The organism is Thermanaerovibrio velox DSM 12556, from assembly GCF_000237825.1.
Classification (GTDB): Bacteria; Synergistota; Synergistia; order Synergistales; family Synergistaceae; genus Thermanaerovibrio; species Thermanaerovibrio velox.
Map to the genome: position 1 here is coordinate 1029176 of NZ_CM001377.1, position 57671 is coordinate 1086846.

Genomic DNA, 57671 nt, shown 5'->3' on the forward strand with positions numbered 1-57671 from the left:
CAAGAGCCACCTTTCGGTGCGAAGACATTCTAGTGGTCACCCCCTATAAAATCAAGTAAACCTTCTAAATCTTGGACCTTTGACAGGCTAATACCCTTAACGCCCTTTACACAACGTTTAACAAGACCAGTGAGCACGTTACCAGGTCCTATTTCCACGAAACGCTGAACTCCTGCGTCCACCATAGTCTTCACACTGTCTAACCAAAGGACGGGAGAATATGTCTGCTCAAGAAGCCGACCTTTTATATCCTCTATATCCCTCCTTGGTTGGGCATCCACGTTCGAAACCAACGGAAAGGACGGGGCAGACCAACTCACCGAGCCAAAGGCCTCCCGCAAGGCATCAGCCACAGGTCTCATGAGCGAACAGTGGAAAGGAGCGCTAACCTTCAGCGGGATAACCTTAGATGCTCCGGCTTCCTTTGCCATCTGAGCTGCCACATCCACCGCAGAAGCCTCTCCAGATATCACTATTTGTCCCGGGGCGTTGTAGTTGGCCATCTCGCACACCCCATGGGAACACGCTCTGGAGCAGATATCCCTCACCACGTCTACATCAAGGCCGAGAACCGCCACCATGGCCCCCTTGCCCAACGGGACCGCCTCCTGCATCTTGCTCCCCCTGAGGTGTACAAGCCTCACCGCATCCGCCACCGATATCGCTCCTGCGGCCGCTAACGCCGTGTACTCACCAAGGCTATGCCCCGCCACAAAGGCGGGAGACAGAGAAATGCCCTTATCGCTTCTCAGGGCCGCCCAAATAGCCAGCGAAACGGTCAATATGGCAGGTTGAGTCAACGCGGTCTTCTTCAACTCATCCTCCGGACCGGAAAATATTATCTCTGAAAGGGCAAAACCCAAGGCAGAATCCGCTTCCTCAAAGACCTTCCTGGCAGAAGGGTAAGACTCGTAGAAATCCCGCCCCATACCCACTTCTTGTGCCCCCTGGCCTGGGAAGACCAGCGCGTAATCGCTCATCCTACATTCCCTCCTCTAGACAGAGAGACCTAAAAAAGCTTCCCACAACACCCATATTCTCCGCCACATCCGCCGCTTGGGCAAATATCCTCCTTATGACCTCGGCGGCACTGGGGATATCATCGATCATGCCAGCACACTGACCAGCCATAACCGATCCCCATTCCACATCCCCATCAACCACCGCAGCCCTGAGCCTTCCGGAACCAAAAGCCTCTATCTCCTCAACAGAAGCCCCGTTCCTCTCCATCTCCTCAAACTTGGTGGAGAATTTGTTCTTTATACACCTTACGGGGTGACCAGTTGAACGGCCGGTAACAACCGTGCTCCTATCACCCGCCTTAAGTATCATCTCCTTATACCTCTGGTGAGCCGAACATTCCCTCACACAAACAAACCTGGTACCCATTTGAACCCCTTCTGCCCCTAAAGCGAAAGCCGCAGCAACCCCTCGGCCATCGGCAATTCCTCCGGCAGCTATCACGGGGATGGAAACTGCATCCACTACCTGCGGCACCAGGGCGAAGGTGGATATCTCCCCTATATGCCCACCAGACTCCAACCCCTCCGCTATAACAGCGTCAGCCCCCTGCTGCTCAACCCGCCGTGCATGAGCAACCGAAGCCACAACTGGTATTATCTTAGCCCCCAAGGGCTTAAGCCTCTCTATAACCTTACCGGGCTTCCCAGCCCCAGTGGTTATGACCGGCACCCTATGAACCGCGGCTATCTCGATTACGTCGTCCGCAGTGGGGGATAGCAGCATTATGTTGAGACCGAATGGACGATCTGTCAGTTCCCTGACCCGATGAAGCTCCCGATCCAACAGTTCAGGGGGCATGTTAGCCGCAGCTATGATCCCAAGACCACCTGCGTTACTAACCGCCGCAGCCAGCTGAGCATCCGCGACCCAAGCCATACCACCCTGAAAGACCGGGTACCTTATCCCAGTAAGCTCTAAGATCCTATTAGACAAGGACATCAACTCTCACGGGCACCTCCTAAAACTCCATCAACATGGCCCCATAGGTCATGCCAGCTCCGAAGGAGGAGATCACTACTTTATCCCCCTTACGAATACGCCCAGAAACAATCGCCTCGTGAAGAGCCATCATTATCGAGGCACAGGAGGTGTTGCCATATTTATCCAAGTTCACCACCGCCCGCTCCTCTGGGACCCCAAGACGCCTCAACACTCCCTCCATTATCCTCCAATTCGCCTGATGGAAAACCCAGCTGGAGACATCCCCCGGAGCGAAACCCATTTCACCAAGAAAACCATCAAGGAACGGCGGTATCTCGCGATTTACGAACTTAAATACATCGTTACCCTTCATCTTGACCCAGTGAAGACCCTGGTCTACCGTTTCGTGAGATGCAGGATGCTCGACAAGACCTCCCATCAGGGTTATGAGATCATGCTTCGCACCATCAGCCTTCAACGAAAAACCAAGAACCCTACCAGATAACCCCTCATCCCTTGCAGGACCCAAAACAACCGCCCCAGCGCCATCGCCAAAGAGGACACAGGTATTCCGATCGTTCCAGTCAACCAGCCTAGATAGGACTTCCGCTCCAACCACTAATATGTATTTAAACACACCAGATGCTACAAAGGACGCTCCCATGGCCAAGGCGTAAAGGGATCCGGTACAGCCGGACTGCACATCTGCAGCCCCAGCCTTAACAGCCCCAAGGCGCCCCTGCAACTTAGCCGCCACGGATGGGAAAAGGGTATCCGGCGAGTTGGTTCCAACCAATATAAGATCCAGATCTTCAGGAGATATCCCCGCCCTCTCAAGGGCCATCCTAGAAGCCTCTTCAGATATGTCGGAGGTTAGAACCCCTTCCTCCGCTACAAACCTGGTCCTTATGCCGGTTCTCTCAACTATCCATTGATCAGAGGTATCTACCATCTTTTCCAAATCTTGGTTGGTGACCACCTTACCAGGCACCGCCATTCCGCTGCCAAGCACAGCCACCCCCAAGCCGCCCAATTTAGGCATCTAGATCCCCCCCTTGGCAAGTTCATCCTCTATGGTCTGTACTCCTCGCCTAGCCACAAAGTCCCTGGCCACCATAAGGGCGTTGCATATGGCCTTGGCCCTGGACCTTCCATGAGCCTTTATGACTGTCCCTCTAACCCCAAGGAGAGGCGTACCACCATGCCTCTCGTAGTCAAACCTATAATGAAGCTTCTTTAGCATGGGCAGCATGAAAAGGAGACCTACCTTAGGGAGGAAACTCTTGGATATCTCCTCCTTCATGAGGTTCATGACCCCCTCCCCAAGCCCCTCACCAAATTTAAGCAGCACGTTGCCCGTATAACCATCACAAACCACCACATCGGTGGTCCCCAAGGGCACATCCTTACCCTCCACATAACCAACGAAGTTCAAAGAGCTCGCCTTCAGCATTTCTCTAGCCTGAAGGACCACGTCATCACCCTTTATATCCTCCTCTCCGTTGGAGAGAAGGGCAACCGTGGGATCTGATACCCCCACAAGAGATTTCATATATATTGAACCCATGAGGGCAAACTGGGTTAAGTTAATCGGCTTGCAACGAACCGTTGCCCCAACATCCAACAGGAGGCTCACCCGGGAGGACAAAGTGGCTATTGGAACCCCTAGGCCAGGTCTATCGATGCCAGGGATCCTGCCCAATACCAATATTCCTCCAGCCACAATAGCACCCGTGTTGCCCGCAGATATGACCGCCTCCGCGTCTTTGACGCGCACCATCTCCATGGCCAGTCTCATGCTGGAGTTTCGCTTCTTCCTTATCGAGACTGACGGGGATTCATCCATTGAAATAAACTCATCGGTATGAACCAAATGTATTCTTTTCCTAACTTCAGCAGGGGCTTCATCTAAAAAGGAGGACATCTTAGATGCATCTCCCACCAGCGCCACTTGAAGGGACGAATCCATCTGACACGCCATAATAGCCCCCCTACAGGGTTCCAAAGGGGCTTTATCTCCTCCCATGGCATCCACAGCCAAAATCATCCGCAATCCTCCCCCAGGACTTAAAGACCGCTCTCTTGATCCAAGTTAACCACTATAAATCGCCCGATGAATATCTCCCGGTCTTTGACCCTTGTCCTAACGCTTACCACATATTTGTTGCCTTTATGAATACCCACCTTAGATCTAGCCAAGAGCTTATCCCCTACCAGCGCAGGATACCTGTATCTTATCCTCGCACTACCGGCTATCACCATCTCCGCTCCTATGGTGGCCATGGCTAAAGTGCTGGCTTGAGCATATATGAAGTGATCCCATATCCTATCGGTACCTCTGAAGGCCATGTCCGAAGTGGCTTCCAACATAGAAAGGGCTCCCACATCGGGCTCGAGCTCAAGCAGATCCCCTACCACTTCATCCCTCGTAAGAGACCTAAGCCTGCTGCCCGCTGCCTCTGCCATCACCCTCATCCTCTCTCGAAGCTCCGGAATGCCCAATATAACCCGGTCAAGCCTTACGGTGCTTACGCTAACCTTCAGCCTCTCCGCGAGCTCCTCGTCCGTCAAAAGAGGGTTAGACTTTATGAGGTCCATAAGGACCTTGTGTCTTGCCTTGCGATGGTCGGACCTCGTTGAAATCACTTCCTCTTAGCATCTGGTACTAATAACTGCTCAGAATGCCTGAGAGTATAAAAAAACTCGCCTCCGCCGTCAATAGGCAAAGGCGAGCGAGAACCGAAGGCTAAAACCGAACCCCCTGCTACTCCTTCTCCTCGGAACCCTTAACCACCTGCCTGCCCCTGTAGTATCCACAGGCAGGACAGGCCCTGTAGGTCTGAATTGTCTCCCCACAGTGGGAACAGGTAGTAAGGCTGGGAACATCCAGAGCCCCAAGCCAATGGGCCTTCCTGTTGTGAGTCCTAGAGTGGGAAACGCGCCTCTTGGGCGTGGCCATCGAAAAACACCCCCTTCATCATTTTTCTTCCCCCAACCCTTGGAGCTTTAGCCGCAAGACCTCCATTCGAGGATCCGTGACAACGCCACCACATCCACATGGGCCATCGTTGAGATCGGCTCCACAAGACGGGCAAAGCCCCAAACAATCATCCTTACAGACCAACCTGAAAGGGATCGAGGAGGCAAGAACCTCCCAAAGGATGGGGACCAAATCAATTCTGTCGGACCAAGAATCTAGATTACACCAAAATTCCTCTTCTTGGAAGCCCTCCGCTTTAGCCTCCGAGATCCCATCTCCTCCTACAGAGATGAAAAAAGAGTCCTCCCCCTCGACGGTTGTTATGGCATCCCCAAGACAACGGGCACATTGGCCAGCGATCTCGCACTTAAAAGAGACCCTTAGCACAACTCCCCCTGAGGTTCGGGTGGCCAGGACAACGAAGTTCAACCCTCTTGGGAACGAATACCCCAACCGGTCATCGGTGATTGCAAGAAAGATCCTCTCTTCCAGGTCTGATCCGTCTTGAGGTATGGCGTTTAAGGGAATCTCTTCCTGCCAATCAAGAGGAAAGGGTTTTTCCATGCCAACTTATCCTCTAAGCACCAATTCCTTGGTATCCCTGGCTATAACCAATTCCTCGTTGGTTGGTATCACAAAGACCTTAACCCTGGAATCCGGCGCGCTTAGCTCGGCCTCCTTGCCCCTCACCTTATTCTTAGATGGGTCAAACTTAACCCCCAAGAACTCAAGATGCTTACAAACCTCTTCCCTAACCAGGTCGCTGTTCTCTCCAATTCCAGCGGTAAATACTATGGCATCCAACCCGCCCATAGCCGCAGCATAGGCTCCTATGTACTTCCTTATGCCGTAACACAACATATCAAAAGCCAGCTTGGCCCGCTCGTTACCCTTCTCCATGGCCTCCTCTACATCCCTCATGTCGCTGGAGATGCCGCTTATCCCGCAGACACCGCTCTTCTTGTGAACCACATCGCTCACAGTCTTAGCATCTCCATACTTCTCCATGAGATATATCATCACCGATGGGTCAAGATTCCCGGACCTAGTACCCATAAGAATTCCCTCAGTGGTACCATAACCGAGACTGGTATCAACGCTCTTACCTCCATCCACAGCGGTTATGGAACTCCCATTACCAAGGTGACAGGTGACTATTTTAAGTTGTTCTACGGGCCTGTTCATCACCTGAGCCACCCGGTGAGCCACGTAGAAATGGCTGGTGCCGTGGAAACCATAACGACGCACCCTATCCACCTGGTAATGCTCATAGGGAATACCGTACATGTAAGCATGAGGAGGCATGGTCTGATGAAAAGCGGTATCAAACACCGCCACGTTGGGCAACCCAGGCAGGGCGTTCATGACCGCCTTTATCCCCATGAGGTTGGCGGGGTTGTGGAGAGGCGCTAATGGGATAACCTCTTCAATACCCTTAAGGACCTCCTGATCCACAAGCACGGAGCTGGTAAAACGCTCGCCTCCGTGAACTACCCGGTGGCCTGCGGCGGAAAGCTCAGAAAGATCCTTGAGCACCCCGTGATGCAAATCCAACAGGGCATCAATAACCAGCTTCACCGCCACGTCGTGGTTAGGAATGTCGGTCTCCTTTACCACCGGATCCATCCCTACCTTCACATGCTTGATCCTGGATCCATGGATACCGATTCTCTCAACCAGCCCCTTAGCCAAAAGGGTCTCATCGGACATGTCGATGAGCTGGTACTTCAAAGATGAGCTTCCGCAGTTCAACACCAAGACCTTCACAAAAATCCAGCCTCCCTCCACTTGACTACCCAACCCGGCGGAAACTATCCTTACCCAGCCAACGCCGGGAGGTGACCTCATTTGTATGATACTCCCATAATCGGGATAGTTGCAGAATATAACCCATTGCATAAAGGACACAAACACCACTTAGAAAGCACCAAGGAGCTATTCCCCAACTGCCCCATCGTGGTGGTACTGTCCGCCAACTTCGTCCAAAGGGGCGAACCCGCATTCCTCGACAAATGGAGCCGGGCGGAAGCGGCCCTCAAAGCCGGAGCAGACCTCGTCTTAGACCTGCCGACCCCCTTCTCATGTCATCAAGCCCAGGTCTTCGCTTCCGCAGCGGTGGACATCCTATGGGGCACCGGACTGGTGACCCACATGTCCTTTGGGATGGAAGACCCTAGTGATCTCCTTGAAAAAGCCGGATCCATATTAATACAGGAACCCCCTGCCTTCAAGCACAGCCTTAAGAAATGGCTGAACCAAGGGTTCTCTTTCGTAGAAGCCAGGACCAGGGCATTGGATGAGGTCGAACCGGGCCTCGGAGGCTTCCTAAAGGGATCAAATAATCTGCTGGCTCTGGCATACAAGATTAGGATAATGTCTCGGGGGCTCCCTATAAAGACCGTTGCCATAAGGAGAATAGGCGCCGGGTATAACGAAAAGGACTTCTATGACATCCCCAGCGCCACCGCTGTAAGAAGCCTATGGGCATCCGACAAAAAAGAACGGGCCTTGGAAGGCCTCCCGGATTTCTCCCGCGAAATACTTGAACGGGAGGAAAAGCTGGGAAGGGTTGTCCTCCGGGGAAACCCCACCTGGTGGGACCTGCTTCGTTGGAAAATACTGAGCTCCTCCAGAGAAGAAATCTCCTTATCCGCCGAGATGTCCGAAGGGCTTGAGAACAGCTTGAAGAAATGGGCTGCTAAAGCCCTCAGCTATGACGAATTCCTAGACATGATGGTAAGCCGCCGCTATCCAAGGAGCAGGATACAACGACTGTGCTGCCATCTTCTACTAGGCTATAACCACTGGTTTAACCGAGCGGCCCAAAGGTTGGGACCATCCTGGATAGGAGTCCTGGGCATGAGCCCTGTTGGAAACTCTCTATTACGGCGCATGAGGGAATCCGCCAGGCTTCCGGTGATCTCCCGCTTCACATCCCCAAGGGACCAATACTCCAGGGAACTGCTTAAAATAGAGGAGAGGGCCTGTAGGCTCTGGGAAATGCTAGTCAAAGGTGATGTCGACTACTTCCGAAGCCGAAGGGTTATTAGGACCTTCGAAAGTCCACCGGCGGGATCCTCTCCCTCATCCTTCTGAACACCCCAGGGGGCACCATATCCTGTATGGAGCCCCCAAAGCTGTACACCTCCTTCACCCCACGACTGGACAGGTATGAGTACTGAGCGTCGGTTACAATGAACATGGTCTCTATCTCCGGAGCCAATTGGCGATTCATCTGGGCCAGCTGAAACTCGTACTCAAAATCAGAAAGGGCCCTCAGTCCCCTTATGATTATCCGGCTTCGTTTGCGTCTCATGAAATCCACCAAGAGCCCCTCAAAGGCATCCACCTTAACCGAGGGGAGATGGCTAAGGGCCTCCCTGGCCATCATCTGCCTCTCCTCCACGCTGAACGTAGCCCTCTTTTGTGGATTGTGAAGAACCGCTACCACAAGCTCATCAAAAAGAGCTGCAGCCCTCTCCGCTATATAGACATGACCGTTGGTTATAGGGTCGAAGGACCCAGGGTAAACCGCCCTTATCAAACCCCATCACCCCCATCCCAATCCCAAAAGAACGAGAGCACCGTCTCCCCATATATCCGGTCATCCCTTGAGAGGTTACCTGGCAAAGGCTCCCTCACGCTGTGTTCCAAGACCAAGGTGCCACCGGTTTTTATTATGGATCTGTTGACGACAAAAAGGTCCATCAGCTCCTCCATCCAGCCCATGCAGTAGGGTGGATCCGCAAATACCACATGGTAACTATCCCCGTCCTTTGCCGCCCTCTGGACAAAGCGTCGCACATCACTTTTAACCACCCGAATTGCCTCTTCCCCAGTGCATATCTCCCTACAATAACGGCCATCCATCTCAACAGCAGTAACCTCAGCACCAAGCTCCCATGCCCTCCTGGCCACCCTGCCTGACCCGGAAAACAAATCCAAAAACCTAAGGCGGTCCAAGGGGCCCAATATGTTGAAAAGCGCCTGTATGACCTTCCCAGACGTGGGCCTTGCAGGCCCGGGAAGACCACGTTTCGGCCCATGGAGCCCATTTCTAGAGCTCAACTCTCAATACCCCAGCAGCCTCTTTTATGGCCATTCGGACAGCGGGAGTTCTGTAGGGATGACCCACAGGATCTAGCTTTACTCCGTAACCATTACCCTTTGGGTAAAAACGAATGTAAAAATGCTGCTCAAATCCATCGTCCACGGTTATGGCGGAAACCAAAATAACCCCGTCCCCACCGCGGAATATGTCCCTAAAAACAAACATGTGACCCTCTTTGCCACCCTTCCTGTCCCTTAAGGTCCCAACCAGATCATAGATCTCAACCTCTCTGGATACCTGCTGCCAAGCAACCTCCATATCAAAATCCTCCTCAACGTATGGACAAGCGTCCTCCACAGGGATATGCTCCTGAGCACCACCTTCATACCTGACCTCAACCAGGTAAGTATCCCTGCCCTGGGCCTTCCACTTCCTTTCATATTTCGTAAGAAACCCTCTAACTGGGTTAACCTCATACTGGACAACCGAAAAACCCTCCATAGCTTCAAAAAATTCCATAGTTGCCATGGCATACCATTCAACATCCGTAGCCAAGGAGAAGACCCCTTTGGGCTTCAGGTACTCGGACAACAGCCCGGCAAACCTAGGGCTCGTAACACGCCGCTCCGTGTGCCTCTTTTTAGGCCAAGGGCAAGGGAAATTCAGTATAACGCCATCCAGACTAGACCTCTTAAAGCAAAACCCTATCAGATATCTTGCATCACCCCTAAGTATCCTTACGTTATCAAGCCCCAATCTAAGGACCCTTCGAGCCGCCTTCGTAGCACACCACTGGCAAACCTCCATGCCCACAACCGCTGCCCTGCTCTCCTTAGAGGCCAGGTATGCAAGAAATCCCCCATCACCAAAGCCTATCTCCAAGAAAACCCTCCCATCCCATCCAGGGAACGAGAGGTCAAGCGGAAGCTTCTCAAGAGGACCGTTAAGTATCACCTTTCCCAAAGCCCAGCTCATTCAACATATGCCTCCAAACTTTAAGCTTTTATCCACCATCAAGCCATCCTAAAATCTCGGAAACGGAACCACTCGTAAATGGCAATAGCTATATATTATCCCCTTACACATAGCAACCTTTCAAGGGGATGGGGCTTCATAACAATCAAGTCCCTGCCAAACAAGCCCTTGACCAAATCAGCGAAAGGTAATAAAATACCCTTGCTTTCGGGATGTAGCGCAGCCTGGCTAGCGCACCTGCATGGGGTGCAGGTGGTCGGAGGTTCGAATCCTCTCATCCCGACCAGGATATAAAGGCGGGGGGTTTATCCCCGCCTTTGTTTTATTTTTGCAAGCCAACGTGTTCTAGAGGATCGAGGACTGGGGGATATGGGTAATTGAAAGATAGCAGGGCTTCAAACTACAGATTCAAACACAATACTGATATAGGGCAAAATTTTCTAGTAAACCAAGGGATAGTAGAAAACATAGTCAAAGCCGCCGAAATCCTGGATGGTGAGGTTGTGTTGGAGGTCGGGCCAGGGAAGGGCATCTTATCAAGGCAGATCCTCAAATGGCCATGCTCAAGGCTGATATCCATCGAAGTGGATCATAGATTATCACAATTTCTTGATCCCTTAACCCAAGAGGACGACAGGGTTACCATCATATGGGAAGACGCCCTAAGGATGAACTTTTTAAAGGATCTGCCATGCCCTCCGAGCTTAGTCATAGCCAACCTTCCATATCATATAACCACCCCCATCGTATGGAAGTTCCTGGAGGAGCTGGCACCTCAAGGCCTTACTCGTATGGTTTTGATGGTTCAGCGGGAAGCCGCAGTAAGGATGATCCAGCAAGAAGGCAGCAAGGATCGCTGCCCCCTGGGCATTACTCTGGAAGCGATGGGGATGGTTCGCAAGGTGCTGAACGTACCCCCTGGCGCCTTTCGCCCAATACCCAAAGTCCAATCTTCTGTGATAAGAATAGACATCACAGCAAACCGCCAACTACCCAGGGATCCAAACTGGAGAAGGATGCTGAAGATATCCTTTGCCCAAAGGAGGAAGACCCTTATTAACAACTGGGGCATCGCTGGGATACACCGTGATGAGGGTCTCAGACGGCTCATATCGGTGGGGCTGAGAGAAACCACCAGGGCAGAGGAAGTTCCTCTGAACACCTGGCTTAAGCTGTCCTCCTCATTCCAATGGTCGGAATAGAAAGCTGCAACCAAAGCTAAGACCCCTTACCCACTAACAACAGAAACCACGGTATGTCGATTCCGAGAAAAGAAGAAACCGAAGAAGACACCTTACCTTCCAGGATCCGCCCGGAAGGTAAGGTCCTCTCCGGCTCTTCTTTAGCCATACAGATTAGTAAGCCAACGGTCTTACTTACTTGTTAACCGCATCCTTAAGCGCCTTGCCAGCCCTGAAGACCGGGGCCTTCTTAGCGGGGATCTTTATGGTCTTGGTTGGATCCTGGGGGTTACGTCCCTCCCTAGCTGCCCTGGTCTGAACCTCAAAGGTACCAAACCCCACCAGCTGAACCTTGTCGCCCTTGGCCAGGGCCTCCTGAATCACATTGAAGAGGGCATCCACAGTCTCCGCCGCCTTCTTCTTGGTAAGATCCTCCACACTCTTGACCAGCTCATTAACTAGATCCGCCTTGGTCAACACAATTCACCTCCAAGATAAAATCCCCCCGTCCGAGACCAGAGGAAACAGAAAAAGCTTCGACCAATTATGATGCCCCAACGCTCATCCGGTCAAGGCTATCACTGAGATTGGTCCTCCTTGTTCCTGAACCAGATCCTTATAGGCGTACCTTCAAAATCCCCCATGGATCTTATAAGTTTCTCAAGGCGCCTCGTAAATGATCTATCCGCCAGTTCTCTATGATTAACAAAGAAGATGAACGTAGGGGGCGCCATGTCCGCCTGGGTCACATAATATATCTTCAGGTACCTACCCTTCCCATCTCCTGGCATCCTCTCAAACTGAAGGGTGTCACGAAGGAGCCTGTTCAGATCCGCGGTCTTAAGCCTTCTCAACCGGTTATTGTATGCCCTAGCTATCAGCTCAGGTACCTTCTGAATTCCCCTACCGGTCTTGGCGGATAGGAAAACCATCGGCGCGTAAGATAATGTAGGCAGTTCATCCCTTATCCTATCCCTTATACGGTCCCCAAGATCCTCAGAAGGGGTAAGGAGATCCCACTTGTTGACCCCAATAACCAATCCCTTCCCCCGCTCCTCCACGTGAAGCATCAGCCTTTTGTCTTGTTCGGTAAGCATCTCTGAAGCATCCATCAGGAGCAAGGCCACGTGAGACCTGTCTATGGCCTTTAAGGTTCTGACCACCGAATAATACTCCAACGAGTCATCGACCCGGCTCTTTCTCCTAAGCCCAGCGGTATCCATTATCCTAAACTTGAGCTGATTCCACTGGAAATCTACGTCCACAGTATCCCTAGTGGTACCAGGGATCGGACTTACCACCGCCCGTTCCTCCCCTATAAGGCGGTTAAAGAGGGATGACTTACCGACGTTTGGACGACCCACTATGGAAAACCTTATGGCCCCTTCGTCATCCTCAACAGGTTCATCATCAGGTAGAGACGAAGCCACCGCATCCAAAAGATCACCCATGTTTATACCATGCTCAACGCTTATGCCCATCACCAGGGGAAACCCCAGGGAGTAAGCGTCAAGAACGTTGTCTTCCCTCTTGGGATTGTCTATCTTGTTCATGGCCACAACCACCGGCTTAGAAGACCTCCTCAACATTTCAGCTATGGCCTCATCACCGGCAGTTACACCCTCTTTACCATCCAAGAGGAATATGACCACATCGCACTCTTTCAGGGCGATCTCCACCTGACGCCTTATGGCATCCTGGAAAGGATGCGGGGAAGCGGGTTCTATGCCCCCCGTATCAACAAGGTAAAACCTCTTTCCGTCCCACTCCGTCTCCGCATACAACCTATCCCTGGTAACACCCGGAATGTCCTCCACTATGGCCAACTTTTTCCCCACAAGACGATTAAAAAGGGACGACTTACCAACGTTTGGCCGCCCCACTATAGCCACCACGGACAAAGAGATCACCTCCTCACATAAAAAGTAAACTGCAAACCATCGGATCGAAAACCCCAAGACAAAGGACAAATGAACCCAACAACCAAGCGTAACGATGACTAATCACTAATCACTGAACACCCAAACCACCGGCAGCTTGGATGTGAGCCGCAGAGGGGGTGGGAGACAAGACATAACAGCCCCTACGTCCGCATCCCTGGACAGTTTAACCGTAAAACCTTCAGCATCCTCGGCAAACCCCATTATGCCCCCCGACGATTCAAGCCCCGCAAGGGCAACCCTGAAGGCCTCCAACGACGACGGTTCCACCCTTATCTTTAGAACCTTAGTAAAGGGTGGCATCCCTAGGGCTAAACGCTCTTTAATCTCTAATTCCCAAAAACGCCTCCAGCCGGATCTTAAAAATCGTCTCCAGCCACGAGCCGGGCGCAGGGTCTGGACCAGCAAAGTCCTCCCCTCTGGGGATTTACCTCGCCAAAGGGACTCCCACATGAGGGAAAGCGCTCGGAAATCCCTATCGTATCCGGCCTTTGAAAATCCCTCGGTATCGGCTTCTAACCAGGCAGCCAGGCTAACATCCCAGAGATCGCAAAGGGATAACACCGACCTGGTGCCAACAGCAAGAAACGGTGGTTTCGCCCCCTTGATCAGATCTTTAACTTGGGACTCCAGCATGTCACCGTCAAAGTATAGTACGCGGTGGTCACGGAACCTTTGCCTCGCCTCTTCCACAACCGCCTGGAGCCCCACCCTTCCCATCTCAAAAAACGGGCCACCACAAATCGGACAGCGTTCCGGCGATTCCCTGGAATCACCGCAAGAAGGGCATCTAATAACCCCCGACTCCGCATCAAGCCTCATCGCAGCCTCGCAAGAGACGCACTTTATATCCTCACCGCAATCCAGGCATACAAGATATCCCGCATAGCCCTTTCTATCAAGGATCCAAAGTGCCACATTGCCAGCCCTCAAAGCTCTTCGCGTATTGTTTATCAACGAATAGGATAAGAGACCACCTACGCCGCTGGACCCATTAGGTTTAACCAACATCACCCTTTTGGCCGCTGTTAGATCCCCCTCAGGCCTTCGGGCACACCGAAGGAAAACCTTGGAGGAGGGCAGCCTGGACCCCAAAAGCAGCTGCACACCAGATACTCTGCACCTTTCAACCACCATGGCCCGGATTGAAAACGTGGGGTAGGAGATAGGGATCCAAGCATCGGAGCTCTCATCGTCCATAAAGACCCGCCACCCCGGAGGAAAGGGCAAAAAGGCAGCCCCATGAGATCCCACCACAACCTCTACGTCACCACTAAGCATCCTTAGATAGGCTTTACGTTGAGATGAGGGGGATGAGGGCCACTCCAAAACTTTAAACCCTTCTCTTCTAAGGAGCTCCCCCTGAACAGCTGCTAATTGCCTCTGAGGGAAGAGGGCTACGAGTCTGGGGCCATACATTCGGGCCGCCTCAAGCACCCGGTCATGATCAGAAGGTAAGAGGACGTGTTCCATAAGGGGTTTCCGATCCTCCCGGATATCCACCCTGGGAAGAAGGATAGGGGCAGACGGTTTGTCCTGGTAAACCCAACGGGGCGCCACAAGCTCCAAAACCTTCCCCATGGGGATTCCAAGCCACTTGGAGGACCATCCAACCAGATACCACAGGTCCTGGGGTAACGGACTCCCTAAGACCTTCGATATGGACTTGAGCTCCCCAAGCACCCCGATCGAAGTCTCCAACGAAGATACCGTCACAACCCCGAAGGCATCCCTTCCTCCCCTTCCAAGGGGCACCTTAACAGGGACACCCTCTTCCAAAGGTTCATCCCATAAATACGTGAGAGGCCCCCGCCAAGGACCTGCTATCAGGACCCCCAGCGTAAACACTAACTTACTTGGCCCCCTCCATCATCACAGCCACCCGATCAAGGATCATATGGGACACGTCCTCCTTGCTCCCGGAGAACTCAAACCGCCCACCGCTCCTATCCAGCATGACAACCCTGTTAGTATCAACTCCGAAACCGCAACCTTCTTCGGTAACGTCATTAGCCACTATGGCGTCAAGCCCCTTAGCGTTCATCTTTTTTACGGCGTTCTCATCTAGATTGTTCGTCTCCGCAGCAAAACCGATCAGTATCTGAGATTCCCCCTTCTCCTCCCCCAATCTGGCAGCAATATCTGGGTTGCTAAACAATTCCAGCGTAAGCCTTTCCCTTCCCTCTCTCTTTATCTTCGATGAACTGGGGGTCGCAACCCTATAATCACCCACCGCAGCGGCTTTTATGATCACATCCACATCTCGGTTCTCCATGCATCTTAAGAGCATGTCCTCCGCTGAGATCACCGGTATAAACCTAACCCCCGGGACATCCACGGACACCCCAGGACCACATACCAATGTGACATCTCCACCCCGGTACCATGCAGCCCTGGCTAATTCAACCCCCATCTTCCCAGAGCTCGGATTGCTTATAAACCTTACAGGGTCTATAAACTCCCAGGTAGGACCCGCGGTTATTAGGAAAGACCTGCCGCTGAACGATCTGTCCGGGCAAAGAGACCTCCAGGTGTGTTCCACCAAGACCTCCGTGGCAGGAAGACGCCCCTTCCCTTCATAGCCACAGGCAAGTGCCCCCTCCTCCGGCGGAATCACCTGATACCCCCACTGGAGACAAGTCGAAACGTTTTGCTGGGTAGCCTTGTGCTCCCACATGTGCACGTTCATGGCTGGAAAGATCAAAACCGGACATCGGGCCGCCAAAAGGGTAGCCCCCAACAGCGTGTCCGAAGATCCTGCGGCAGCGATGCTCAACACGTTGGCGGTACATGGGGCTATTACAAACACCTCCGCCCAGTCCGCCAAATTTATGTGGGGAATCTGGTATCCCCTTGAAGGATTAAGAAAGTCCTCCTCCAACCAACAGCGCCGGCCCGTCAACGTGGAGATGACCAAGGGACTTACAAAGGCCTCCGCTCCCTTGGTCAAAATAACCTCCACCTCGCACTCCGACCTGCGAAGGTGTCTTATGTAGTCCAATATCTTGTAAGCAGATATGCCACCGGATACCCCTACAAGGATCCGGCGCCCCCTCTTCCAAGCAGGCAACTTACACGGTCTCCTTCACGGTGGCATCCGGGTGAGAATCCCCACCGTACGATAGGATTATCTCCCCGCGGCTTATCTCGTCTATGGCCCTCGAAATATACTTCTCGTCGTCCCCAAGACGCCCCTTTCTCTCGCTTAGCTGCCTCGCTCTCGCGGCCACAACCAAGGCCAAGACGTACTTATTGGGTATGTTCCTCTCCCTGCATATCTTATCAATATCGCAGAATATCACTGCTCAACACCTCCCACTGAATTTCCTATGGCGCTCTATTATTTTTATAAGGTCCTCTGCGGCATAATCCACCTGATCGTTAACCACCCTATACTGATACTCCCCAGCGTGGGAAAGCTCATCTATCGCATTTTTAAGACGCAGGGACATCTCCCGCTCCTCTTCGGTTCCACGCCCCTGGAGACGGTGCTCCAACTCCTCCACCGATGGGGGCGCCACAAAGATGGTTACCGCTTCGGGTATCCTTTGCCTAACCTGCTTTGCCCCCTGGACATCTATCTCAAGAACCACATCCCTGCCCTGTGCAAGCATCCGTTCAATGTCGTCCGCACTAGTACCATAGTACTTGCCGTGCACGCAGGCCCACTCCAGGAAGACTCCCTCATCTATCATACGCTTAAACTCTTCCTCCGACACAAACCTGTACTCAACCCCATCTGTCTCCCCTGGCCTTGGAGACCTGGTGGTGTAGGATACCGAATAGAAGAGATCCGGAAGCCTGTCAAAAAGCATCTTACGAAGGGTCCCCTTACCGGCTCCACTGGGACCGGATATCACAAAGAGGGTTCCCCTTCGGAGCTCGTTATTCTCCATCATCGACGGCCCCCTCCGTTGAAAATCGGTTTGAAAGCGTCTCCGGCTGAAGGGCGGAGAGTATAACGTGGCCACTGTCCATGACAAGTATGGCCCTGGTCTTTCTGCCCTGGGTAGCATCCACAAGGCGACCCTCCCGCTGAGCCTCATCCTTAAGCCTCTTTATTGGCGCAGAGGCGGGACTGATTATAGCAACTATCCTGTCCACGGAAACCATGTTACCGAAACCTACGTGCAACATCCTCATGGCCCTCACTCCAGATTTTGAATCTGCTCCCGCACCATCTCCAGGGCGGTCTTAGCATCAACGACCATGGACCTCAGAACAGCATCGTTGACTTTGGAACCTATGGTGTTGGTTTCCCGGTTGAGCTCCTGAATTATAAAGTCCAAGCGTTTACCCCAAGGCCCCTCCTTAGAGGTCACCTGGCGAAACTGAAGGAGATGAGAGCGTATCCTGGATAACTCCTCCTCCACATCCCACCTATCTGCCATTAAAACCAGCTCCTGGGCCCAACGAGACTCATCCAAATCAAGGCCCATATCCTTCAGCATGGCAGATACCCTCTCCTTTGCATGTTCAAAAGCCCGATCTCTGGCCTCCCCCCATGCGGAGCTTAGGTCATCTATGATGCCCTCGTAGACAGAGATCTTGCCCATGACCTCCCCCCACAGAAACTCCCCTTCAGCTCTGCGGCTGGCATTCCAATCCTCAACAGCCCTATTTATCAGGTCAGAAAAAATCTCCTCCAGTGCATCCTCATCCATAACGGCAGATCTGCCGTCAAGAACCCCGCTTACTCCCAATAGATACCCAAGATCCACAGGAGGTGCACCCATATCGGAGGCCATAGATGCAACATCCCTATAGAGAGCCATCAGGAAGTCCCGATTTATCATGTTGCTACCACATCGTCCGCTCCACGCAACATCCAACCTGCAGCTAACCTTACCACGGGAGAAAGCACTTCTTATCTTTCTATGAAACCAAGGCTCCCACCAAGAGAATTCCCTTGGCAGCTTAACCGTTATCTCCTGATATCGATGATTGACGCTGGTTATCCCCATGGTCATGGTTCCCCAATCACCATCCGCTTTGGCACTGCCATAACCAGTCATACTGAACAAATACATCCCCCCTATAAACGCCAGGAAACTGCATAAAACGGTAAATCTAAGGCTAAATCCCAAATTACCAATGCCAAAGCAGGGGCCATTGGATCAAACTCAAATGACGCTGGAAAGCCACGCCAGAAAATCTCCTATGCCCTGGCCTGTAAGGGCACTGACCGGGAAAACGGGGAACCCCCTCGCCTTAACGGCACTCAGGACCTCGAACCCCTCATCACCGGAATCCCATATATCCATCTTGTTCAGCAGAACTACCCTTCTGACATCCCCGGCTCCTATCTGATCTAGGACCTCATCTATTACACCAATATGATCTAGCGCCTCCCGGGACGCCCCGTCTATCACCATAGCAACCATATCCGCAAAGGCCACTTCCTCTAGAGTGGCTCGAAAAGCCGCCACAAGTTCTACAGGGAGTTTCCTTATAAAACCGACCGTATCAGAGAACATAACCACCCTGTGGTCATCAAGACGAACTCCCCTGGTAAGGGTATCAAGGGTGGCAAACAGCTTGTCCGCCCCCTTCACGTCAACATCCCCTGACAGCTTGGATAAAAGGGTGGTCTTCCCGCTATTCGTATAACCCACGAGTGCAACGGTCTTTATGCCAAGCCGCTTGCGGCGCTCCCTCTGGGCAGAACGCCTTCGACGAAGCTCTTCTAACTTCGCCTCCGCAGATCTAACACGACGAGCTATCTTCCGTCTGTGCCGCTCAAACTCGGTCTCCCCAGGCCCCCTGGTCCCTATTCCACCACCCGCTCTGGACATCTGGAAGCCCAACCCCTTAAGGTAAGGTATCTCGTGCTTCATTGCCGCTAGCTGAACTTGAAGCTTAGCCTCCGCGGTATAGGCCCGGGATTCAAATATCTTCATTATCAGATAAGGCCTATCCCAAACCTCCAATTTCAGCAAATTCGCAAGCGTCCTCCTCTGCGTCGGGGATAGCTGACCATCCACCACCACCAAACGGAAACCACATTCTGCCGCCACATGGGCCACCCTAAGACAAAATCCGGAGCCTATGTAGCTGGAAGGATCCGGGCGCCGACGCCTCTGAACCATCCTACGGAACTTCGTGTAGCCCAGGTTCATCAACAGGGCCTCCATCTCTTCCATGGAGGCCTCGTCGTCTGGGTCTATGGACACCACTATGGCTCCGTCTTCCCTCATAAATCCCGCCCTAACCCCCTAAGGGATTCCTCCAAAGTCGAAAGCAACTTCCCCCTAGCCTCCTTGCCGTTGCCGTTGGCATCCACAAAAGGTTCGGGGGTTATGATTTCACCAAAGTTTAAAGTTATGCTCCCCCGTCTCGGCATCTTCGCCCCCTTGGGGAAGGCCTCGAAAGTTCCCCTAACGAAAACAGGCAGGATAGGCACATTGGCCTTCAAACTCAAGAAAGCAACACCCTCTTCAAGGGGCTTAAGCCTTCCATCCAATGAACGGGTGCCCTCCGGGAAGATCAAGAGGCTGCGCCCGTCCCTTAGTATCTTAAGCATCAGCCTCATCACACCGCCCGCTCCCTGGGCATCCTCTCTTCTCACAGGGCAAGCACCAAGATGAGTCAACATCCACCCCATAAAGGGGTTTTGAAAGAGCTCTTCCTTAGCCAGATAACAAAGCTCTCCCGGAAAAAAGGATCCCACCAACGGAGGATCCAGGTGGCTGCAATGGTTAGAAGCCACTATCAACGGTGTGGGGAGGGAACGTCCGTCCAATCCCCTCACGCGGATCTTAAAATACAACGATAGGGCCCCACGAAAGAGGCCCTTAACCAAGTAGTAAAGGAAACGACTCTGTTTAAGCTCCCTTACCAAGCCTCATCCCCACCTCTTTTTCAAGGGTTTCTACCACCTGATCCAGGGACAAACCGGTCGTATCCAAGACAAAAGCACCAGGATCCACCTGCAGCGGGGAACACTCCCTTTGAGTATCCAACCTGTCCCGCTCTTGCACCTCTCTTAGGACCTCATCGTAATCTGATTGAACCCCTGCCGAGATCCGCTGTAAGTGCCTTCTCCTAGCCCTCTCCTCCGGGGAGGCGGTAAGAAATATCTTAACATCCGCATCAGGGAACACCACCGACCCCATATCTCTTCCCTCCGCCACCACCCCATGCCTAGCTTGATCTCGCTGAAAGCCGAGCAGAGCCCTCCTGACCGAAGGAATGGCGGCATAACCAGATACCAGCGAGTCAACCTTCGGAGTCCTTATCTCCTCAGTCACATCTAATCCGCAGAGGAAGACCCTCTCGTCCCTCATCTCTATGACTATCTCTTCCAGGGCCCTGCGAAGCTCGTCGCTGTCCTCGGCGGGAATACCGTGCTGATACATATATAAAGCTACTGATCTATAAATGGCACCGGTATCAAGATGAGGAACCCCGAGAACCCTAGCCAACGCCTTAGCTACCGTGCTCTTCCCGGAACCGGCAGGACCGTCCAACACCACCACGGGACCTCTGGGGCTCATTCCATAGCCTCCATGGAGAGCTCCTCATCCACTTGAGCCATCAAGTCAACCAGCTCGGACATCAAAGCTTCAACATCAGATGACAGCCCAAGCCGCTCCAAGCTATCAGGCCACACGCTATACTGAAGACCGTCCGCTCCTATACCGGCCCCCAACATAAGACACAACGCATTCGCCACGTGGATCACATCAAGGAACTTACGATGATCCAAGTACTCATCAGGCAACTCCCAGGGGGAGTGGTGATACCTGGCAGCCAACATGTAACGCTCAGGCAGGTTCCACTGCTCCATGATAAGCCCCCCAACTTGGGCGTGGTCAAAGCCCAAGACCTGGCGCTCCGCATCCATGAAGGGCATCTTGTCTTCCTCCACCAGCTTAACTATTATGCTGTAGCCAAAACGGACGTAATCGTTGAGCACTATCTTGCCTATGTCATGGACCATGCCCGCCACGTAAGCTTCCTCATCATCCACATCCTTAAAACGCTTGGCTATATGTCGGGCGGAGAAAGCTACGCTCAGAGAGTGCTTCCACAGCTCCCCTCTGTCAAGGGCATAACCAGTGAAAGCCCCGTCCATAAACTTGTACACCGATGCGGCCAGGACTATGCTCTTAACTGTTTTGAAGCCCAGCAACGCGATGGCCTCCGAAACGCTGGTTATCCTTCGGGGCAAACCATAGTAGGCGGAGTTAGCCAACCTCAGTATCCTGAGCACCAGCCCCTCGTCCTTGGCAAGCTTATCCGCCACATCCTGGGCGTTGCTCTTGGGATCATCCAGTTTCTTCAGGGTATCTATGACAAACTGGGGCAGAGAAGGTATGTCGCTGACACGCTTAAGCACGCGCCTTTGTATCAGGTCACGGGTACGATCATCAAGCCCTTGCATGTAACCCCTCCTAATAACATCAGGGTAAAGACTGCCTTCATAAACCCTACGCTATACCATACCACCCACAGTGATATGATGCCACATGTCATCCTTTGAGAAAAGAGCAAATCCACCATACGGCAGATGTCTAAGCTCCATCCTCCCTATCTTGCGACGGAGAAGACACCTAACCCGAAGGCCAAGAGAGGCAACCATCCTTCGTATTTCCCTCTTCTTTCCCTCTTGAAGTTCCACCCGGATCTTATCTCTTCCAATCCTGTCCACAGAAACGGGCTTAAGAAACTCACCTTCGGACCAAATGCCACATCTCATCCGATCCAATAGGTCCGAGCGAACCTCTCCGTCCAGGTCAACCTCGTATGTTTTGATTATACCCCTGCTTGGATGCAACAGAGAATCGCAAAAGTCACCATCGTTAGTGAGGATCAAAAGCCCCTGGCTATCCTTGTCAAGTCGACCCACTGGGAAAGGAGCAAGCTGCCGGATGCGAAATGGAAGTATGTCCAAGACCGTCCTACATCGAGGATCCCTTACCGCACATACCACTCCTCTTGGCTTGTTCATGACGATATATACTGACTCCAGCGGTCTTACCACCTTGGAGTCCACCATAACAAGATCCCCTTCTTGGACCTTGAAGGAAAGGGCTTCCACGATCTCGCCGTTTACAGACACTCGGTGGTTCAAAATCAGGTGCTCAACGTTTCTTCTGGATCCGATGCCACACCTGGCAAGGTACTGATTAATCCTCAACCACATCCCCTCCTGCTTCAGAAGAGCAACCTTCCTCATATCCGCCGATCTCTTCCATCAGGTCCTCTAAAGATGGAAGATCAGAGAGGGATGACAATCCAAAGAGGTCCATGAAACGGGATGTGGTCCTGTAAAGCAACGGGTTACCCGGGCTCTTTTTACGCCCCCCTACGCGTATCAATCCATGCTTCAAAAGGGTATCCAAAACCCGGTCACATCTTACCCCTCTTATTTCCTCTATCTCCGCCCTGGTTATTGGTTGATGATACGCCACCGCTGCAAGGGTCTCCACCGCTGCCCGGCTCAACCTCAACCTTTGGCTCTGGGAGACATCCCTGAAAGCAGCCACGACCTCTGCTAGATCTTCAGCGGTTACCATCAACCACCCTTCCGCCACGGATATTAGATCCAGGCCGGAAGCCCCTTCATATCTTGCCTTAAGCCTCCCAAGAGACGCCCTTATATCCTTGGATGATACCCCCAGGAAAGAAGCTAGCTCCCTCTCCCCAACTGGACCAGAGGACACGAACAGCAAAGCTTCTACCTTCCTGTCCAAGTCTACCGACAGGTCCTGATCATGGAGTGGAGAAGACGATATCATCAAAAGGCTCCTCCTGAATGATCTTTATCCTGCCTAACCTGCATAGTTCGAGCAGGGCCAATATGGAGGCTATCAGCATGCCCCTTGGAGCTCCACAACCAATAAGCTGCCGCAAAGACACAGGCCCTCCCGCAACCCTTCTCTCTATAGCCCCCATGATTTCCTCAACGCTATATTCATTAACCTTAGCGTCCTCAATCTCTTCGTCATAATCATCCCAGCGGTCTTGATCGTGGTCCCTCCTATCTAACAGAGACCACCACACCCTACCAAGGGCGAAAAGATCACCCGCCTCAAAAAGCAGCGGCCCCTCCTCCGCCTGCCTCACGAAAAACCTCTCGCGCCACCTCTGCCGTTCCTCCAACCAGATTGCAGCCTTTCTTATAGGCCTGTATCTTGCCAGGGATCTCCGGAGGGCCCCCTCTGGGTCCATATCTCCATCCACGCCCTGAATGTCATCCTCAAAAGGCTCTACCGAGGGGAAAAGCCTCCTCACTTTGGTTAAAACCATACGGCTTGCGAAAGAGAAGAACTCTCCTATCTCTCTAAGGCTAACCTCCTGAGACATCAAGAACTCAACATATCTACCCAGAAGGTCCACCAGGGATATCCGCGCCACATCCAGCTTCCCTCGTTCTACAAGCTGACATAGGAGGTCCAAGGGACCGGAAAACCCTTCAAGGGTCACGCTTAGGTTGCCGTCATCAGACAGATTAACGTAGCATCCCAATTGCCTTGTACACTTCCTCCATGGTCTCCTGGGCCACCAACCTGGCCTTTCTGGCCCCCTCATGGATTATGCCATCAAGAAGGCTTCGATCTCCCTCTAACGACTTCCTCCGCTCGTGAATCGGCGTCATGACCACCTCTATGTGACCGAAGAGCTTGCGCTTGCAGTCTACACACCCTATCCCAGCGGTTCTGCAACCGTGAGCCAGCTCCTCCATCTCCTCTGGATCATTATTAAAAAACTTATGCAGATCCCACACCGGGCACTTATCGGGGTCCCCAGGATCGGTCCTCTTGTACCGGGCTGGGTCAGTCATCATGGTCCTAAGTTTATCCCAGAGGACGTTCAGGTCATCTGCTATATTCAGGGAATTGCCGTAGGACTTGCTCATCTTACGCCCGTCCGTTCCTGGGATCTTAGGCGTGGTGGTATGAAGCGCCTGAGGCTCTGGGAAGACCTCCCCAAAATAGTAGTTAAAACGCCTGGCTATCTCACGGCTTAACTCCAAATGGGCCGACTGATCCTCCCCAACCGGTACCTTAACCGCTTTGTAGAGAAGTATATCCGCCGCCATGAGCACCGGGTAACCCAAGAAGGCATAGGTGGAGAGGTCTTTGTTTTGAAGGTTAAGTATCTGATCCTTGTACGTGGGATTCCTCTCCAACCACCCGAGCGGGGTCACCATGGACAGCGCTAGACTTAACTCCGCATGCTCCTTAACGTGAGATTGCACGAATATGGAACACTTAGAAGGGTCAAGACCCACCGCAAGCCAATCCAACAATATCTCCCTGCAGTTTTCCATCAGCATGCTGCTGTCTGCGTAATCAGACATGAGGGCATGCCAATCCACCACGCAGTAGTAACACTCATGGGAATCCTGCAGGTTAACCCAATTGGTCAACGCACCCGCCATGTGCCCCAAATGCAGCTTACCGGTAGGCCTCATACCGCTAAAAACCCTGTCCGCCATACTCAGGTCACCCCTCCATAAAGCCTCTACCCTAACAACAGGAGGCATTCTCTTTTACTCTAAGCAACTTAATTTTACACGACAACGTGGCCCTATCCGACATTTTAACAGCAAACAAATCAAACATACACCTATAAGAAAACCCCAGGGATCTCAGCTCTCGGGGCTACTAAAGTCTCAACTCCAAGTCCCCGCAGGAATGTGCTCAAGGCATCCATGGTGGCCCACTCCATCTCTCCATGATCCACTACACCTAAAACCAGCCCTGAGGAATTGGCATCCCTAATCGAATGGTACTTAACATCTGCGGTTATGAGCAGCTCCGCACCGGCTTCTAAGGCCAGGGGCCATATATCACCCCCGGAACCGGCACAGATGGCAACCCGGCCTACAGCATCACGAGATCCCTCAACCCTTGCCCAGCTAAGCCCCCAAGATGCCTTGGCTCTCCACATGATCTTAAAAGGGTCATCGGGGTCTATGTCCCCCATCACCCCCAAGCCCCACTCACCCCTAGCCTCCAGGGGGACCATACCACAAAGGCCCAAGGACTTCCCTAGGACAACACTGGCACCAAAGGGGGCAACATCCCAATTGGTATGACACACATATATGGAGACCCCAAGCCGGATCGCATCGATGATTGGATATCCAACCGCATCGTCCACTATTCGGCTCATGGGTTTGAAAATGGGGGGATGGTGAACCACCAAAAGGGAGCACTGGTTTTCCGCCGCCCATCGGATCGAGCCGAGATCCGCTTCCAGGGCAACAGCCACCCTATCCACTTGGGATGACCTGCTGCCCACCACAAGACCACAGTTGTCCCAATCGTAGGCCCAACTTAACGGCAACAACCTCTCCAACGACGCCGCAAACTCAAATACCTTCATAACATCCCCCCGCAGCAAACCGCACAAGAAGCAGAAATAGCCCCATCATACAAAAAAAGCCGCCCAAAAGGCGGCTTTAGAATGCTGGTGGGCCCACCTGGACTCGAACCAGGAACCTTCCGGTTATGAGCCGGTGGCTCTAACCCGTTGAGCTATGGGCCCTCAAAGAGGATCGATCCCCCTAGTCAACCTTGATGCAGCTGACCGGACAACTGTCCACCGCCTCCTGGACGCAGGGAGAACCGTCGGGCTTAATAACCTTGGCCTTGCCTACCGCGTCATCAAGGGCGAACACATCCGGGCAGATCTGAGCACACACGCCACAGCCTATGCACTCATCCTCCTCGATCCGGACGATCATGAGGGGGTCACCTCCTCCCGAGGAAGCATTCTACCCTATGATCCCGGATACGTCAAATGGGATCGTGGAATTTTTTCTCCCCTCGCCGCTGGGATCATCAGCAAAGTCACCGATTCACGCGTATCTTCAATGAATCACCGGACCCGGAAACTGTGAGCAATGCGTTGTAACTTGGCACCGCTTTCTTGGCGGGTTCCTCAGAGGCTATGAAAACCCCCACCCCCACAACCTCAGAACCAAACTCCCTGGCCATTTGAAGCATCCCCCAAACGGTGCTGCCCCCTCGCATGAAATCATCAACGACAAGAACCCTCTTGCTCTTGCCAAGCTGCCTTGTCCCCATGTACATGGTCCTAACATCTCCTGCTCCGGTGGGGAAGTGAACCGCCACAGCAGGCCCGTCGCTAGGCCTGTTCCTGAACCTGCAAATGGATAGGGGAACCCCCAGGGCATGGGCGGCAAACATGGCAATAGGTATGCCCTTTACCTCCGATGTCATGATCGTGTCCGGCTTAAGGCTTGAGAAATTAGATGCCATGATAAGACCCAACACAGAGGCAATCCTGGGGTCAAAGATAAGATCCGTGTAGTAAACGAAACCTCCGGGTAGAACCCGCTCAGGCTGAGAAAGGGTCTCTGCAATTTGCCCAAGCCACTTTCGCCTCAGCTCATCCCCAACCCTTGGCACGAAGTAAGCCCCTCCGCTGCGACCCCTGTCAACATCCACAACACCAAGCATCTCCTCCGAAAACGCCCTGTGGATTATCTCCATGTCATCGCTTATCACCGTCTTAGACACCTCGAAATCCTGGGCTAAATCGGTAAGGGAAAGATGCCTCGACGGCCCTAACATGAAACGGGAAGCTATTCTCACTAACCTCTCTGTCCTCTGACCCTTCATTGGATAACCTCCGCCCGCATAAGACTTTTAACAAAACCAAAGCTCCCAAGCATCCTGGCAGCCCTGTTCAGGCAATCATGATCTTTGAATAAGCCGAAAAATCCACTTCCGCTTCCGCAGAGACCCCACCCAAGAGCCCCTGAAGCCTCAAACACCGTCCATATTTTAATGTATTCCTCCCTTATTTTCTCAGAAACAATCAAAAAATCGTTAGGGAGAAGACCGACAACCCTACCTTCTTCAATGGCATTCAAATGGCCCGTGAAGTCATCCCTTTCTGGCAAAGGCCCTACATGAGGTCTCATCTGGTCCAACATGTGATATGCCAAAGACGTGGACATGGGCCATACAGGAAACCCCACCAGACATTTAATGTCTCCAGTGTGGGCTGAAACCGGAGATAGGACTTCCCCTCTGCCCTCCGCCCAAGCAAGATTCATTTCAGAGGCTAGGAAGGGGACATCGCTCCCCAGCTTGGCCGCCATAGCCATATCAACCGGCCTGCCTGCCGAATAAAAAGCCCAGCGCAAGAAAGCCCCGGCGTTCCCGCTACCAGCACCAACCCCACCACCCGCTGGAAGAGCCTTTACACACTCCACCTCCACTTGTGGTATGCTAAGTTTCAAATCATAGACCATAGTAGCCGCCCGTTCCACTATGTGTTCTCCATAAAATGGATCACCACGGTGAAACAGCCGGAAACGATCCGAAGACCTCAGCCTCAGGAACTCCGGAGACCTCAGTCTCAAAAACAAAGTTCTAACCGGATGATAACCATCTGCATCCAGCTGGCCCACCCAAAGACATAGGTTGATCTTCATATCACACGATAATACGTACTCCAATGGGATCACCTCTCTCCAAAAGATAAGCGCCCCGACCTCTTTTTCAACGAAGGCGGGGCGCCTAAATCGTTTTACTATTTTCTGGTGCACTAACCACCATAAAGATAACCCCTAAGCTAACCTCTCATGGCCAGGCAAAAGCTCCAGGATTACCTCTTTAGTCAACACATCGGTGTAGCTAAACGACACCGTGCTCCGCTGAGACTCAACGTAGAGGGTGAATAGGGATGGATAAACCTCCGTTATCACTCCCTCGCGCTCCTCCACCTTCCGCCTGCCGTTCATCGAACGGTAAGAGACCCTCGACCCCCTGTGCTGCTTAACCAGCTCCCTTATATACTCAAGAGATCTTGCCATGGGCCACACTCCCATTTACAGGATTTTTCAGATATTACACCCAAGGCATATGTTTTTCAAGGGCTTTTAAGCAAAAGCGAAGTTAAGCCCACGCTACAGGTTCATTTTAAGCCGTAGGACGCTTAAGAAGAACCCTCTTATCCTTAACCCTCCTCGTTATTCCGATGGAATCCATGTGTTCCAACATGGGCATCACATACTTTCTGCTGAGCCCCAGCCTATCCCTCACGGATGCCACAGTGATCTCCTCCATCTGAGACAAAATCTCCCATAGAGATCGAATTAGTCTACTAGAGAAGAACAACCCCCCCGGCAGGATAACCCCAACCCCCTCTTCCTTGGCAAGGGATATGATCTTTTTGAAAGAGTCGTCATCAACCCCAAGCTGCTTCTTTATTTCCTCCAGGTCCGGGAGCATGAATCCCCTTTCATCCAGGAAGTCCTTAAGCCTCTCTAAGGCCTTAGATACTGCCCCAGTATCCCTGACAAATGACGGATGACTAACCCTTCCATCCTCAAGCGTAACCACGCCTTTCTCACACTTGCTCCCCAACCAAGCTTTAAGTATCTTTTGATCCAACCCCATTGCCCTTACCAACCCGTCAATCGGCATCCCCTTCTCCAATGGGTTATCGGTGTGGAACCTCTCCATGGTTTCCATCAAAAGATGCGAGAGCTGATCATCTCTATGGGCCTCCAAAACATATTCCCCATTACTGGATCCCACGGATATCCACAGCCCCTTATTAACACCCTCTTGGAGCACTTCCATCAGCGAGCTTGGATTTAAGCTGAGGCTTAGCCTTATCTCCGAAGGAGATGCTACATGCAGGTGTTCAAGATATCGCTGAATCTTCTCCACTGGGGACTTGGCGTTTTTAAGCCCCGTCAGCAGACGACCCATGGCCTCCCTGCGAGACTTGCTCCTCACCCCTTCCACGTAAGGAAGGATAACCTCCCCCCCCCCTATGGTCCTAAGGGGGCTGTAGAACCTTACTATGAAGCGCTGAGAACCCATGGCAGCCACTGGCTCCTCCAAGACCAAAAGAGCTGGGCCCTCACAGGAAGGCTCCAGGCTGGCACCATCAAGAAGAACCACCCTCGCCATTACCTCTGCAGTGCCAAGGTGCAGCCTAAGCCGCTGCCAGTGCCGCACAGGCTCCACCGCTGATCCTAGTACCTTTAGCCATACGCCAAGCCTGCTCGTTGGTTGGCAGGAACCCCTTGAGGTCAGCACATCTCCCCTTCGGAGCTGATCCAATCCAACCCCAGGAATGTTCAAGGCACTTCGCTGCCCCGCTACAGCTTCCCGAACTCTCACGCCGTGAACCTGCACGGATCTCACCTTGGATGATAAACCGGAAGGGACAACCGTTACCTCATCCCCCTCTTGGATCGAACCGTTATATATGGTTCCAGTCACCACGGTGCCAAACCCAGGCACAGAAAAAGCCCTGTCTATGGGAAGGAAAAGATCTCCCTCCCTGCTCCTTACAGGGGATGACTCCACCAGCCTTAATATGGCGGATTTCAGATCCTCAAGCCCAACGCCTGCAGCAGCGCTGGTCCTGATAATAGGGGCTCCCTCCAAGAATGTCCCCCGGAATACCTCCCTTATCTCCTCCTCCGCCAGAGCCAGCATCTCGGGGTCCACCAGGTCAACCTTCGTGATCACCAGCACCCCCCGCCGGACCCCCAAGAGCTCCAGGATCTCAAGGTGTTCCTTGGTCTGAGGCATAACCCCTTCGTCGGCCGCTATAACCATCATCACCGCATCGACCCCGGCTGCCCCAGCCACCATCTGTCGAATGAACCTCTCGTGCCCTGGCACATCAACCACGCTGACCACCCGATCACCAACGGTCAAAGGGGCAAAGCCAAGTTCTATGGTTATTCCACGTCGCTTTTCTTCGACTAACCTATCGCAGTCAACCCCAGTAAGGGCCTTAACCAACGTGGTCTTACCATGATCTATGTGACCTGCGGTACCTAAAACGAAGGGGTACTCCATCACCTCACCCCCAGTACATGATCTAGTGCCTTCATAAAAAGCATCTCTTCCCCGCTCAAGAGGGTCCTCACGTGAAGACACGGCATCCCTTCATCAACCCCCAAGACCACAGGGGGAACCGTCTTCCGGAAAAGCCGTTGTACCCTTGAAGCCCCCCCTAAAGACGGAAGGTCCAAGGCCACCCCGTACCCATTAAGGGGGACCGCTGGGAAAGCCCCTCCACCAACCGCGTCCTCCACGGGGATAACCCTAGCATCTCCAGGGATGGACCGCTCCCTGATCCTTCTCCGACAGGCAGCAGCTATCTTCTGCGCCCTCTTCTTAATCTTTTCAGGCCGCTCCGAAAGCATAGCCCTGGCCGGTATTTGATCCCCTCTACCCTGCAGCATCATCCGAAGTATCCCCTCAAAGGCCGCAAGGGTCATCTTATCCACCCTAAAAGCTCTCATGAGGGGGTGCCTCTTGAGTCGGTCCGTCAGCTGACGTCTTCCTGCTATCACTCCTATCTGGGGCCCCCCAAGAAGCTTATCCCCAGAAAAGGTGACCAAGTCCACCCCCTGGGAGAGGCATTCTTTAACCGTGGGCTCTGAGGTCAACATACCGTTATCCAATGGCTCCAAAAGGCCGCTGCCCAGATCCTCAACCAAAGTCAACCCCCTCGCCACAGCGAGCTGAGCCAGCTGCTGCCTATCTACCGAGCAGTGGAAACCCTCTATTCGGAAGTTAGACGGATGAACCTTCAAGAGCACTGCAGTACTATCACTTATCGCAGATTCGTAATCACTCAGGTGTGTCCTATTCGTGGTCCCTACCTCCACCATCTTTGCACCGGCAAAGGACAGGATCTCCGGTATTCTGAAGGATCCACCTATCTCCACCAGTTCACCCCGGGAAACAATAACCTCCCTACCAGACGCCAACCCGGCAAGGCAAAGTAGGACCGCCGCAGCGTTGTTGTTCACCACCACCGCTCCATCAGCCCCGGTAAGCTGACACAAGAGCCACTCTACATGTTGGTTACGATGCCCTCTAACCCCTTCATCAAGGGAGAATTCCAAGGTGCTATAGCCTGCCGCTACTTCCTCTACCTGTCTCATGACCTCAAGCGGCAAGGGAGACCTACCAAGATTAGTATGAACCACAACCCCAGTTCCGTTCAAAACCCGCCGGAGGCTTAAAGTGGAACGCTGGGCCAACCTGGCCCTGGCCTCCCTAACTATCGATTCTCCGTCTACGGAGGATATCTTCCCGGTCCTAATCATCTCCCGGAACTCCCCAATGACCTCGGCGAACACACTTTTAACCGCGCTTCTTCCCAACAACTCCTCCATAGGTGGGACCCATGGAAGGTTCAGGAGATCCGACATGGAAGGTATCTGCCTCATAAAGGCGTTAAAATCAAAGGTCACTTTTAACACCACCTTTCGTCAGACGTCATAATCCTCCCTATCTGGGAGGTACGAAAGAAGCCATCGAAGCGTTATTCTCTGAACCTCTTCGGATTCCATATGCGGTTCAATCGGGTTACCCTCCAAGACCTCGAGAGGTATGTATGCCACCATTACGCTGTCGCTCAGCCTCTCTTTCATGGGTTCTTGAATGGTGTCATCAAACAGGACGATCCATCCCTGATCAGCCATTCCGATAAGCCCCCAAGGACCCCCAGGAGGATCAGGAGGGGATGAATACCAGGAACCCATCGGGAGGTTCAGCCCCCTAAGACAATTCCCCACCATCATGGCGAACCCCGTCTGATCGCCAAAGGATCCATACAGCCTTACCCAACCATCTCCAGATGACGGGACATCTCCGAAGAAGGGCAAAACATCCCGCAGGGACGGCCCCACCTGAGTCTCGTAACCCACAAGCGGCACTTCTACGCGCTTATGTCCAGCAATGTGCTCCAGAAGACCGTGCAGCTTCTCTTCCAGGGAATCATCATCTTCCAATCCTAGGACCAGGTAATCCACCACCAACCACCCCCACCTTAGCAGTCCGGAAGGAGCATCTCCCATATGCGATTAGCCACCCTAAAACCCCTTGGGGTGAGCCGGTAGACATCGCTTCCATCAAGATCCTTGTTGAGCTGAACCAGATCATCACATAGGGAAGAAAGCGATGCGGCCACGCGCTTATCCTCCAGCCCGGGGCGAAAACCCCAAATGGTTCTGAGCCTAAGAACCGCCCTTTCCGACCTCCTTGATTCGTTCGGGATGAACTCACCGAAATCAACCCCCTTGCCGGAGAGGGCGACCAAGCGGGCCCAACCTTTAAGATTCGATGCGTTCCGGTACCTTGCTCCTCCTATGCAGCTCCATGCCCCAGGGCCAACACCTAAAAAACTCCCCCCCAAGCCAATACCTCAGGTTGTGCAGGCGGAATGCACCGTTCAAGGCAAAGTTAGATATCTCGTATTGGAGAAACCCCTTCTTGGCAAGGTACCACTGAAGATACCTGTAGAAAACGTACCCATCCTCACAAAAGCTCAGGTTCATCGAGTGATACGGAGTTCCGTCCTCTATGGAGAGTTCGTATGCGGACAGGTGCTCCGCTCCAGATTTAACAGCCTCTCTTAAGGTAACGGCAAAACCCCTGATGGTCTGATTCGGGAGCCGAAACATGATGTCCAGGCTAAGAGATAGCCCCTCGCTCAATGCCATATCACAGGCCCTCTTGGCGTCTTTAGCTGTATGGGGCCTGCCAAGGGCCAAAAGGTCAGAATCATCAAAGCTCTGAACCCCCAGGCTCAACCGGATGGGGATAGGACACAGGTCCATCCATGTTTTAAGCAGGGATATGTTCAGGCTCTCTGGGTTTGCCTCAAATGTGACCTCCTGAAGATCCGATGGATCGAAAAAACGCCATAAGCATCCAAACACCCTCTTCCAGGCAGGACAGGAGAGCCTGGAAGGAGTTCCTCCGCCGACGTACAGGGAGAACAGCTTCCTGCCCTTGAGCTGTCCAGCCCAGGATGTTATCTCACTACACAAGGCGTCCACGTAAAGTTCCTCATCCAAGGGGCCCATAGGAGCGCTTGGGAAAGAACAGTACAGGCACTTTTTGACACAAAACGGCACATGAACGTACAGAGAAAGATCGCCCCCCAGGACCTTAGACTCCACATCCCAAGGGACTTCCGCAAGCAGCTCCCGGGGGTGCAACAAGGGCATCAGTCCTTATCCTTGTCAGACACGTCCATAAAGGCCAGGAAGGCCTCCTGAGGGATGGAAACCCGGCCTATCTGCTTCATCCTCTTCTTCCCTTCCTTCTGCTTCTCCAGGAGTTTTCTCTTCCTGGTAACATCTCCGCCATAGCACTTGGCGAGAACGTCCTTCCTAACCGCCTTTATGTTGGTCCTGACTATCACCCTTTTCCCGATGGCAGCTTGAATTGGGACCTCAAACAGCTGACGAGGTATCAACTCCTTCAATTTTGTGGCCACCGCATGCCCCCTGTGGTATGCAGCATCCTGGTGACATATGAAGGAGAAGGCATCTATCGGCTCTTCGTTGATCAGTATGTCCACCTTAACCAGCTGAGAAGGTCTGAACCCGAGATGTTCATAATCCAAGGAAGCGTATCCCCTGGTAACCGACTTCAACCGATCGTGGAAGTCCAATATGAACTCCGCGAGGGGGAGATCATACACCAATCGAACCCTCTCGGGGCTCAGGTACTCCATGCTGACGTAAACCCCTCGCTTCTCCTGACAAAGCTGCATAGCAGGCCCCACAAAGCCATCGGGGAGGAACAGGGTACAGCGGATAAAGGGCTCCCGAACCTCCTTTATCTTCGATTGATCGGGGAAGTCCGAGGGTTTATGGGCTTCTATTACCGAGCCGTCCGAAAGCTCTATCTGATAGACCACGTTCGGCGACGTGGCAACCAGTTCAACCCCAAATTCTCTTGAAAGCCTCTCCTTGGCTATGTCCATATGGAGAAGCCCCAGGAAACCACAGCGGAACCCAAACCCCAGGGCAGTGGATGTCTCGGGCTCAAACGATATGGCGGAATCATTGAGCTGAAGCTTCTCCAGTGCCTCTCTAAGCTGCGTTATCTCCTCCCTTTCTATCGGGTAGAAACCACAGAACACCACCGGCTTTACCTTCCTGTAACCCGGCAGGGGTTGCGAAGCTGGATTTTGGGCATCCGTAACCGTATCCCCCACCCGGGCCTCTGAGACGTTCTTTATGCCGCATATGAAGTACCCAACCTCACCGGGGCCCAGCTTATCAACCTTATCCATATGGGGCCTGAAAACCCCCACCTCCTCAACCTCGTAGGAAGAGCCGGTGGCCATTAGCATCACCTTCTGGCCGGGGCGTATAACCCCATTAACCACCCTTACGTAGCAAACTACTCCCCGGTAGTTGTCATACACGGAATCAAATATCAGGCCCTGCAGGGGGGCATTTGGGTCTCCCTTGGGGGAAGGTATTTTTTTGACCACCGCCTCCAAAATATCTTGGATGCCCTTGCCCTCCTTGGCACTCGCCAATATAACCTCTGAGGTATCTATACCCACGATCTCCTCTATCTCCCTACATACCCTATCAGGCTGGGCGGAAGGCAGATCGATCTTGTTCAGCACTGGGAGCAGCTCAAGCCCTTGGTCCACCGCCAAGTATGCGTTGGCCACCGTTTGAGCCTCCACCCCTTGAGCCGCGTCCACCACGAGGATTGCCCCCTCGCAGGCGGCCAGGGACCTCGATACCTCGTAGCTAAAGTCAACGTGCCCAGGGGTGTCTATGAGGTTAAGAACGTAGTCCTTGCCATCACTGGCGCGGTAGTTCATCCTTACCGGGACCAACTTTATGGTTATGCCCCTCTCCCTCTCCAATTCCAACGAGTCCAAAAGCTGATCCCTCATGGAGCGCTGATCCACCGTACCAGTGGCCTCCAGGAGACGATCCGCAATGGTCGATTTCCCATGATCCACATGGGCTATGATGCTAAAATTCCTTATATGTTCCAAATCGCTCATACTCCCCTCCAGGTCTTCGAGATCTACGGGAACGTGACGCAGAATGATTTTACCAAAATCCCAAGGTTATACCGGGAAAGGAGGTTTTTTCATGCACAGGAAGCGGAAAGGCCTTTGGGCAGTTATATTGGGAACGGCATCGACCATGATGGCGCTTTTGTTAGCCGGGTACTGTGAGGCCGCGACGGGATGGCCCCAGTTCATGGGAAATCCAAGCCGCAACGGTACGGTACTTGACAAGGAACCCAAGCTCAGCCCCCTGGGAGAGCTCGAGTGGAGGCTTAGCACCCAAGGCCCGGTGGCATCCTCTCCGGCCCTTTGGGGAAACGTGGTATTTTTCGGGAGCAAGGACGGGAACCTGTACGCCCTGGATGGCACAAACGGAAGGACCATATGGAGGTTCCCAACGGAGAACTGGATTGTTTCCTCTCCTGCGGTTTCAGAGGGCAAGGTGATATTCGGGAGTTACGACGGCAAGGTATATTGCGTAAACGGATCGGACGGGAAACTCATATGGCGTTTCACAACCCACAACGGCGTTCACTCTTCCCCCGCCATATGGAACGGCAAGGTCTTCTTCGGTGGAATCGACGGATACGTCTACTGCGTTAGCATAAAGACCGGCTGGCAGGTTTGGAAGACCAAACTAGGCAGGGAGGTATACTCCTCACCGGTGATATCCGAAGGGATTGTATTTGTAGGCAACAACGATGGCAAGCTGTTTGCCCTTGATGCGGAAACCGGCCAGGTCATGTGGCGGGCGGTAATAGGAGGGCCTATAACGGGATCCCCCGCGATCATGGGCGACATGGTGTTCTTTGCCGGATGGGACGGATTCGTTTACGGTGCGAGGATAAAGCACCGGGCGGTGATTTGGAGGTTTAAGGCCGATGCCTATATAGACTCTTCACCCTTGGCATACGACGGCAAGCTCTACGTGGGGGACATGTCGGGAAGGCTTTACTGCCTTGACCCTTATTCGGGCAACCTGATCTGGTCCTTCAAGACCCACAGCGGCATCCAGTCCTCCCCATCAGGGGGAGCAGGAAGGGTGTACGTCGGCAGCAACGACGATGCCCTGTTCTGCCTGGACGCTAAGACCGGGGATCTGCTGTGGAAAGCAAAGGTTGGGGGCAACGTTACCACATCAACAGCCCTGGGGGATGGATTCGCTTTCTTCGGATCACTTGACGGGGCTATATATAAGGTTAGATGAGCAACGGCCCAACTAGGTAGATATCGCTACCCCAAGGGGAAGACCCCTTGGGGGTTCTTATTTAATTTACACCATTTGCAGTGCAACAACCGGTCAAACCCGGTACAGCCAAGCCACCAGCAAACACCTCCTTCACCGGCATTATCTCCAGCCAAAAAGATTGCTAATATTCGAGAACGCAATGCCGGGCAGCATCGGCTTTTATCTTGACATTTTAGCTGGTTCAGCATTATATGTAAGCATAAACTTCCGGAGGTGAAAGGCATGCAAAAGGGCGAGATGCTGTACGAGGGAAAGGCAAAGAGGATGTACTCCACCGATGACCCAAACCGCATCATAGTGGAATACAAGGATCACCTCACAGCCTTTAACGCACAGAAGAAGGCATCCATGGAGGGAAAGGGGCACCTTAACAACCTCATAAGCTCCATAATATTCCAAGCCCTAAAAGAGAGGGGCGTCAAAAACCACTTTATAAGGATGCTGGATGACACGCACCAAGAGGTCCTAAGGGTCAAAATCCTCCCCCTAGAGGTGGTGGTACGAAACATAACCGCAGGCTCCATATGCAAAAGACTGGGGGTCAAGGAAGGGCTAAAACTCCAACGCCCCTTGGTGGAGCTGTACTATAAGGACGACGCATTGGGGGACCCAATAATAAACGATGACCATGCCATCCTCTTCGGGTGGGCCACGGAAGAGGAGTTAAAAAAAATCAAGTCCTCAGCCGTAAAAGTGAATGACCTACTCTCCGAGATCTTCGATTCCGTGGGGATAACCCTGGTGGACTTCAAGCTAGAGTTCGGCAGGACCCAAGAAGGGGAAATAATACTGGCTGATGAGATCTCACCGGATACTTGCAGGCTCTGGGACAAACACACCGGGGAAAAACTGGACAAGGACAGGTTCAGGAACGACCTTGGAAAGGTTCTAGAGGCCTATGAAGAGATATGGAAGCGCCTGTCCCTATCTCACGAGGGCGGGAAGGAGGAGCTATAAGTTGCTATACACCCTTTCAGTGCTGGTACGCCCAAAGGACGGTGTTTTGGACACCCAGGGAAGAGCAGTGATGTCCACCCTAAGGGAGATGGGCAATCACTCCGTCGTAGACGTTTCCGTTGGGAAGTTCATAAGACTGACATTGGAGTCAAAGGACGAGGAATCCGCCGTTGAAGCCGCCAAGGCCATGTGCCGCGATCTATTATGCAACGAGATGATAGAGACCTTCACGATCAAGGTGGGAGATGTCTCAAAATGAAGGTGGCAGTCATAACGTTCCCAGGCAGCAACTGCGACCAGGACGTGAAGCTCGCCATATCCAAATCTATAAACGCCAAGGTAAACATGATATGGCACACCGATTCGACGCTTGATAAATATGACTTGGTGGTCTTACCCGGCGGTTTCTCCTACGGCGACTACTTGAGGCCCGGGGCCATGAGCGCCAGGAGCCCTGTTATGAGGGCAGTCAGGGAACATGCCCATCGGGGCTGTCTGGTTCTGGGGATATGCAACGGTTTTCAGATCCTGACCGAGGCGGGGCTCCTGAAGGGAACTCTATTAACCAACCGATCCCAACGGTTCATCTGCTCCCCCTGCTGGCTTAAGGTCGAGACAAACCAAACTCCTTTCACCTGCCTCTTTAACCCTGCGGAACCCGTTCAATTTCCCATAGCCCATGGGGACGGCATGTTCTACCTTCCCAAGGAAGAACTGGACGACCTGGAGTCATCCGGCAGGGTGGTATTCCGCTACGTGCCTCCCCCCGGGGTCGAACCCGAAGGATGGGAAAATCCCAACGGCTCACTCAACAACATAGCTGGGATAATAAACGAAAAGGGCAACGTTCTAGGGATGATGCCTCATCCTGAAAGGGCCACTTTGAAACGTTTAGGGGACACTTACGGCACAATGCTATGGCGCTCCATAGAACACTGGCTAAGAGGGGGAATCTAGGCCATGACTCCGGAAGAAGCTGGGCTGGACACAAAGGAATGGGAGGAGCTGAAATCCGCCCTTAAGCGGGAGCCCAATGACCTTGAGCTCCGAATGGTAGGGGTCATGTGGTCCGAGCATTGCAGCTACAAATCCACCAGATCCCTATTGGCCAGCCTACCCAAGGACGGACCTTACGTGATAGCCGGGGAGGGGGAGAACGCTGGGGTCGTAAGGCTTAACCACAAGCTGGGACTCGCGTTTAAAGTTGAAAGCCATAACCATCCTTCCGCAATCTCACCGTACGAAGGGGCCGCCACAGGGGTAGGGGGCATAATAAGGGACATACTTGCCATGGGGGCAAGACCGGTGGCATCCATGGACGGCCTGTTCTTCGGCTCCTCCGATAACTCACGGAACCGAAGGATATCATCTGGTGTGGTAAGGGGCATAGGCGGTTACGGCAACGCCGTGGGGGTTCCAACCGTCGGTGGCCTCACCATATACGACCAGTGCTACGACGAAAACCCCTTGGTCAATGCCTTCTGTGCAGGCATCCTGGAGTTGGACAAAGCTTGCAGCAGCAAGACCGCAAAACCCGGCATGCAGGTCCTTATCTTAGGGGCAAGAACCGGTAGGGACGGCATCGCTGGAGCCGCATTCGCCTCCACCGGTCTTAGCGGAGACGACGGGGCCAACAAACCTCAAATACAAATAGGGGACCCGTTCTATGAAAAGCTACTCATAGAAGCTTGCATCGAGCTGCTTAAAGAAGGCAAGATTCAGGCCATGCAGGACATGGGGGCCGCAGGCATACTGTCATCAACCAGCGAGGTGGCTCACAAGAGCGGCAACGGCATAGACATTCACTGTGAAAAGATACCCCTTAGGGAGACCATGGAGCCCTGGGAGATATTCCTTTCCGAGTCACAGGAAAGGATGCTGTTGGTTTGCCTGCCAGAAGATATACCGTACGTAGAGGCAGTGGCGAAGAAATGGAACCTGGAGTGCGCCCTTGTGGGCGAAATGACCGACACGGGATTCTACAGGGTTTTTAACCGCGGGGAACTCCTAGCGGAACTGCCAGTGGGGATCTTGGGTGGGGATTCTCCTGTCAAAAATTGGCCCTCCTCTCCCCCAAAGCGAAGCGCCTCTATAAAGACAAGCCGCTCTCTGAACGCAGAGGACGTAGTTACAGAACTCCTGCGCGTCATGCAGCATCCCTCCATGGGAGATCACTCGTGGATATACAAACAGTACGATTCAATGGTACAGCTTAGAACGTTACTAGGCCCCGGCAACCCCGTGGCAGCTCTTTGGATCGAAGGGGCTGGCACCGTGGTCTTCTCGATGGAGGCCAATCCATGGATTTGCGCTCAAGATCCCTTTAACGGTACCGCCCTGGTGACCGCGCTTTCCATAAGGCATCTATCCGTGGCCGGTGCAGACCCCATGGGGATAACAAACTGTCTGAACTTCCCATCCCCGGAAATCCCAGAGCAATACTGGGAACTCGAGGAATCGGTGAAAGGCCTCGCCACCGCCGCCAGGGAGCTTAAATGCCCCGTCGTATCCGGGAACGTAAGCCTCTACAACGAAAGCCCCACATCAAGGATAATGCCATCCCCCCTTATCGTCTCCGCAGGCTTCATACCCGAGGGGATAAACCCTCTCCCCCCTAAACCCAGCTCCAATGATGAGGGGCTCGAGGTGTTTCTGGTTGGACGAACCACATCAACCATCGGAAGCCTGTATGGACATATCACAGGGGCCTCAGGCGCTACCCTCTCATTTGATCCACCTAGGGAAATGGCCTTTAACCAGTGCGCCCTTAAGGTGGCAAAAGATGGTATAGCCCAAGCGGGGCGGGCCGTGTCAAGGGGTGGATGGGCAGCATCTCTCATAAAGGCGATAATAAACTCTCCCTTTGGGGTTGACCTGGACATTCCATGGCCAATCGATGAAGCAGACATATTTGGGGAGGGATCTCCATCGGCCATATACTTCATATCCAGCGAAAAGGTACGGGATTTAGAAAGGGTTTTTAACGGCCATGAGGTCCGCCGCATAGGAAAACTGACCAAGGACCACAGCTCACTAAAAGCCGACAAAATTACGATCCCGCTGGAGAAGCTTAGAGGGGGGGCGAAGATCTGATGTGCGGCGTTTTCGGTGCGTTCTCCCCAAAAATGGAGCCGGTGCTGGAGGACGTGTACCTAGGGCTTTTCGCACTGCAACACCGGGGGCAGGAATCTGCCGGGGTATCCTGGATAGAGAACGGGATAGCAAGGTCCATAAAAGGCATGGGGCTCGTCCATAACGCCATTCCCCAGGGGATAGCCTCTTCTATAACCGCCCATGCGGCCATAGGACACGTCAGATACTCCACCTGCGGAGACTCCATCCTGCAGAATGCCCAACCGCTCACCATAAACTACGCCAAGGGGGCGGTGGCCATAGCCCACAACGGCAACATCACCAACTCGGACGGCATCATGAAATACCTGGAAAACCGGGGGGCCATTTTTCAATCCACCTCTGACACGGAGGTGATACTTCACCTCATGGCCCACCAGTCTCACAAGATGCCCCTTGACGCCTTAATGGATGCGCTCAGAAGGATCAAGGGAGCCTTCAGTCTGGTGGTGCTCCTGAAGGACAAGCTAATAGCCGCCAGGGACCCCTGGGGGTTCCGCCCCCTCGTAATGGGACGCAGAGGGGAAACCATATACTTCGCATCGGAAACCTGTGCTTTGGATATCGTGGGGGCTCAGCTGATAAGAGACATCGAGCCCGGTGAGGTGGTCGTTGTAGACCAGTCAGGGGGTCTATCTTCCCTTAGGATCCAGACGAAGCCTTCCAAGGGTTTTTTATGTTCTTTTGAGTTCGTATACTTCGCCAGGCCGGACAGCGTTATAGACGGCATATCGGTATATCAGGCGAGGAAGAACCTTGGGCGTTTCCTTGCAAAAAGGTGTCCTGCCAAGGCCCATCTGGTGGCAGGCATGCCAGACAGCGGAACGGTGGCGGCACTGGGGTACTCAGAGGAATCCGGCTCTCCTTTCGAAATGGCCATAGTAAGAAACCGATACGTAGGCAGGACATTCATTCAACCCACCCAAAGGGTAAGAGAAGCTGGGGTAAGGGTTAAGCTAAATCCAAACCGTTTGGCGATACAAGGCAAGGAGATCGTCATCGTTGATGACTCCATAGTAAGGGGCACCACCGCCTCCAGAGTGGTGAGCCTAATTCGATCCTCCGGCGCCTCCAAGGTACATCTCAGGATAGCATCCCCTCCGGTCCGATTCCCCTGCTACTACGGCATAGACACCCCATCATCCGAGGAGCTGGCGGCAGCGAGGTTCGACTTGGACGAACTCAGCCGGCAGATAGGGGCTGATTCCCTGGGGTACATCGATGTCAAGGACCTAGTTCAGGCCATCGGATTTCCTGAGGAAAGACTTTGCACCGCCTGTTTCGATGGCAGGTATATGGAGGATGACGTAAATGGCATTGACCTATGATAATTCCGGCGTAAGCCTATCAGCGGCAGATCTATGGGTGGAAAGGGTTAAGGAGATAGTTAAGAAGTACCCCCTAAGCGACGCCCAAACAATCGGAGGCATCGGGGGATTCGCGGGCCTATACCGCATCAGCGAACAGTTGGCCCTGGCGGCCTGCTGTGACGGGGTAGGCACAAAGATGGAACTTGCAAGGGAGCTTGGGAACACAAAAGGGCTTGGACAGGATCTAGTGGCCATGAACGTTAACGATCTGGTCACCTGCGGTGCAAGGCCGCTTTTCTTCCTTGACTACATCGCGTGCGGCAGGCTCAACCCAGATTCGTTATCCCCCATTTTGGAGGGTATAGCTGAAAGCTGCACGAAATGCGGATGCACGTTGCTTGGGGGCGAGACTGCGGAAATGCCCCAAGTATACGGTGAGGACTCCTTCGACCTGGCGGGGTTTGCAGTAGGGATGGTCACAACCGAAGGTTTGATAACCGGGGAATCCATCGTTGAAGGCGACCTTCTCATCGGCCTTCCGAGCTCCGGGCCTCACAGCAACGGTTACAGCCTGATAAGAAAAGCCGTTCGAGAAGCACGGCTGGATCTAAACTCCGACCATGGCATCCTCCCCAGACCTTTGGGGGAAGAACTTTTGAGCCCCACCAGGCTGTACGCAAACCAGGCCCTTAAAGCAGCCGAATCCGGCCTTGTAAAGGCGATGGCCCACATAACCGGAGGAGGTCTTGAGGGGAACATATCCAGGGTCATACCCCCTGGTCTTGGAATACGGATAGACTACCAAGCCTGGGAGAGACCGGTCATCTTCAACTTCCTACAGGATCTCGGTATAGAGGAAGATGAGATGAGGAGGGTTTTCAACCTAGGAGTGGGCTTCGTGATGATAGCCTCTCCCAAGGACACCGATGTCTTGGTTAACCTGATGGCCCAACTGGGAGAAACCCCTTTTATCATTGGATCGGTGATACGCAGATGAGAACCCCGATAGGGATTTTGATATCCGGCAGGGGATCTAACTTAATGGCCATAAAGAGCGCGGCGGACGCGGGGCTTCTTAGGGCCCACATAGCCTTTGTGGGATCTGACAACCCCGCAGCACCAGGGCTGACTTGGGCAAGAGAACAGGGCTTGCAAACCATAGAGTTGGATTACTCCAGCGGACGACTCCGGGGAGAGGAACAGCTAGAACAGGCCATGGTTTATTACGATACACATCACCTGGTTCTGGCAGGCTTTATGCGGATCCTTTCGGAGAGGTTCGTTGAAAGACATAAGGGTATGATAATTAACATCCATCCTTCCCTGTTGCCTTCATTCCCGGGCAAGAAGGGTATAGAAGAGGCCTTTCGATATGGAGTTAAGGTAACTGGCGTCACCGTACACATAGTGGACGAACAGGTGGACCACGGCCCCATACTGGCTCAAGAGGCAGTAACGGTAGAAGAAGGAGACACGCTGCAGGATCTGGAGGATAAGATCCATGGGGTGGAACACAAGATATACCCCGTCACCATAGACCGCTGGCTCGAGGAAGGAGATTTTTCCCTACCCCGTCTAAGGAGATCTATACCTTAATCCATACGACCTCCATGGAGGTGGAGCACATGACTGAACTATCATCAGAGAGGTTCGCCCTCATATCGGTTTACGACAAGACCAACATAGAACACTTGGCAAGGACGCTTATAAACAGCGGGTACAGGTTGGTATCCAGCTCTGGTACCATGCGGTTCCTGCAAGGGTTAGGGCTGGATGTTTTAAGCGTTGAAGACATAACCCGATACCCCCACATGCTCGGTGGAAGGGTTAAAACGATACACCCGAAGATAGCGGGGGGGATACTCTTCAGAAGGGACCACCCATCAGACCAGGATGAAGTTAACCTTCATGGAATTCCCCCCATAGATGTGGTGGTTTGCAACCTGTACCCTTTCGAAGAGACCCTTAAATCCGGGGCATCCCTGGATGAGCTGATAGAGCAGATAGACATCGGCGGTGTAACCCTACTCAGGGCAGCGGCTAAGAACTACAAACACGTTACGGTTTTATGTGATCCAGAGGACTACATTGAGGCAGCAGAGGAGATAAAAGAGAAGGGCGAGGTATCCTTGAAGTCCCGAGAGAGATATGCGGTAAAAGCGCTCTGTCTAACCGCACAGTATGACGCCACGATCTCACTGGCCCTGTCCCAGCGTTTAGGCTTGGACTCCCCAATGATGACCGGGATATCCAGGCTGGCGGTACCCCTAGTTAAGACGAGGGATCTTCGATACGGGGAAAACCCCTATCAAAGGGCTTCCCTATGGTTAAAGGCCACGGGGGAACAGCCATTTCAGGTCACGGGCGGCAAAGAGCTGTCTTACAACAACATACTTGACGCTGATGCAGCCCTAAGGGGGATCAGCATGCTGAAGGGGCTTTGTGCGTGTGTGATAATAAAACACAACAACCCCTGCGGTGCTGCCATAGGGAAAACCCTACTCCAGGCATTTGAAGGGGCAGTATCTTGTGACCCCGTATCCGCTTTTGGCGGCATCGTGGGTTTCACGGAACCGGTCGACAAGGAAACCGCCGAGGCACTGTCCAACCGGTTCTTCGAGGTCGTGATAGCCCCGGGCTTTGATGAAGAGGCCGCAAACGTTCTGTTGGAGCGAAGGAAGGGGCTGCGGTTGATCACCGTAAATCTGGGATGGGAGCGATGGGACAGTAACCCACTTCTAAGGGATACATCCATTGGGACTTTAGTTCAGGAGGATCCGATACCCACCCCACCGGAGAAAAACGCCGGCACCTGGTATGGAGTACCAAGGGATGACCTTTGGGAAGACATGGCTTTCGCGTGGCGCTGTGCAGCCCTAGCCAAGAGCAACGCCATAGCGGTGGTGAAAGACGGACGCCTCATCGGTATAGGTGCAGGGTTCACCAACAGGGTTGACGCCGCTAGGTTCGCCCTGACCAGATCGGGGAACTCATCTCGTGGAGCCGTAATGGCCTCGGACGCCTTCTTCCCATTCCCGGACACGGTAGAGGTGGCTCATTCTCACGGCATAGCCGCCATAATCCAACCTGGCGGTTCCGTGCGAGATCAGGAGGTTATATCCAAGGCTTTAGAGCTGGGCATACCCATGTTCGTAGGGGGACATCGGACGTTCAGGCACTAAGATCAGGCAGTCTACGCATTGAGGTCCCCTCAATAAACAAACCAGTTTCTTGGGATCCGGCTATGTTAAGCAATGAAATACACGATGAGGGAGGGGAAGACAATTGAGGGTAATGGTCCTTGGATCCGGCGGCAGGGAACACGCCATAGCCTGGGCGCTATCAAGATCTCCCATTGGGGCAGAGGTAATAGTTGCCCCTGGTAACGGCGGCACGATTGGTTCCTTTGGTTCCGCGGAGTTGGACGTTTGCGATGCCTCATCGGTCTTAAAATCAGCGAAAGAACTTGGGATAGACCTGGTCATCCCAGGTCCGGAAGCTCCCCTTGTGGCCGGGGTGGCAGACCGGCTGATGGATCAGGGCATACTGGTGCTGGGACCGGAAAAGAAGGGAGCCATGCTAGAGGGCAGCAAGGCTTTCGCTAAATCCTTCATGGAAGAGAATGGAATACTAACCTCCCCCTTCGACGTATGCGGTGATTTAAAATCTTGCAAGGCCGCCCTTGAGTCTAGAACTCCCCCTTACGTGATAAAAGCCGATGGCCTTGCGTCGGGCAAGGGTGTTCTAATAACCTCGGACGTTGACGAGGCTGCTGACTACTGCAGCAAAATGTTGGATGGGCAGTTGTTCGGCGACGCGGGACGTAGGGTGGTCATAGAGAATCACCTTAACGGCTTTGAGATCACCGCCCTCGCGCTGCTGGACGGCAGCGACGGAGCCCTGTTGCCCCTAAGCCACGACTATAAGCGGGCTTTAGACGGGGACAGAGGCCCCAACACCGGGGGGATGGGAGCTTACGCCCCTGTACCCTGGGACTCGGAAGAGCTTAGGGAACGGATAAGAGAAGAGGTGTTAACACCCACCATAAACGGCCTTCGCAAGAGAGGGATAACATATCGCGGCATCCTTTACATGGGGCTTATGATTGACCCAGAAGGTAAGATATGGGTCCTTGAGTACAACGTCCGCATGGGGGACCCGGAAACCCAAGCCATAATGCCCATCATAGGCGATGACTGGCTTAAGCTTTGCCATGGCGCCGCCAACGGAGAGCTTCAGGTGAAAGACATACAAACCAACGGGAAAAGCGCTCTTGGGATAGTTCTTGCCTCCGAAGGATACCCCTTCTCGCCCAGGGTTGGACATCCCATAGAGGGCACATGGCCGTTCGACGACGGATCATCCCTGGTATTCCACTCAGGAACCGCGCTGGTAAACGGCAAGCTGGTGAGCTCGGGAGGACGGGTTCTCACCGTGGTAGGGATCGGAGACTCAATTGAAACCGCCAGGATAAACGCATATAAACGGATGGCCTCTGTTGCTCTTCCCGGTGGGTTCCACAGGGGAGATATTGGGAGTCCCACGACGGAGGTTGGGGGATCTCCAAGGTCATGACCGGGAGCGATGGAATTAGTAAAAGCCGACCAACGATAATTTATACAGCCTAAGGAGGGGTAACTACATGCCAGATGTGCTGATAATCCTAGGATCCCCATCGGATGCGGAACACGCTAGGAAGTGCGGGGATGCTCTCGCTGAATTGGGCATATCGTTTGAAGCTGCTGTGGCCTCCGCTCACAGAACGCCAGATAGGGTGGCTCACATGGCATCAAGGGCTTCCGAGCTGGGTTTTAAGGTGATAATTGCAATGGCGGGGCTATCTGCCGCGCTGCCCGGGAGCGTTGCAGCCCACACGGACCTGCCGGTCATAGGAGTCCCCTTGAGCGGCGGGGTCATGGGCGGTTTGGACGCCCTTCTATCCGTAGCCCAAATGCCTCCCGGGGTGCCAGTAGCATCGGTGGGCGTCGATGGGGCAAGAAACGCCGCCATTTTAGCTGCGCGAATACTGGCGTTGAGCAACCCCGAAGTTCGCAGTGCGTTAGAGGCGATGAAAGCGGACAATGCCCGCAAAGCGGTCGACGGGACCAATAAACTGGCTTCCATCGGGTTGCCGACCTACCGAGGGGATTTATGAACAAGCGGGAACAAGAGCTATCCCGGGATGTCCCATGGAACTCCTTCTCCGCGTCGCTCAGGTCAAGACATGGAGAAAGGGTTTGGAAGATATGCATCGACGGAGGATTTGGGTGTCCTCACAGGACCTCCCTAACCTCCGGAGGGTGCGTTTTCTGCGATCCACAAGGAGGGGGAGACGGTTCATTCCTCCAGGGGATAGGGATCGAAGAACAGTGCAGGATAAAGTCTAGCAAGCTTTTGGCAAGGGGTATATCCAAAACGATACTCTACTTTCAAAGCTACAGCTGCACCAACGTATCAATGGTAAGGTTATCCGACACGGTGGCAAGGGCCTTGGCCACCGCTGAAAGATCGGGGATACAGGTGGTAGGGCTTGCCTTCGGGGTGAGACCAGATCAACTTCCCGATGCCTTCGCATCTATGCTGAAGGATTGGGCCGCCAGTGGGCTTGAGGTTTGGGCAGAGGTTGGGGTGCAGGTGCTGGACGATTCAATGTTGAAGTGGCTAAATCGTGGACATGACTCACAAAGCGCCATAAGGGCCATAGAAACCCTTTCCAAATTAGATGGTGTAATGTCCTGCGCACACCTGATAGGGGGTATACCCGAAGAAGCCCCGCTGCGAATGGCAATGGATGCGGAGCGGATATGCATGGCAGGAGCCCTTGGAATTAAGTTTCACCCCCTGCATATCCTAAGGAATACAGAACTTCACAAGCGTTTTTCCGCAGGGCTGTTTTCACCCCCCTCCATGGAATACTACATGGAATCCCTGGTAGAAGCGCTAAGGAGGACCCCACCCCACGTGGAGGTTCAGCGGCTTACCGCAGACGCATCTCCGGAGCAGCTGATCTCCCCATCGTGGTTGCTCAGAAAAGGTGACTTTATCAGAGATCTCGAGGCCCGAATGAGATCTTCCGGGGCCCGGCAGGGAGATCTGTGGCGCGGCAATTCATCAAAAAGCAGCCAATAATTCAAATATAATAATTAAAGGGGTGCATGACGAAGCTGATATTTGCCATGCACCCCTTGGTTGAGGCGATTTACTCCATGCCTATCACCTTTGATGCCTCACAACATGCCTTTTTCCCATGCAGCTGGCTCCAGGTTTTGATCGGCAGGCTCCAGACGGTTATGAATCCAACCGCTGCCTTGTGATCGAACTTGTCCCCGTGGGAATAGGTCGCCAAGTCCTCCCGGTAGAGGGAGTTTTCGGACTTCATCCCCACCACGGTAGCCTGGCCCTTGTAAAGCCTTACCCTTACAACCCCGCTCACCACTTCCTGGGTCTTATCAATGAAGGCATCCAAGGCCTCCCGCAGTGGAGAAAACCAGTAACCCTCATAGGCAAGCTCGGCGTACTTCACCTCGAGTTCCTTCTTGGTCTTTAGAACCTCCTTGCTCAACGTCATGCTCTCCAGTGCCTTGTGAGCCCCTATGAGCGTAACCGCCGCAGGACACTCGTAGACCTCCCGACTCTTAAAGCCCACCAACCTGTCCTCAATCATGTCCACCCTTCCGACCCCGGCCTTGCCGGCTATTTGGTTCAGCATCTCTATGAGCGCCACCCCTGACATGACCTTGCCGTTTAAGGAGACAGGTATCCCCTTCTCAAAGCCTATCTCTATCACCACCGGCTCATCCATAGCCTCCCATGGATCTACCGTCAGGGTGAAAGCGTCACTCGGGGCCTCTGCCCACGGATCCTCCAATATCCCACACTCGGTAGATCTGCCCCAAAGGTTCTCATCTATGCTGTAGGGACTCGCCTTCGTAACCGGTACGGGGATGCCATGCTTCTCCGCATACTCTATCTCCTCATCCCTGCTAAAGTGCCAATCCCTTACGGGGGCCTCAACGGTTATATCTGGATTAAGCGCCTTGGCGCAAACTTCTATCCTCACCTGATCCTGCCCCTTGCCGGTGCATCCATGAGCTATAGCAACTGCCCCCTCCTCCTTGGCCACCCTTACCAGGTGGTTAGCTATCAAAGGCCTGGAAAGTGCAGAGTTAAGCGGGTAAGTGCCTTGGTACATCGCGTTAGCCTTAAGGGACTTCCAAACGTAGTCCTCCACAAACTCCTCCCTGAGATCGGTGATGTATGCCTTTGAAGCCCCGGACATCATCGCCTTTTCCTTTGTGGCCTTGAGATCTATCTGCTGGCCAACGTCGGCGGTAAAGGTTATCACATCATACCCCTGCTCCTTAAGCCAAGGTATGGCCACCGAAGTATCCAGACCACCGCTGTAAGCTAGCACCAATTTCCCCTTATAAGTCATCTTCATATCCTCCTTGAATTTTTTATTTTTGCTTAAAAAATAAGGCAGCCCGTCCACCTTGGGACGGGCTGCCTTGCCCGCGGTACCACCCAAATTGCCGCCCCTGCGACGGCCACCTCTCCCCCCGCGAGGGTCACTCACGAGGGTCCTCCCTACTTGGCAGGTAAATCGCCTTTCTTCGGGAAGGAGCTCAGGGGCACGAGGATATCCTGGCTAGGACGAGGGGCGCTCTCAGCCGGTGACGCCCCCTCTCTGTCGACCGCCACGGGTCCACTCCCCTTCATCGCCCTTATAGAGCGCACGAAGGAAAAGGGATCCGCTTCGTCGTCGCAAGAAGACCTTCAGCGCCACCGGGAACACCTCCTAACCTAAACTCTAACTCAGCCCCAAAAAGCTATTGAGAAGGATTATATACCAGATTCCATAAAAGTCAAGCGGCAATGGGGAAGACATCATGCTCTTTTGAGCAGGGCATCAACACCCTTGGACCGCATGGCCTCCAACGTATCGTAATGCGTCATATCCATGTGCACCGGCGTAATGGAAGCGTAACCGTTGGCCACCGCCCACACGTCGGTCCCCTCCTCCATGTGATCCTCCGGCACCCCTCCCATCCAGTAACAGTCCCTTCCATGGGGGTCTTTGAACTTCGTTACCTTATCCCTATAAAGCCTAGTGCCCTTGCGGGTGGGAAGTATACCCTTTAAGCCCCGAATAGGAACGTTGGGAACGTTTATGTTGTACAGGACCCCATTGGGAATCTGATTTTCCTTGAACCAGTCCAGGAAGGCCATCACTACCGCTGCGGCGGTGCTGTAATGGGCCGCCGGATCAGAGTTTCTGCAGGCTAGGGATACCGCGATGGCATGGTATCCCAAAATCACGCCCCTCCATCGCGGCGGAGACCGTACCAGAATAAGTCAAATCATCTCCAAGGTTCGGACCACGATTTATACCGGAAAGCACCATGGTGACGTCCTTCGCCAGCTCTTCGGTCCCTATGACAACACAGTCCGACGGGGTCCCGTCACAAGCATAGGCGGGCATCATGGGGGGGAACACACCGGGTTCGAGATGCCAGACCCTCAACGGACGATTAAGGGTTATGGCATGCCCTATGCTGCTCCTCTCCCTATCCGGGGCCACCACCACAGCAGGTATCCCCCTGTCTGCCAGGACCTTCGCCATGATCTGAATTCCGGGAGCCAATATGCCATCATCATTGGAGACCAGTACTTTCATTAACAAATCCACTCCTAAGCGGCCTCAGGCCATCTAAAATTAAAACAAACTACTCCCCATGCCCAATGTCATTAAAGCACTATGGAGGCTAAGAACATGACCACCGGGCTCATTATCCTTGGAAGGATTCCAGTCATCACCAGAACCAGTATCACCAGAACCCCGTACCTCTCTAACCAAAAGTACGAATTAAGCCATCTAGTAGGCATAAGGAGATAAAGTATCTTCGATCCATCCAAGGGGGGTATCGGGAACAGGTTGAACACCCCAAGACCTAGGTTTATGAAGACCATAAGAAGCATCAGCTCCCGAAGGGCGAAGTTGGATAGGAAAAAACCGGGCATGAGCCTTATCATCAACCCAACCACAAAAGCGGTGAGGAAGTTGCCCATCGATCCAGCAAGCGAGACCAACACCATGTCCCTTGAGGGATTCTTGAAGTACCTGGCATCCACTGGCACCGGCTTCGCCCAACCAAAGCGAAATATCAGCAACATGATTGCCCCCACAGGATCCAAATGATGAAGGGGGTTAAGGGAGAGTCGGCCGGAAAGCTTTGGCGTTGGATCCCCCAAAAGGTAGGCCACGTAACCATGGCAAAACTCATGAAACGTTATAGCCCACAAAACCGCGGGTATGCTAAGGAGAATCTCCGCAAGCCTAAAGGAAAAATCGGGGAACAATCTATATCTACCTCCAACGGCATCTAAAATTTAGTTTCAAATAGCAAATTCAAAATTATCAAAGGACATACTTCTAAGCTTCCACCAATCTCTTCAACACCCAAGCTCGCTCATCCTCTAACGTCTCAACCTCACCATCCATTCGGGCCAAACGAAGTGCATCGAGCAGCGCCCCCACCATGGGCCCCCTTGGAACCCCTAGGTCTATCAGGTCCCGACCGGTTAGCATGGGAAGGACCTTTGAGAGTCTTGTAAGGTACAAAAGCATACGACGCCTTACCCGCCATTTATCCGTAAGACCGCTCCAGGCAAACACTACCAGCCTGCCGAACCGCTCAAGCTCCTTGCATATTACCGACCATCTCATCTCCCCCTTGGCACCTATGGCGCTCTCAACCGCCCCCAGATCTCCAAGGATCTTCTCCACCACTTCTCTCTCCCTAGGAGAGAGGGAGAGCCTATCCACCGCCCCGCGGGCACCCCAAGGGCTTCCAAAATACAGTAGCCCCCCCAAAAAGGCAAGCCAAACATCTCTGCCAAAGTCCGGGAGATCTTTCCCTAGCCTGCGCCTGAACATGGATAGCTTCCTTAACGCCTTCACCCCTGACGCCCCAACCGGCACCCCCGGAAAGACGGCATCCCACGCCCCCAGTTCCCTAAGGCGCTCCACATCCCACACAAAATCCTTTTCTAAGAAGATGAGCTCCACCTCGCTGCGAAGCTTAGGACCCGAAAGTAGGTTCAAAAGCCCCCCCCTTACGGCACTGATCGCCAAACGCTCGGTATCCTGGCTCATCCTAAGGCCCAACCGGCCTTCCAACCTTACCCCCCTGAAGATCCTGGTGGGATCCTCAACGAAACTCAAGTTGTGTAAAACCCTCAGCTGTCCCCTCTTTAGATCCGCCCGGCCTCCAAAGTAGTCCACCAAAAGCCCCCACTGTGGACTAAGACACACCGCCATGGCGTTGACGGTAAAGTCCCGCCTGTAAAGGTCATGTTTTAACGAATCCATGCTCACCGTCGGCTGGGCAACCGGATACTCGTAGAACTCCCGCCTCGCGGTGGCCAAGTCCACCTTCCTACCATCCGAGAAGGTTATCGTACCAGTTCCGTAGCGCCGATGTATTGAGACATCAAGCCCTTCTCGGGCCAGAGACTCCAATAAAGGGACCGCATCCCCCTCCACCACAAGGTCCACATCCTCATTCCTGCGCCCCAACAATATATCCCTAACAAAGCCCCCCACGAGGTATATCGGATAACCCATCCCCTTCGCCTTGTCCGCCAGGATACGCACCTTCTCCATAATATCCCCAGGAACTCCCTCAAGAACCTGGGACACATCTTCCTGCCAAGGCAACGATACCCCTTCCCTCGAGTCGTAAGAGGATGAGACGGATGGATAAAGGGCCCGCAACATGTCGGTCCTGGTGATTATCCCAACCAGCACGTCATCTCGCACCACCGGCAACCTTCCCACGTTATTAGAGACCAACAAACGGTGGGCCTCCCAAACGGGGGCATCGGGACTTATGGTTACCACCCTCTCGGTCATGAACTCCTTGACCGGTACAAGCCCAAGACCGTGCAGCTGGGCTTTGTCCAGATCCTTTCGGGTGATTATCCCGTCTATGCGTCCATCACATACCACCGGAAGCGCAGAATGCCCGTAGCGGATCATGAGGCGGTAAGCATCCTCCACGGTTTGTGAGGCACTAACCGCCATGACCGGGCTCGACATGGCATCTCCTACGGTAAGGGACGGCTTAAGCATCTCCGCTATTCGGGCCTCAAGGCCGCTAAGGACCTCGTTCGGATCCCGTCTAGGCATTGAGGCTGAAGCTGCCTGAGGATGCCCACCCGCAGGCAGATCCCCCATGACCCTTCTTGCATCAACTATACCTTCCCTGCTCCTAACCACCGCATAGGTCCGTTTGTCCATCGTAATCACCGCGGCAGCCACATCAGCGTCGAAGAAGTCCATCAACCGGTGGACGAACAAGCTTATCCCTTCGGAGAACCGGGGGAATTCCAAGGCACAGGTCACAACCCGATAGCCCTTAACAAAGCGTTCCCTCGCCGCCTCTATCATGCGATCCAAAAGCTCCCTTTCCAGGGTGGAAAAGGAAAGCTCTATCCACGTTGGGATGGACGGGAGGTCCGCTCCTCTCTTCTTAAGCTCGCTCATGACCAGGTACTCCCGTTCGGTGGTGGATCCAAAGGTGAGAGCTCCGGTGTCCTCGTATATCCCCATGGCCATCAACGTACAGTCAAAGGGGCTCAGGGGGATTGATCGTTCCAGCAGCATCTCCGCCAGGATGGTGGCGGTAGCACCGGCCCTCTCGATGACGGAAAAGGATGCCTGGATCTCATCAAGCACCGGAGGATGATGATCGAAGACGTGAACCGTCACCGAGGGATCTGATGCCACCGAGGCAAAGGGACCTATCCTCCCAAGGGACCTGGCATCCACCACCACCAGGGTCGAGATGGCCTCCTTCAAAACCTGCTTGGGAGTTAAAACTCTTACGTGGGCTCTGTTGCGCTTCAAGAAGTCCCTCACGTTCCTTGAGGCCGCCCCGGAGAAGCACATTACCCCATCTCCGTATAGCTTAAGGGCCGCCCACATGCTGGCGAGGGAATCGAAGTCCGCACCTATGTGGGTAGTTATCACCCTCATGGCGAACAGCTCTCCACCACCCAGCGCCTTAGCTTAAGGGACATCTTGTAAGGCCTTTGAAGCATCAGGGCGGGAAGGTCGTAGGAATGGCTCTTCAGGATCTCGTCCAGGTCAACAAGCCTGTCCTCGATGGTCTTAAATGTCACCTCCACCTCTCCCTCATGACAAACCACTCCCTCCCAGCGATACACGCTGGAAACCGGAGTCAGCCGGCAGCAGGCGGCTATACGCCTTTCAACCATCACCCTAGCAAACTCCTCCGCCTCCCCCATTGACCCAAAAGTGAGGTTCCCAAGCAGGACGGAACTCAGCAGTTTAAGCTCCCCATAGAGTTCCCGGGCAGCGGCCTCCAGATCCTCCAGCGTACCACCGTTATCCAATACCCAATCAGCCATGCGGGATTTTACATCGGCATCCAAAAGCCACCTTTCCCTGGCTGGGAGCTCTTGATCGTCCCATCCCCTGGCAGCAACCCGTAAGGCCCGGATATCCCTGGGGCTCCTTATGTACACCGTTCCATCAACCCAATGTGGCACTTCAGACTCAAAAAGCAGGGGCACCTCGAGAACCCACACGCCATCATCGGTAACGGTACTCCTAAGTGCATCCCATGTGAGGGGGTGCAACACGGAACAAAGGAAGCGGTATTCCTCCGCGTCGGAAAAGACCCTCCTAGATACGGCAGCGGCATCGATTGATCCATCCGGTTTGGTCGGTACATCCCCCCATCTAGAGATAAAGGCACTCCTCACCTCACGCCTCCCCCACAGCCCCTTCACGATCAGATCGGCAGAAGCGGTCCTAGCCCCCATCTCGGATAGGATGGACATGAAGGTGGATTTACCAGCTCCAACGTCTCCTGTCAAAGCCACGATGAACAAAAGAGGGTCCCTCCTTGGTCATGTCCTCCAGGTGAACGCAGTCCTGCGGTATCTCCGCAAGGAACCTGGAGAACCCATTCACCATAACGCTCCCGAATATCACCCTCCTGGCAGCACCGGACAAGAACAACCGTTCACGAGCTCTTGTCATCCCAACGTAGAAGAGCCTACGCTCCTCCTCCAGGAGGCTCCTGTCATCAAGACATCTGGCATTAGGGAATATACCATCCTCCAAACCAACCATGAACACCACCGGGAACTCCAGCCCCTTGGCGGCGTGAAGGGTTAGTAGGCTAACCTTATCCTCGTCGGAGCTCACGTCCGCATCAGAGAAGAGGGCCACCTCAGAGAGCACTTGATCTATAGTGCCATCAGGGAGGACCGACAGAAGCTCCTTCACGTTCTGCATCCGGTCCTCAAAAGAAGCGGGGTCCTCCATCTCCAGATAGCGGCCGTACCCGTAATTCTCCAGGATGTAGCGAACCGCATCCCTTGCGCTGTCACGCACCTCCAGCATATCAAGCATGCCCCGGGCCAGTTCCATAAAACCCTCTCTTGCTCGTCCCTTAAGAGGCGCCTCCCCCTTGGCCGCTGCCCGCCACAAGTCCAGCGGTTCGACCGAAGCCATGCCTTCGATCCAGCTCCAGGCAACCTCTATGGACTTAGCACCTATACCCCTCGGAGGCACGTTAACCATCCGTTCAAATGAGACCCTATCCCTTGGCTGAATCGCCAACCTCATTAGGGCTAGGACGTCCTTTACCTCCTTGCGCTCATAAAAGCCCAGGCCCCTTATGACTTTATACGGTATCCCCGCTTCCATAAGCTTCTGTTCATAAAGCCGGCTAAGGGCGTTTATGCGATAAAGGATAGCCATGTCTCCCAGCGAATATCCATCGCTTACAAGCTGTTCTATCCAACCCACGAGGTATCTGGCATCTTCAGCGTCGTCCCTGGCCTTGAATATCCTTATCTTCTCCCCCCGGCCAGCGGCGGTCCACAGGCTCTTCTTTGGTCTTTCAGAGTTGCGGGATATTACGTGATTAGCCCCCTCCAGGATGTTCCCGGTTGAACGGTAGTTCTGCTCCAAAACCGTGACCTTGGCCCCCAGAAAGTCCTTGTCGAAGTTAAGTATCATGCTAACATCGGCACCCCGCCAACCGTATATGGCCTGATCGGGGTCTCCCACCACCACTATACGCTGTCCACCGGAAGAGAGCTTCTTAAGAAGCCTGTACTGGGATCGGTTAACGTCCTGGTACTCATCAACCAAAATCCAATCTATAGACTCTAATTCCCTCTCCAGGACCTCCCGGTTGGAAGACAATATCTCCAGTGGAAGGGTTATCAGATCATCGAAGTCCAAAGCTCCTTGGGACCTCATCTTAGCCCTGTAGATCTCGAAGAGCCTCTGGGCCTCGCCACGAAAGAACGAGCCCGGGGCATCCCCCTCCTTAGCGGAAGAGAAGGCATCCACCAACCAAGAGACCTCAACCCTTTGCTCGTCGACGTTGTTCTCCTTGAGGATCTGCTTTATAAGGCGTTTTTGGTCCGTCCTATCCATCACCAGGATTGGGGTGGCGTACCCCATTTTCATGAGCAAGTTTTCGTTGCGGCGCAGAAAGTTAAGGCCGTAAGAATGAAACGTACATATCCTCATGCCGCTAAGGGAACCCCCAAGCAGCTTCTCAACCCGCTGGCGCATCTCCGCTGCGGCCTTATTGGTGAAGGTAACCGCCAATATCTTTGAGGGCAGGACTCCCTTCTCCTTTATGAGGTAAGCTATCTTGCGGGTAAGAACCCTGGTCTTACCACTGCCCGCTCCAGCAAGGATTAGCTGGTTCCCATCACAATACGTAACCGCTTCAGCCTGCTTGGGGTTTAACCCATCAAGCACGCTAGATCCCCTCATAACGACCATTCCACAACCTCCAAAGGAAACCACGTTATTATGATCCCATCCAACAACCACAAAATTCAAAAAGCGGGAAGGAAGCCCCTCCCCGCTCATATTACACCAACTTCCTTACCAAAGGAGCAGAAACTAGACCTCGGGCTTAAGCACCCCGTAGCCCCCGTCCTTACGGCGATATACCACGTTCAGATCCCCGGTATCCCCATCACGGAACAAGAAGAAGCTGTGTCCCAAAAGATCCATCTGAAGCGCCGCCTCCTGAGGGGTCATCACCCTAACCGGGAACTTCTTGACCTTTACGATCTCCACCTTCTCCTGAGGCTTTTCCTCCTCTATGCTGAACGGTTCGGACTCCAGCTCAAAAGATATGTCCTTGGTCTTCAGCTGCAGGCGATCTACCAGGAGATCCTTATGACGCTTAACCTGGCGCTCTATGTTCTTAAGGGACTTCTCAAAGGCCTTGCGGAGGTCCGGCGCGTAATCCTCCCCCCTCATTACCATGCCGTTTATGTTGGAGGTAATCTCCACGACGTACATTCCCCTCTTGAAGTCAACGGTCACCTGGGTGTCCAGGATGCGGTCGAAAAACCGCTCCAACTTACCCAGCTTCTTCTCCATAAGATCTTTGACGGAGTTCTGCAACTCAACATTGCGGGCTACAAAGCGTACGTCCATCGCAATCCCTCCAATCCTGCTCGGTAATTCAATTTTACCACACAAACCCTTTTTAGGCACAATTAATAATTTCTGATCCCTACGGGGTTGCGGAATACCCTTGAGGTTAGATATGATCTAGCAATAGAAAATGACACTATTAAGGAGTGATGAAAATGAAGCGGTCGTTGCGAGCCCAGCGGATGGCCCCATCCGCCACCTTGAGCCTGGTCAACAAGGCAAAGGCCCTGAAGATGGAGGGGAAGAAGGTCATCTCTTTCGCCGCCGGAGAGCCGGACTTCGGGAGCCCCCAAGCTGCCTGCGAAGCGGCGATAGAGGCCATAAAATCCCAGCAGACCCACTACACCCCCGTGGCGGGGATCCCAGAGCTTCGGGAGGCAATAAAAGACTATTACCGAGCTAGGATGAACCTGGACTATCCAGTGTCTCAGATAACCGTGGGCAGCGGGGGGAAGCCTCTCCTCTACGAGGCCATCCAAGTGGTAGTCGACCCCGGAGATGAAGTGTTGCTTTTCACCCCTGCCTGGGTAAGTTACGTTGAGCAGATACGTCTGGCCGAGGGGCGGGAGGTCTTGGTGGACACGTTGAACACCAACCTCATACCTACCAGAGAGATGGTGGAGAAAGCCCTGAG

Annotated in this window: 62 protein-coding genes and 2 tRNA genes (2 of these 64 running past the window's edge); 16 read left to right on the forward strand and 48 right to left on the reverse strand. The window is 53.4% G+C overall.

The features are described from left to right. The 9 genes from fabG to THEVEDRAFT_RS04965 form a co-directional block, all read right to left on the reverse strand. Positions 1 to 28, reverse strand: the beginning of a protein-coding gene (gene fabG / locus THEVEDRAFT_RS04925; RefSeq protein WP_006583610.1) for a 3-oxoacyl-[acyl-carrier-protein] reductase. It extends 716 nt beyond the left edge of the window; 28 of the gene's 744 nt are visible here — the first part of the coding sequence; the start codon lies at positions 26 to 28; the stop codon falls past the left edge of the window. Position 29: 1 nt separating this feature from the next. After that, positions 30 to 980, reverse strand: a complete 951-nt coding sequence (fabD, locus tag THEVEDRAFT_RS04930; RefSeq protein WP_006583611.1) for an ACP S-malonyltransferase — start codon at positions 978 to 980, stop codon at positions 30 to 32. 1 nt (position 981) lies between these two features. Beyond that, on the reverse strand, positions 982 to 1962 hold the full coding sequence (gene fabK / locus THEVEDRAFT_RS04935) for an enoyl-[acyl-carrier-protein] reductase FabK (protein WP_040825769.1): 981 nt from the start codon (positions 1960 to 1962) through the stop codon (positions 982 to 984). A 19-nt stretch (positions 1963 to 1981) separates the two neighbouring features. Next, entirely contained in the window at positions 1982 to 2986 is a 1005-nt protein-coding gene (locus THEVEDRAFT_RS04940; protein WP_006583613.1) for a 3-oxoacyl-ACP synthase III family protein, read from the reverse strand. Continuing rightward, positions 2987 to 3991, reverse strand: coding sequence for a phosphate acyltransferase PlsX (gene plsX, locus THEVEDRAFT_RS04945; RefSeq protein ID WP_006583614.1), 1005 nt, complete (start codon positions 3989 to 3991; stop codon positions 2987 to 2989). A 20-nt stretch (positions 3992 to 4011) separates the two neighbouring features. Continuing rightward, positions 4012 to 4590, reverse strand: coding sequence for a transcription factor FapR (fapR, locus tag THEVEDRAFT_RS04950; protein ID WP_006583615.1), 579 nt, complete (start codon positions 4588 to 4590; stop codon positions 4012 to 4014). A 118-nt stretch (positions 4591 to 4708) separates the two neighbouring features. Next, complete coding sequence (rpmF, locus tag THEVEDRAFT_RS04955) at positions 4709 to 4903, reverse strand: 50S ribosomal protein L32 (protein WP_006583616.1); 195 nt, start codon at positions 4901 to 4903, stop codon at positions 4709 to 4711. An 18-nt stretch (positions 4904 to 4921) separates the two neighbouring features. After that, on the reverse strand, positions 4922 to 5488 hold the full coding sequence (locus tag THEVEDRAFT_RS09160; RefSeq protein ID WP_006583617.1) for a YceD family protein: 567 nt from the start codon (positions 5486 to 5488) through the stop codon (positions 4922 to 4924). 6 nt (positions 5489 to 5494) lie between these two features. Further along, positions 5495 to 6691, reverse strand: coding sequence for an acetate/propionate family kinase (locus THEVEDRAFT_RS04965; protein WP_040825775.1), 1197 nt, complete (start codon positions 6689 to 6691; stop codon positions 5495 to 5497). An 81-nt stretch (positions 6692 to 6772) separates the two neighbouring features. Between THEVEDRAFT_RS04965 and THEVEDRAFT_RS04970 the strand changes: the two genes are divergently transcribed. Beyond that, on the forward strand, positions 6773 to 8020 hold the full coding sequence (locus THEVEDRAFT_RS04970) for a tRNA(Met) cytidine acetate ligase (RefSeq protein WP_006583619.1): 1248 nt from the start codon (positions 6773 to 6775) through the stop codon (positions 8018 to 8020). Here the strand turns inward: THEVEDRAFT_RS04970 and coaD are convergent. From coaD to trmB, 3 genes are read right to left on the reverse strand one after another with little or no spacing between them, the layout of a single operon-like run. Continuing rightward, positions 7971 to 8468 carry a pantetheine-phosphate adenylyltransferase gene (coaD, locus tag THEVEDRAFT_RS04975; protein WP_006583620.1) on the reverse strand — a complete coding sequence of 166 codons (498 nt, stop codon included), beginning with the start codon at positions 8466 to 8468 and terminating at the stop codon, positions 7971 to 7973. The two genes, THEVEDRAFT_RS04970 and coaD, sit on opposite strands and share 50 nt — an antisense overlap. Further along, on the reverse strand, positions 8465 to 8992 hold the full coding sequence (locus THEVEDRAFT_RS04980; RefSeq protein WP_006583621.1) for an RsmD family RNA methyltransferase: 528 nt from the start codon (positions 8990 to 8992) through the stop codon (positions 8465 to 8467). The genes coaD and THEVEDRAFT_RS04980 overlap by 4 nt, the downstream gene beginning before the upstream one ends. Then, positions 8982 to 9950 (reverse strand): tRNA (guanosine(46)-N7)-methyltransferase TrmB, encoded by a 969-nt coding sequence (gene trmB, locus THEVEDRAFT_RS04985; RefSeq protein ID WP_006583622.1) that lies wholly within the window; start codon positions 9948 to 9950, stop codon positions 8982 to 8984. Before trmB ends, THEVEDRAFT_RS04980 begins: the two co-directional genes overlap by 11 nt. Before the next feature lie 208 nt (positions 9951 to 10158). Between trmB and THEVEDRAFT_RS04990 the strand changes: the two genes are divergently transcribed. Both THEVEDRAFT_RS04990 and rsmA read left to right on the forward strand, forming a co-directional pair. Continuing rightward, positions 10159 to 10236 (forward strand) — tRNA-Pro (locus THEVEDRAFT_RS04990). A 91-nt stretch (positions 10237 to 10327) separates the two neighbouring features. Beyond that, a complete protein-coding gene (gene rsmA / locus THEVEDRAFT_RS04995; protein WP_006583623.1) occupies positions 10328 to 11152 on the forward strand; it encodes a 16S rRNA (adenine(1518)-N(6)/adenine(1519)-N(6))-dimethyltransferase RsmA in 825 nt (274 codons plus the stop codon). A 174-nt stretch (positions 11153 to 11326) separates the two neighbouring features. On the opposite strand, the gene THEVEDRAFT_RS05000 is transcribed toward rsmA, so the two are convergent. The 28 genes from THEVEDRAFT_RS05000 to lepA form a co-directional block, all read right to left on the reverse strand. Continuing rightward, the gene (locus THEVEDRAFT_RS05000; protein ID WP_006583624.1) at positions 11327 to 11608 is read right to left on the reverse strand and encodes an HU family DNA-binding protein; all 282 of its coding nucleotides are present in this window, start codon (positions 11606 to 11608) and stop codon (positions 11327 to 11329) included. A gap of 101 nt (positions 11609 to 11709) precedes the next feature. Next, entirely contained in the window at positions 11710 to 13032 is a 1323-nt protein-coding gene (gene der, locus THEVEDRAFT_RS05005; RefSeq protein ID WP_006583625.1) for a ribosome biogenesis GTPase Der, read from the reverse strand. 105 nt (positions 13033 to 13137) lie between these two features. Further along, on the reverse strand, positions 13138 to 14919 hold the full coding sequence (locus tag THEVEDRAFT_RS05010; protein WP_006583626.1) for a primosomal protein N' family DNA-binding protein: 1782 nt from the start codon (positions 14917 to 14919) through the stop codon (positions 13138 to 13140). 4 nt (positions 14920 to 14923) lie between these two features. Continuing rightward, positions 14924 to 16141, reverse strand: a complete 1218-nt coding sequence (gene coaBC / locus THEVEDRAFT_RS05015; RefSeq protein ID WP_006583627.1) for a bifunctional phosphopantothenoylcysteine decarboxylase/phosphopantothenate--cysteine ligase CoaBC — start codon at positions 16139 to 16141, stop codon at positions 14924 to 14926. A 1-nt stretch (position 16142) separates the two neighbouring features. Continuing rightward, positions 16143 to 16373, reverse strand: coding sequence for a DNA-directed RNA polymerase subunit omega (locus tag THEVEDRAFT_RS05020; RefSeq protein ID WP_006583628.1), 231 nt, complete (start codon positions 16371 to 16373; stop codon positions 16143 to 16145). A gap of 3 nt (positions 16374 to 16376) precedes the next feature. Further along, positions 16377 to 16970: a guanylate kinase gene (gmk, locus tag THEVEDRAFT_RS05025; protein WP_006583629.1), complete on the reverse strand. Its 594-nt coding sequence runs from the start codon at positions 16968 to 16970 to the stop codon at positions 16377 to 16379. After that, entirely contained in the window at positions 16957 to 17214 is a 258-nt protein-coding gene (locus THEVEDRAFT_RS05030) for a DUF370 domain-containing protein (RefSeq protein WP_006583630.1), read from the reverse strand. The genes gmk and THEVEDRAFT_RS05030 overlap by 14 nt, the downstream gene beginning before the upstream one ends. 5 nt (positions 17215 to 17219) lie before the next feature. Beyond that, entirely contained in the window at positions 17220 to 18086 is an 867-nt protein-coding gene (locus THEVEDRAFT_RS05035; protein ID WP_245522767.1) for a YicC/YloC family endoribonuclease, read from the reverse strand. A 108-nt stretch (positions 18087 to 18194) separates the two neighbouring features. Next, complete coding sequence (gene hflX / locus THEVEDRAFT_RS05040; RefSeq protein WP_006583632.1) at positions 18195 to 19268, reverse strand: GTPase HflX; 1074 nt, start codon at positions 19266 to 19268, stop codon at positions 18195 to 18197. Continuing rightward, positions 19265 to 19822 carry a lysophospholipid acyltransferase family protein gene (locus THEVEDRAFT_RS05045; RefSeq protein WP_281054562.1) on the reverse strand — a complete coding sequence of 186 codons (558 nt, stop codon included), beginning with the start codon at positions 19820 to 19822 and terminating at the stop codon, positions 19265 to 19267. The genes hflX and THEVEDRAFT_RS05045 overlap by 4 nt, the downstream gene beginning before the upstream one ends. A 73-nt stretch (positions 19823 to 19895) precedes the next feature. Continuing rightward, positions 19896 to 20567, reverse strand: a complete 672-nt coding sequence (gene cmk / locus THEVEDRAFT_RS05050) for a (d)CMP kinase (RefSeq protein ID WP_006583634.1) — start codon at positions 20565 to 20567, stop codon at positions 19896 to 19898. Continuing rightward, positions 20564 to 21412 carry an HDOD domain-containing protein gene (locus THEVEDRAFT_RS05055; RefSeq protein WP_245522603.1) on the reverse strand — a complete coding sequence of 283 codons (849 nt, stop codon included), beginning with the start codon at positions 21410 to 21412 and terminating at the stop codon, positions 20564 to 20566. The genes cmk and THEVEDRAFT_RS05055 overlap by 4 nt, the downstream gene beginning before the upstream one ends. Positions 21413 to 21508: 96 nt before the next feature. After that, complete coding sequence (locus tag THEVEDRAFT_RS05060; protein WP_006583636.1) at positions 21509 to 22213, reverse strand: pseudouridine synthase; 705 nt, start codon at positions 22211 to 22213, stop codon at positions 21509 to 21511. Further along, on the reverse strand, positions 22203 to 22814 hold the full coding sequence (scpB, locus tag THEVEDRAFT_RS05065; RefSeq protein ID WP_006583637.1) for an SMC-Scp complex subunit ScpB: 612 nt from the start codon (positions 22812 to 22814) through the stop codon (positions 22203 to 22205). The genes THEVEDRAFT_RS05060 and scpB overlap by 11 nt, the downstream gene beginning before the upstream one ends. Next, on the reverse strand, positions 22789 to 23502 hold the full coding sequence (locus THEVEDRAFT_RS05070; RefSeq protein WP_342610189.1) for a segregation and condensation protein A: 714 nt from the start codon (positions 23500 to 23502) through the stop codon (positions 22789 to 22791). Before THEVEDRAFT_RS05070 ends, scpB begins: the two co-directional genes overlap by 26 nt. A gap of 25 nt (positions 23503 to 23527) precedes the next feature. Continuing rightward, positions 23528 to 24517 carry a tryptophan--tRNA ligase gene (gene trpS, locus THEVEDRAFT_RS05075; protein WP_006583639.1) on the reverse strand — a complete coding sequence of 330 codons (990 nt, stop codon included), beginning with the start codon at positions 24515 to 24517 and terminating at the stop codon, positions 23528 to 23530. 131 nt (positions 24518 to 24648) lie between these two features. After that, the gene (locus THEVEDRAFT_RS05080) at positions 24649 to 25410 is read right to left on the reverse strand and encodes a Nif3-like dinuclear metal center hexameric protein (RefSeq protein ID WP_006583640.1); all 762 of its coding nucleotides are present in this window, start codon (positions 25408 to 25410) and stop codon (positions 24649 to 24651) included. Between the two features lie 85 nt (positions 25411 to 25495). Next, positions 25496 to 25572: transfer RNA gene (locus tag THEVEDRAFT_RS05085), tRNA-Ile, on the reverse strand. Between the two features lie 19 nt (positions 25573 to 25591). Further along, on the reverse strand, positions 25592 to 25771 hold the full coding sequence (locus THEVEDRAFT_RS05090; protein ID WP_006583641.1) for a ferredoxin: 180 nt from the start codon (positions 25769 to 25771) through the stop codon (positions 25592 to 25594). A gap of 106 nt (positions 25772 to 25877) precedes the next feature. Continuing rightward, on the reverse strand, positions 25878 to 26672 hold the full coding sequence (locus THEVEDRAFT_RS05095; protein ID WP_006583642.1) for a phosphoribosyltransferase family protein: 795 nt from the start codon (positions 26670 to 26672) through the stop codon (positions 25878 to 25880). Next, positions 26669 to 27607, reverse strand: a complete 939-nt coding sequence (locus THEVEDRAFT_RS05100) for a 4-(cytidine 5'-diphospho)-2-C-methyl-D-erythritol kinase (protein WP_245522605.1) — start codon at positions 27605 to 27607, stop codon at positions 26669 to 26671. The genes THEVEDRAFT_RS05095 and THEVEDRAFT_RS05100 overlap by 4 nt, the downstream gene beginning before the upstream one ends. A gap of 21 nt (positions 27608 to 27628) precedes the next feature. After that, positions 27629 to 27874, reverse strand: a complete 246-nt coding sequence (locus THEVEDRAFT_RS05105; RefSeq protein WP_006583644.1) for a Veg family protein — start codon at positions 27872 to 27874, stop codon at positions 27629 to 27631. Positions 27875 to 27980: 106 nt separating this feature from the next. Then, positions 27981 to 29885: a selenocysteine-specific translation elongation factor gene (gene selB, locus THEVEDRAFT_RS05110; RefSeq protein WP_006583645.1), complete on the reverse strand. Its 1905-nt coding sequence runs from the start codon at positions 29883 to 29885 to the stop codon at positions 27981 to 27983. After that, positions 29885 to 31270 carry an L-seryl-tRNA(Sec) selenium transferase gene (gene selA / locus THEVEDRAFT_RS05115; protein WP_040825780.1) on the reverse strand — a complete coding sequence of 462 codons (1386 nt, stop codon included), beginning with the start codon at positions 31268 to 31270 and terminating at the stop codon, positions 29885 to 29887. The genes selB and selA overlap by 1 nt, the downstream gene beginning before the upstream one ends. Before the next feature lie 42 nt (positions 31271 to 31312). Continuing rightward, entirely contained in the window at positions 31313 to 31855 is a 543-nt protein-coding gene (locus THEVEDRAFT_RS05120) for a hypothetical protein (protein WP_156787121.1), read from the reverse strand. Positions 31856 to 31872: 17 nt separating this feature from the next. After that, complete coding sequence (locus THEVEDRAFT_RS09860) at positions 31873 to 32142, reverse strand: hypothetical protein (RefSeq protein ID WP_245522606.1); 270 nt, start codon at positions 32140 to 32142, stop codon at positions 31873 to 31875. A gap of 13 nt (positions 32143 to 32155) precedes the next feature. After that, positions 32156 to 33055, reverse strand: a complete 900-nt coding sequence (locus tag THEVEDRAFT_RS05125) for a coproporphyrinogen-III oxidase family protein (RefSeq protein ID WP_245522607.1) — start codon at positions 33053 to 33055, stop codon at positions 32156 to 32158. Beyond that, positions 33055 to 34869, reverse strand: coding sequence for a translation elongation factor 4 (gene lepA / locus THEVEDRAFT_RS05130; protein WP_006583649.1), 1815 nt, complete (start codon positions 34867 to 34869; stop codon positions 33055 to 33057). The genes THEVEDRAFT_RS05125 and lepA overlap by 1 nt, the downstream gene beginning before the upstream one ends. A gap of 91 nt (positions 34870 to 34960) precedes the next feature. Between lepA and THEVEDRAFT_RS05135 the strand changes: the two genes are divergently transcribed. The 12 genes from THEVEDRAFT_RS05135 (at position 34961) to mnmL (ending at position 47655) form a co-directional block, all read left to right on the forward strand. Next, positions 34961 to 36085 (forward strand): outer membrane protein assembly factor BamB family protein, encoded by a 1125-nt coding sequence (locus THEVEDRAFT_RS05135; RefSeq protein ID WP_006583650.1) that lies wholly within the window; start codon positions 34961 to 34963, stop codon positions 36083 to 36085. A 264-nt stretch (positions 36086 to 36349) separates the two neighbouring features. Then, positions 36350 to 37084: a phosphoribosylaminoimidazolesuccinocarboxamide synthase gene (gene purC, locus THEVEDRAFT_RS05140; protein WP_006583651.1), complete on the forward strand. Its 735-nt coding sequence runs from the start codon at positions 36350 to 36352 to the stop codon at positions 37082 to 37084. Position 37085: 1 nt separating this feature from the next. Next, the gene (gene purS, locus THEVEDRAFT_RS05145; protein WP_006583652.1) at positions 37086 to 37343 is read left to right on the forward strand and encodes a phosphoribosylformylglycinamidine synthase subunit PurS; all 258 of its coding nucleotides are present in this window, start codon (positions 37086 to 37088) and stop codon (positions 37341 to 37343) included. Continuing rightward, the gene (gene purQ, locus THEVEDRAFT_RS05150; RefSeq protein WP_006583653.1) at positions 37340 to 38041 is read left to right on the forward strand and encodes a phosphoribosylformylglycinamidine synthase subunit PurQ; all 702 of its coding nucleotides are present in this window, start codon (positions 37340 to 37342) and stop codon (positions 38039 to 38041) included. Before purS ends, purQ begins: the two co-directional genes overlap by 4 nt. Positions 38042 to 38044: 3 nt before the next feature. After that, a complete protein-coding gene (purL, locus tag THEVEDRAFT_RS05155; RefSeq protein WP_006583654.1) occupies positions 38045 to 40177 on the forward strand; it encodes a phosphoribosylformylglycinamidine synthase subunit PurL in 2133 nt (710 codons plus the stop codon). Continuing rightward, the gene (gene purF, locus THEVEDRAFT_RS05160; protein ID WP_006583655.1) at positions 40177 to 41544 is read left to right on the forward strand and encodes an amidophosphoribosyltransferase; all 1368 of its coding nucleotides are present in this window, start codon (positions 40177 to 40179) and stop codon (positions 41542 to 41544) included. Before purL ends, purF begins: the two co-directional genes overlap by 1 nt. Beyond that, entirely contained in the window at positions 41528 to 42523 is a 996-nt protein-coding gene (gene purM, locus THEVEDRAFT_RS05165; RefSeq protein ID WP_006583656.1) for a phosphoribosylformylglycinamidine cyclo-ligase, read from the forward strand. The genes purF and purM overlap by 17 nt, the downstream gene beginning before the upstream one ends. Continuing rightward, positions 42520 to 43122, forward strand: coding sequence for a phosphoribosylglycinamide formyltransferase (purN, locus tag THEVEDRAFT_RS05170; protein ID WP_006583657.1), 603 nt, complete (start codon positions 42520 to 42522; stop codon positions 43120 to 43122). Before purM ends, purN begins: the two co-directional genes overlap by 4 nt. A gap of 29 nt (positions 43123 to 43151) precedes the next feature. Continuing rightward, positions 43152 to 44708, forward strand: coding sequence for a bifunctional phosphoribosylaminoimidazolecarboxamide formyltransferase/IMP cyclohydrolase (purH, locus tag THEVEDRAFT_RS05175; protein ID WP_006583658.1), 1557 nt, complete (start codon positions 43152 to 43154; stop codon positions 44706 to 44708). A gap of 112 nt (positions 44709 to 44820) precedes the next feature. Next, positions 44821 to 46101 carry a phosphoribosylamine--glycine ligase gene (purD, locus tag THEVEDRAFT_RS05180; protein ID WP_245522769.1) on the forward strand — a complete coding sequence of 427 codons (1281 nt, stop codon included), beginning with the start codon at positions 44821 to 44823 and terminating at the stop codon, positions 46099 to 46101. 67 nt (positions 46102 to 46168) lie between these two features. Further along, positions 46169 to 46681 (forward strand): 5-(carboxyamino)imidazole ribonucleotide mutase, encoded by a 513-nt coding sequence (gene purE / locus THEVEDRAFT_RS05185; RefSeq protein WP_006583660.1) that lies wholly within the window; start codon positions 46169 to 46171, stop codon positions 46679 to 46681. After that, on the forward strand, positions 46678 to 47655 hold the full coding sequence (gene mnmL / locus THEVEDRAFT_RS05190) for a tRNA modification radical SAM protein MnmL/YtqA (RefSeq protein ID WP_006583661.1): 978 nt from the start codon (positions 46678 to 46680) through the stop codon (positions 47653 to 47655). Before purE ends, mnmL begins: the two co-directional genes overlap by 4 nt. A gap of 70 nt (positions 47656 to 47725) precedes the next feature. Here mnmL and THEVEDRAFT_RS05195 read toward each other — a convergent pair whose 3' ends face one another. The 8 genes from THEVEDRAFT_RS05195 to hpf form a co-directional block, all read right to left on the reverse strand. Continuing rightward, a complete protein-coding gene (locus tag THEVEDRAFT_RS05195; protein ID WP_006583662.1) occupies positions 47726 to 48961 on the reverse strand; it encodes an argininosuccinate synthase in 1236 nt (411 codons plus the stop codon). A gap of 452 nt (positions 48962 to 49413) precedes the next feature. Next, positions 49414 to 49839, reverse strand: coding sequence for a 5'/3'-nucleotidase SurE (gene surE / locus THEVEDRAFT_RS10235; RefSeq protein WP_342610147.1), 426 nt, complete (start codon positions 49837 to 49839; stop codon positions 49414 to 49416). Continuing rightward, a complete protein-coding gene (locus THEVEDRAFT_RS10240) occupies positions 49793 to 50203 on the reverse strand; it encodes a 5'/3'-nucleotidase SurE (protein WP_342610148.1) in 411 nt (136 codons plus the stop codon). Before THEVEDRAFT_RS10240 ends, surE begins: the two co-directional genes overlap by 47 nt. Before the next feature lie 71 nt (positions 50204 to 50274). Then, on the reverse strand, positions 50275 to 50886 hold the full coding sequence (locus THEVEDRAFT_RS05210; protein ID WP_006583664.1) for a site-2 protease family protein: 612 nt from the start codon (positions 50884 to 50886) through the stop codon (positions 50275 to 50277). Positions 50887 to 50959: 73 nt separating this feature from the next. Further along, positions 50960 to 53566, reverse strand: a complete 2607-nt coding sequence (locus tag THEVEDRAFT_RS05215) for a CBS domain-containing protein (protein WP_006583665.1) — start codon at positions 53564 to 53566, stop codon at positions 50960 to 50962. Then, entirely contained in the window at positions 53563 to 54438 is an 876-nt protein-coding gene (gene coaE, locus THEVEDRAFT_RS05220) for a dephospho-CoA kinase (protein ID WP_245522770.1), read from the reverse strand. Before coaE ends, THEVEDRAFT_RS05215 begins: the two co-directional genes overlap by 4 nt. Then, positions 54407 to 56368 carry an ATP-dependent helicase gene (locus THEVEDRAFT_RS05225; RefSeq protein ID WP_006583667.1) on the reverse strand — a complete coding sequence of 654 codons (1962 nt, stop codon included), beginning with the start codon at positions 56366 to 56368 and terminating at the stop codon, positions 54407 to 54409. Before THEVEDRAFT_RS05225 ends, coaE begins: the two co-directional genes overlap by 32 nt. Before the next feature lie 123 nt (positions 56369 to 56491). Continuing rightward, positions 56492 to 57037: a ribosome hibernation-promoting factor, HPF/YfiA family gene (gene hpf, locus THEVEDRAFT_RS05230; protein WP_006583668.1), complete on the reverse strand. Its 546-nt coding sequence runs from the start codon at positions 57035 to 57037 to the stop codon at positions 56492 to 56494. A gap of 155 nt (positions 57038 to 57192) precedes the next feature. Between hpf and THEVEDRAFT_RS05235 the strand changes: the two genes are divergently transcribed. Further along, positions 57193 to 57671, forward strand: partial view of a pyridoxal phosphate-dependent aminotransferase gene (locus tag THEVEDRAFT_RS05235; RefSeq protein WP_006583669.1) — the start only. The gene runs 685 nt beyond the window's last position; only the first 479 of its 1164 coding nucleotides appear in the window; its start codon is at positions 57193 to 57195; the stop codon falls past the right edge of the window.

Bases quoted from the DNA above. Each gene is read 5' to 3' on its own strand.
- THEVEDRAFT_RS05080 (WP_006583640.1), bottom strand. From the start codon at position 25,410: ATGAAGGTATTTGAGTTTGCGGCGTCGTTGGAGAGGTTGTTGCCGTTA.
- THEVEDRAFT_RS05215 (WP_006583665.1), bottom strand. From the start codon at position 53,566: ATGAGGGTGATAACTACCCACATAGGTGCGGACTTCGATTCCCTCGCC.
- plsX (WP_006583614.1), bottom strand. From the start codon at position 3,991: ATGATTTTGGCTGTGGATGCCATGGGAGGAGATAAAGCCCCTTTGGAA.
- fabD (WP_006583611.1), bottom strand. From the start codon at position 980: ATGAGCGATTACGCGCTGGTCTTCCCAGGCCAGGGGGCACAAGAAGTG.
- THEVEDRAFT_RS04940 (WP_006583613.1), bottom strand. From the start codon at position 2,986: ATGCCTAAATTGGGCGGCTTGGGGGTGGCTGTGCTTGGCAGCGGAATG.
- THEVEDRAFT_RS05095 (WP_006583642.1), bottom strand. From the start codon at position 26,672: ATGAAGGGTCAGAGGACAGAGAGGTTAGTGAGAATAGCTTCCCGTTTC.
- fabK (WP_040825769.1), bottom strand. From the start codon at position 1,962: ATGTCCTTGTCTAATAGGATCTTAGAGCTTACTGGGATAAGGTACCCG.
- trpS (WP_006583639.1), bottom strand. From the start codon at position 24,517: ATGGCGGACAGGGTTTTTAGCGGTATGAGGCCTACCGGTAAGCTGCAT.
- rpmF (WP_006583616.1), bottom strand. From the start codon at position 4,903: ATGGCCACGCCCAAGAGGCGCGTTTCCCACTCTAGGACTCACAACAGG.
- THEVEDRAFT_RS05105 (WP_006583644.1), bottom strand. From the start codon at position 27,874: ATGGCAAGATCTCTTGAGTATATAAGGGAGCTGGTTAAGCAGCACAGG.
- purL (WP_006583654.1), top strand. From the start codon at position 38,045: ATGACTCCGGAAGAAGCTGGGCTGGACACAAAGGAATGGGAGGAGCTG.
- purD (WP_245522769.1), top strand. From the start codon at position 44,821: ATGGTCCTTGGATCCGGCGGCAGGGAACACGCCATAGCCTGGGCGCTA.
- THEVEDRAFT_RS05030 (WP_006583630.1), bottom strand. From the start codon at position 17,214: ATGAGGATGTTGCACGTAGGTTTCGGTAACATGGTTTCCGTGGACAGG.
- cmk (WP_006583634.1), bottom strand. From the start codon at position 20,567: ATGAGCCCCAGAGGTCCCGTGGTGGTGTTGGACGGTCCTGCCGGTTCC.
- purN (WP_006583657.1), top strand. From the start codon at position 42,520: ATGAGAACCCCGATAGGGATTTTGATATCCGGCAGGGGATCTAACTTA.
- purQ (WP_006583653.1), top strand. From the start codon at position 37,340: ATGAAGGTGGCAGTCATAACGTTCCCAGGCAGCAACTGCGACCAGGAC.
- lepA (WP_006583649.1), bottom strand. From the start codon at position 34,869: ATGAGCGATTTGGAACATATAAGGAATTTTAGCATCATAGCCCATGTG.
- selB (WP_006583645.1), bottom strand. From the start codon at position 29,885: ATGGAGTACCCCTTCGTTTTAGGTACCGCAGGTCACATAGATCATGGT.
- THEVEDRAFT_RS10240 (WP_342610148.1), bottom strand. From the start codon at position 50,203: ATGAAAGTACTGGTCTCCAATGATGATGGCATATTGGCTCCCGGAATT.
- scpB (WP_006583637.1), bottom strand. From the start codon at position 22,814: ATGATATCGTCTTCTCCACTCCATGATCAGGACCTGTCGGTAGACTTG.
- THEVEDRAFT_RS05225 (WP_006583667.1), bottom strand. From the start codon at position 56,368: ATGGTCGTTATGAGGGGATCTAGCGTGCTTGATGGGTTAAACCCCAAG.
- purM (WP_006583656.1), top strand. From the start codon at position 41,528: ATGGCATTGACCTATGATAATTCCGGCGTAAGCCTATCAGCGGCAGAT.
- hflX (WP_006583632.1), bottom strand. From the start codon at position 19,268: ATGAGGGAAGACGGAGCCATAGTGGTGTCCATAGACCCAGACGACGAG.
- THEVEDRAFT_RS05125 (WP_245522607.1), bottom strand. From the start codon at position 33,055: ATGCCCTTGTTGCACCCCCGGGAGCTGCTTGCGGAAGTCCCTTGGGAT.
- THEVEDRAFT_RS05035 (WP_245522767.1), bottom strand. From the start codon at position 18,086: ATGACTGGTTATGGCAGTGCCAAAGCGGATGGTGATTGGGGAACCATG.
- purH (WP_006583658.1), top strand. From the start codon at position 43,152: ATGACTGAACTATCATCAGAGAGGTTCGCCCTCATATCGGTTTACGAC.
- purF (WP_006583655.1), top strand. From the start codon at position 40,177: ATGTGCGGCGTTTTCGGTGCGTTCTCCCCAAAAATGGAGCCGGTGCTG.
- purC (WP_006583651.1), top strand. From the start codon at position 36,350: ATGCAAAAGGGCGAGATGCTGTACGAGGGAAAGGCAAAGAGGATGTAC.
- gmk (WP_006583629.1), bottom strand. From the start codon at position 16,970: ATGATGGAGAATAACGAGCTCCGAAGGGGAACCCTCTTTGTGATATCC.
- THEVEDRAFT_RS09160 (WP_006583617.1), bottom strand. From the start codon at position 5,488: ATGGAAAAACCCTTTCCTCTTGATTGGCAGGAAGAGATTCCCTTAAAC.
- selA (WP_040825780.1), bottom strand. From the start codon at position 31,270: ATGAGGCAGATACCTTCCATGTCGGATCTCCTGAACCTTCCATGGGTC.
- THEVEDRAFT_RS05195 (WP_006583662.1), bottom strand. From the start codon at position 48,961: ATGACTTATAAGGGGAAATTGGTGCTAGCTTACAGCGGTGGTCTGGAT.
- hpf (WP_006583668.1), bottom strand. From the start codon at position 57,037: ATGGACGTACGCTTTGTAGCCCGCAATGTTGAGTTGCAGAACTCCGTC.
- mnmL (WP_006583661.1), top strand. From the start codon at position 46,678: ATGAACAAGCGGGAACAAGAGCTATCCCGGGATGTCCCATGGAACTCC.
- THEVEDRAFT_RS05090 (WP_006583641.1), bottom strand. From the start codon at position 25,771: ATGATCGTCCGGATCGAGGAGGATGAGTGCATAGGCTGTGGCGTGTGT.
- trmB (WP_006583622.1), bottom strand. From the start codon at position 9,950: ATGAGCTGGGCTTTGGGAAAGGTGATACTTAACGGTCCTCTTGAGAAG.
- THEVEDRAFT_RS05135 (WP_006583650.1), top strand. From the start codon at position 34,961: ATGCACAGGAAGCGGAAAGGCCTTTGGGCAGTTATATTGGGAACGGCA.
- purE (WP_006583660.1), top strand. From the start codon at position 46,169: ATGCCAGATGTGCTGATAATCCTAGGATCCCCATCGGATGCGGAACAC.